This window comes from Collinsella sp. AM13-34 (assembly GCF_003473055.1).
GTDB lineage: Bacteria > Actinomycetota > Coriobacteriia > Coriobacteriales > Coriobacteriaceae > Collinsella.
In genome coordinates this window covers 1-56926 of record NZ_QRLE01000001.1, presented here as the reverse complement: position 1 = coordinate 56926, position 56926 = coordinate 1, and the positions used below count along the sequence as shown (strand labels likewise).

Genomic DNA, 56926 nt, shown 5'->3' with positions numbered 1-56926 from the left:
ATGACTTTTGTGCAAGGGTTCTACCTGCGGTTTTATGTTTCGCTATGCGGGCTGTGCCTGGCTATTGCAAAAAAGTCTACTCACTTAGGTTTGAGGGTCGTTCATCGGTGCCTATTTGTGCTTGCTCGCTGGCGTAGCGACCGCCAAAAGCCCCTATGACTCCTGCGGAAGGCGCTTTTTGCCTTTGCGGGCGCGGTTCCTAAAGTTCTCGACGGCCTCTTCCATGCCCAGAGGTACATAGGTGAGCTCATCGAGGTTATTGGGTAGGTAGCAGGCAAGACTTTGTTCCTGCACGCGGCCCGCCGCGAGCTGTTCGTCGGTTGGCAGCGCACCGGGCGTGGCGCAAATGCCATAGACGACGGCACCCATCTCGCGCGTGCGGCATTCGTATTCGGTCTCGGGGTGCTCGGGATGGTCGCGGCGGACGTCGTCACTTACCCAAAGTGTGTCGTAGCCTGCCGCGGCAAACTGCCCCAAAGCGTAGTCGCGCAATGGCTTGCTGTCAGTGCGCAGTGTGACGGCGGCGCCGGCTGAAAAGAGCGGGCGGTAGAGCATCAGATGGTCGACATGGACGAGTCGTTTTTTGGCGTACTTGGCCTTGGGCTGCGGCGTGGGAAAGTTGATGGTTATGGCGTCGAGCTCGCCTGCGGCAAACAGTTGCGGCAGCGATGCGGCGCCTCGGGGCAGGACAAGTGCGTTGGTCAGTTCCTGCTCGCATATTTTCTGCGCGGCATAGGCAATGCAGATGGGCTCCTGGTCCATGCCGATAAAGAGCGTGTTTGGCTCGTGGGCCGCGCGCTCTACAAGGTACGTTCCCTTGCCACAACCAAGATCCAGGTGAAGGTGTTCGAAAGGCTTGCTGCCTGCGGGCGCACAGGCCTTGCGCCAATCTCCGACATAGGCCTCGGGATTCGTCTCAATCGCATCGGCGTAGCGCTCCAGGCGCTCCTCGAGTACAAAGTTCTTAGGCGTGCGAACGTGGACGGCTCCCATGAGGCTCCTTGGTCATAAATGCGAAACGCATAGCTGCGCGTTTCGTCAATGGGTTGGAAAGGGGTGGGCATAGTTTGCCCGAAAGATGCGGTGCGGCCCGGCGGCGAGTCGTCGATGCCTACAGGCGCTTGAGGATTACATAGCGGTTGAGCTCGCCGCTACGGCCGTCGGCATGGAAGCGCTCAAGCTCGCGCACGGGGACCTCGCCGCTCTTGTAGAACGTACGGACGCCGCGCACCAGGTCGGTGATCTGCTGATCGTCAAAGTGATGGCAATAGCGGTAGGCGTGGCGGTCGTTTTGCCAGCCAATGAGGTGGTCGCCGGCTTCAAACTGCGCGGAATCGTAACCTTCAAACGGCGGGGTAAGCTCGGCGCGGGCTTCGGCGCGAACGGCCTTGCGCGCCATGCGCTCGTCATTCATAAACTCCCAAAAGCTGATGGCGATGATGCCGCCCGGGCGCGTCTGGCGCACCAGGGTGTCGAGCACGCGTACGCGGTACTCGCACGACGGCACGTGGTGCATAAAGCCAAAGCAGACCGAGATATCGGCGAGCGGGGCGTCGAAAAGCACGTCGGGCGTCTCGGCGGGATTGAGCTTCATGAGGGCGTCGAGCACGTCGAGTTCCTGGAAGTGCAGGTTGGGAATGCGCAGGGCGTGGCCGTGGGCGTCTATTGCCAGATCTTGGCACGAGTCGACACCATAGAACTCAAACGGGCAGCTGGCATCTGCCGAGGGGTTTGCGCCGTCGACGCCCTTGGCGGCAAGTGCCCCGCCGGCGGCAAAGTTCTCGAATCGCATATTGCCGCAGGCAAGGTCGAAGACGCGGACGGGATGCTCGATCGTGGCCACATCGAGCTGCTCAAGCGCGATGTCCATGGTGCGCACCCAGCCGGGCCACGGGGCTTGGCGCGTATCGGAAAAGGAAGCGGAGTGCTCGCGATAGAACGTATTGTTGAGCTGGATGAGCGATGATGCGAAATCGCGGTTCACGGCGCGGAACTCCCCCCGATGGCGGTGCGGAATAAACAGTACGACCATACTACCGTTAACGCCGCAACGGGGACAACCGAGCTGCGGGTCATTGCTTTGTTTGGACACATTTCCGCAGCTCATATGTGCCCGCAACCGCCGGTTGTCAAAAATCTCACTAGAATAGGTAGCATGATTTTGGCGGTGGCGGATAGATTTTTAACTGTGCAAGGCGCCTTAAGAACAAAAACGGTCCGGCGGCACGGCTGGCATCGCATAGGAGGAACCATGAATGTAGAAACTGCTCAGCGGCTCGCCGACCTTCGCCGCAGCAAGGGCTTTAGCCAAGAAGGATTGGCGCGAAAGCTGGGACTGTCACGCCAAGCGGTCAGTAAATGGGAGCGCGCGGAGAGCTCGCCCGATACCGAGAACCTGATCTCGCCCGCAAAACTCTATGGCGTGAGTTTGGACGAGCTCCTCAATCCGAGCGATGAGATCGAGGACGATATCGAGTTTGAGAACGAGGACCGCGCCCGTCAGCGCGAGGCCGAGGCAGCGGAGCGCGCCCGTACCCATGAGGCGGCGGCACGTGCTACCGAGGCGGCAACGCAGGCGAGTGATGCCGCCGCCAAGGCGGCGCAAGCGGCAAGCTGGAGCGCGCAGGCAGCTAATGCGGCGACGGCTCAGGTGACGGGTGCCGGTGCGACCAGCGTGACTCCGGTGAAGGGCCCGTTCCAGTCGTTCCCGTATTGGGCTATGTGCTGGCTGCTGTTCTTTTTGCTAATGCTCCTGTTTGGTGCCGGCCCCTTTGCCGCGCTAATCTTCTTTACGATCCCCATCTATCACTGGGTGGCGCGTGCGCTCGATGGCGATTGGGCGCGCGGGGATATTCAGGTTGGTCCGGCGCCGGAGGCGGCTAAGGCTCAGGATGTTTCCGCTGCGGTTGATACTGATGTGGCTACCGCGATCGCCGCTGAGCCGAGCGTCAAAGAGGGTGATGAATGATGAAGCTCTCGCGTGAGTCTAAGGTGCGCCTGGGCGTTGGCATCGGGGCGTTTGTGCTCATTATCGGGCTTGTCTTGGGCATTTCGCGGCTATTTGCTCATTCCGATATGGTGCGTACGACCGGTATTCTATCTGGCAATTTGTCTGATTTTGACGATATGTTTGACGACGATGATCTCTTGGATAGCGGTAACTATTCCGCTCGGCCTCAACAACTTTCGAGCGAAACGTTTGATGCCGACGCGTTCACATCGCTTGACTTGGATGTGACGTCGGGGACGGTCGAGGTTAAACGTGTCTCTGACGGACCGGTACGTGTCATCGAAAGCGGGCACGTTGCAAAGGGGGCATCTGCTTCCGATGCCGCCACTCAGAATCTAGCCAAGATCGAGGGCTCTACACTCAAGATTAGCCAGTTCGACTGCGATGACGAGCGTGCCCATGACCGTAAGGTCACCATTGAACTGCCGCGTGAGCTTGCCGATAACATGACGGGCATTACGGCAAACGTGGGGTTGGGAGACCTGACGGTCGCGGACATTGCGTGCCACGACTTTGATTTGACGTTGGACTCGGGAGACGTCGCGTTTACGGGCGCCGTGACCGACACTCTGAATGCCGAGGTCGGTTTGGGCGATGCGACGTTCGAGCTCTACCAGGCCCCCCGCGAAGTCGATGGACGTGAGCGTGGACTCGGGCGATGTGGAGATGACGGTTCCGAATTCTACGGGCTTTAAGGCGAGCCTTACCGTGGGCAGCGGCGATTTTGAGAGCGATTTCCTTCCGCTTGGCTACGATGGCGAGACCATTTTGAATCTTGAATTCGATAACGGCGATAAGTCTGCCGCGTATCGTTTTAAGGTCGGTTTGGGCGACATGTCGTTTGATCCGGAGTGACATGCGGTTTTCGGAGATCGGTACATATAGGCATACTCTTTGATGGAGGCGCCGGGGCCGTGGTCGGCTTCGGCGCCTTTGCCTTTACAATGGGGACATGGAACAGATTATCTTGAACATACTCGAGGCTCTGCGTCGCGGTGAGACCGTGGACGACAAGGCGCTCGTCAAACTGATACATGCCGAGGCGCGCCGTGAGGGTGCCGACAAACGCGATTTGGCCAAGCGCCGTCTGCTGCCGTTCTACCAGCGGGTTAAACGTGAGGAGCCGGCTCGGTGGGCTGCGTGGAATGTCGATGCCGATCTGGAACGCCAACTGCTGCAGGTGCTGCGCATGAAGCCGCGCCGCACGGCTTCGGGCGTGGCGACCATTACCGTTATCACCAAGCCCTGGCCATGCTCGGGCGATTGCCTATTTTGTCCCAACGATCTGCGCATGCCCAAGAGCTATCTGCACGCTGAGCCGGCGTGTGCCCGTGCGGAGCAAAACTGCTTCGATCCGTATCTGCAGGTGAGCGCTCGTCTGACCGCGCTTTCGCAGATGGGGCATGCGACCGACAAGATAGAGCTCATCGTGCTCGGTGGTACCTGGAGCGACTATCCGCAAGGGTATCAGGCATGGTTTATGTCGGAGCTCTTCCGTGCGCTCAATGACGATGCCGTCGCCGGCGTGGCGGCAAACCCCATGTTGGCGCGTCCGGGCATCAGCCGTGCCGAGGCAGGGCGCCTGCTCGATGATGCTCCCGCCGATGCCCTGCCGCCGGTGGTAACAGAGCGCCGCGAGCGCTATCGGGCTGCCGGCATTGCGACAGACGAGGCCAAGCTCGCTGCCGGCGTTGCCGACGAGCAGGGGCGTGTGGATGCTGCCGTGGGCGGCTATAACCGCGCGGTGCGTTGTCTGTACGGCCCCGGCACGCCGTGGGGCGAGGTCGCCGAGTGGCAGACGGCGACGATGAAAGAGCTTGAGCGGCAGCAGCGCATCAACGAGACGGCGAAGCATCGCGTGGTGGGGCTCGTTATCGAGACACGCCCCGATGCCGTAACGCCGCAGGCGCTTACGCTTATCCGCCGCCTGGGCTGCACCAAGATTCAGATGGGTATCCAGAGCCTCGACCAGCATTTGCTCGATATCAACGAACGTCGCATTTCGTTGGCGCAGATCGAGCGGGCGTTTTCGCTCGCGCGCCTGTTTGGCTTTAAAATCCACGCGCATTTTATGCTCAACTTGCTGGGCGCCACGCCCGAGGGGGACAAGCGCGACTACGAGCGCTTTATGGCCGAAGGGGCCTTTATGCCCGACGAGGTCAAGGTCTACCCGTGTGCGCTTATCGAGGGTTCGCGCCTGGTGGGTTGTTACGAGCGTGGCGAGTGGCGCCCCTATACCGAGGAAGAGCTGCTCGATGTATTGGCCGACGACATCGTGGTGACGCCGGCGTTCTGCCGCATCAGTCGCATGATCCGCGACTTTAGCTCCGACGACATCATGGTGGGCAACAAGAAGCCCAACCTGCGTCAGCTCGTTGAGAACCGCCTGGCTGCTCGGGGTGACGGTGCGACGGTGCGTGAGATTCGCTATCGCGAGATTAGCACGGCGGGCGCCGACCTGGGCGAGTTGACCCTTGACGAGGGCGTGGCGTACGAGACGCCGGTGACGCACGAGCGCTTTTTGCAGTGGGTGACGCCGCAGGGCAAAATCGCGGGTTTTTTGCGCCTGTCGCTGCCCGATCGCGCGTTTGTTGCCGCGCATGCGGACGAGTTGCCGACGACGCCGGACGAGGCGATGATTCGCGAGGTGCACGTGTACGGCATGGCGGCGCGCATGGGAGATCAAGGCCAGGCGGCTCAGCATCATGGACTGGGGCGGTCGCTGGTGGAGCGTGCGTGCCAGATGGCGCGGGACGCGGGCTATGCGCGCATCAACGTGATCAGCGCGATCGGCACGCGTGAGTACTATCGTCATTTGGATTTTTACGACCATGGACTCTATCTGCAAAAGGAGCTCTAGATGAACAAGCCGAGTGTTTCCGCTGGTGTTGTTGCCGGCGTTGCCCTGGGAGCTGCGGCGCTTGGTGCGGCCGTCGTCGCTGTTCGCGCTGCCTGTTTGCAGGTCGCACGTACTCGCAACGGGTTGGCGCGTGTGAAGCGTGTGCACGACGAGAGCGGTGACGAGGTCCGCGTGCTCGTACAGGGCGGCGTCTACCAAAGCGCGAGCTATGTTGGCGATCGTTGGGCGGAGCCGGTCTTTGCGTACTATCGTGCATTTGACGATGTGTTTGAGGCCGAGGGCGCAATGCGCGACGCGTATGGTCATGGTATCGACCGCATGCTTATGCTGGGTGGCGGCGGGTTTGCCTATCCCAAGTTCGCGCTGATGTCGCACGAGGGCTTGCGCATGGACGTCGTCGAGTATGACGGAGAGATTACGCGCCTGGCGCGCCGCTGGTTCTACCTGGACGAGTTGGAGCGCACGGTGGGCGATCGCCTGCGAGTGATTACCGCTGAGGCTCGCTCGTATCTGGGTGTGACGAGCGTGGGCCATCGTCGCTACGACGTGGTCGTGAGCGATTGCTTTGGCGGTGCCGAGCCCGTTCGCGAGCTGGCGACCGTTGAGGCGCTGCGCCTGGTGCGGGGCAGCCTGAACCCCGGGGGTATCTACGTGGCCAATATCGTGAGCGCAAACGAGGGGAGCGATGTGGCGTTCCTTCGCGACTGCGCTGCCACGGCACTCGAGGTATTCGTCCACGCCTGGGTGGTCCCATGTGGCGATGCGAAGTTCGGCGGCGAGGAAAACTACCTGCTCATCGCCAGCGACGGCGACTACGCCTTTGCCGAAGCCGTGCCCTTCGACACCGACTTCCTCGGCACTGCTCTCCTCGACTAGCCTATTGGGAATAGTCAGTCCCGTCTTATGTGTGGTCGCGCCAGCTGAGGACGCGCTGCTTCATACCATCGATGTCGAGCACGCCTTCGGCAAAGCCCTTGCGTACGAGCTCTTCGGGAACGTACTCGTCGTAGCGATCAAAATAAGGCACCTCGCCGGGATAGACGAGCTCGATGGGGTCGAAGTCCTTTTCGACCTCGGCTGCGAGCACCTCAAAGAACGTCTTCTCGTCGGCCTTCATCTTAAACTGCATAAAGTACGGTCGTGAAGGGTCGAGTCCGCGAAGGCCCAGCTCCGCGGCACATTTAATCTTGAGCATGCGCTCGAGCGCCAAAAAGGCGTAGCTTCCCAACCAGGGGAAGAGCACCCAGGTGTCGCCGCCCAGGTTAATGAGCGGTTTAGTTCCCGCCCCCGAAATCTCGGCGGTATGACGAGCCTGTGCAAGGCGTGCCCGTGCGTTGCCCATGAGGTACGGATATGCCGCGTGCTCGTTGAGCGCCTTGCGCATGCGCTCGAGTACGTGTGTATTGATGTCGCCGGGGCAGTCGCCAAAGTAGGCCGGCACACGGCCCTTGACCTGCGTGGCAAAGACGGTATGACGCTTCCAGTCCACTTCCTCGACAATCCAGCAGTGTCCGGCGATAGCGATGCGCTCACCGGGCGGTGGGGGATTGACGATCGTGCCCAGCTCGGCCGATTCGCTGCGAACGGTAAACTCTTCGTTTTCCTGGAACACAGCGTAGAACTTAAAGTTGTTGATGATGCGCTCGCCCGCGAGGCCCACGATGAGCCCACCGCCCTCGGTGACCTGGATATGGTCGATCTTAATGAGGTGACGTAGCAGCACACGGTAATCGTCTGCCGAGACGCGGTGGAAATAGCTGAGCGTGAGCACGCGCTGAGCAAGCTCGGCCGGTGTGAGCTCGCCGGTGCTGGCGAGCGTCGACATGGTCTGGTGATAGAGCAAACTGTAGGGAAGTCGATCGAGCTCGGGTGGCTCGACCCACTTTTCCTCGCGATAGAGCTGTACGAGCGCGATGCCCTGCAGGAGCTTCCAAGGAATGGTCTCGGGCATCATCGTGCGCGGCTCGGGCTCTTCCTCGCGCATGACGAACCACATCTCGGGTGGAAGATCGCGACGGCCTGTGCGCCCCATGCGCTGCAAAAAGGAGCTGACGGTAAACGGTGCATCGATCTGGAACGCGCGCTCCAGGCGACCGATATCAATACCGAGCTCCAGTGTGGAGGTGGTGACGGTTGTCTGTGCCTGCTCCTCGTCACGCATCAGCTCCTCGGCGGTCTCGCGTAGCGATGCCGAAAGATTGCCGTGGTGGATGAGAAAGCGGTCGGGCTCATGTCGGCTCTCGCAGTAGCTGCGAAGCATGGAGCATACGGCCTCTGCCTCCTCGCGCGAGTTGGCAAAGACCAGGCACTTGCGGCCGCGCGTATGTTCAAAGATGTAGCCCATGCCGGGGTCGGCGTTTTCGGGCGCGGAGTCGGTGGGGTTGAGCAGTGCCTGTTCGGTCGCCCGCGGGATATCGACTTCGCCCTCGGGGGCCGAGGAAGTGCGGCGGTGATCCCTGGAGGTAGCCTTGCCCTGTGCTTGTTCGCGACGCTGACGGTGCTCCTCCTGTGTAAGCTGTCCACTGTGGCGCACGTCTTGGGCGCCGGCCGGCAGCGCCGCGGACGTCGCCGTCTCAATGCGCTCGCATGTGAGCACCTCAGCTTCCTGCGGACCCGTGCTCGTGAATCCTCGCTGCTGCGCCTGGGGGCCCGAGTTGTAGAAGTGCTCCATGGAGATGCGCCACACGCGACGCGGCTCCTCAAAACGGGGGATAACGCAGTTGCGTCCCGTTCCCTGCGAGAGAAAGGCACCCGTGCGCTCGGGGTCGCCGATGGTAGCCGAAAGGCCAATGCGTCGGGGCTGCACGCCGGCCATGCGCGAGAGGCGCTCGATAAGGCAGAGCGTCTGCCCGCCACGGTCGCCACGCATGAGCGAGTGGACCTCGTCGATGACGACGTAGCGCAGGTCGCAAAACATGCGCGGGATCGTCATGTGCTTATGGATTAAGAGCGCCTCGAGTGACTCGGGCGTAATCTGCAAGATGCCGCTTGGTTTTTTGATGAGCTTAGCCTTGTGCGACTGCGAGACATCGCCATGCCAGTGCCAGACAGGGATATCGGCCTCTTCGCAGAGGTCGTTGAGACGGACGAACTGATCGTTGATGAGCGCTTTGAGAGGGCCGATGTAGAGGGCGCCCACGCTCGCGGGCGGGTTCTCCCAAAACTCGGTCAGGATGGGAAAGAAGGCTGCCTCGGTTTTGCCGGAAGCCGTGGATGCCGTCAGGAGCACATTGTCTTGCGTGTTAAAGATGGCGTCTGCCGCTGCAACCTGGATAGAGCGCAGACTCTCCCAATCGTGGGAGTAGATGAAGTCTTGGATAAACGGAGCATATCGGTCAAAGGCGTTCACGGGGCCTCCTCTCAAAACAGAACCTCTCAACGCGGCGGACAACGGTTTGCTGCATTGCTGCCTCAACGTTTGCCCAGATAAAACCTGCCAAAATAAACCTGTCCCTTTTTGGCAGGTTAGATGGTGAATTCGGCGAAGTTGCGGTCGCCGCCTGCGGTGCCGGTGTCGCCTGTTGCGGCTGCCGGCACCAGCGCGTCGCCGCCAACGCTTTGCAGCAACTCGGCTACGTTGGCGGCGGGGTTCTGACACAGGATGTCGAGCAACTCGATAAAGTCGCGAATGACCTCGCGCGGCGTCAGATGCGTGTCGGCCCCCACGCGGCCAAACTCAATCTTGAGGAAGTCCACCAAGTCGTTTTCGGTAAGCGTGGGCGTCCAGCCAAAGTAGCCGGCATGGATCTGCATGAGTTTTTCGATGAGCACCAGCAGCTCCTCATAGGTGAGTGGCTGCAGGCGGATGATGGGCGCGAGCATGTCCTTAAGGTCCTCGCGCGCAAAGCGGCCCTGAGCGAGTCGGCTGCGCAGGGCTTCGTAAGAGAACACGCCGCGGCGGCGGTCTTCGATGGAGGTTGGCGTGCCGCCCATGATCATGCCCAGGTACTGCGCTTTGCCCTGGAGTGTGTCGTTGTACATGGTCAGGATCTTCTCGTAGTTGTATTGGCGCGTGATCGCGTTGGGAATCTTGTACAGATTCACGAGTTCGTCGATGAGCACCAGCATGCCCTTGTAGCCGCTGCAGACCAAAAAGCGCGCGATGAGCTTAACGTAGTCGTACCAGTCGTCATCGCTGATGATGGTCGAGGAGCCCAGCTCGGCTCGTGCCTCACTCTTGGTGCGGTACTCGCCACGAATCCATTTGGTCACGCGGCTCATGGCCTCTTCGTCGCCCTCGGATGCGGCCGCGCGGTAGCGGCGTAGCATACGGGTGAAGTCGAAGCCGTGGACCATTTCCTCGAGCGGGGCCAGTTGGGCATTGACGGCAGACTCATCGCCATCGGCGCACGAGGCGACCCAGCGATCCAGGATAAGGTTGAGCGCACCGCCCTCGGGGCGCGTTTTAGTCGATATGTTGCGGACGAGCTCACGGTAGGTGGCAAGGCCCTGTCCCTGGCCGCCCTGCAGGCGGCGCTCGGGGGATAGGTCGGCATCGGCGACGACGAATCCCTCACCCATGGCGTGCGTGCGGATGGTCTGGAGCAAAAAGCTCTTGCCGGCGCCGTAACGACCGACTAAAAAGCGGAAGCTCGCGCCGCCGTCGGCGATGAGGCTCAGATCGGTGAGTAGGGCGCGGATCTCGACCTCGCGCCCTACGGTGATGTAGGGAAGGCCGATGCGCGGGACCACGCCGCCCTTGAGCGAGTTGAGAATGACGGCAGCGACGCGTTTGGGTACGCGGGGCGCTGCGGATGCGGTATCACTCATGGTCTAAGTATCCTCTCACGTCTGCTTCGTAGTCCTCGATAATGTGCGGTCCTGATGAGCCAAATTCAATAACGGTGTCGCCCACCAGGTCAAAGAGCGCTTCGTTGATGCTATCGACGAGCATGTCTTCGCTCTTGCCCGACTGTGCCACTGCCGATGCCGTCTGTGCCGTGTTCTGCTCGAGCAGCGCGCGCAGATAGGCGGCTGCGGCGGGCACGAGTTCGGTTGCGGTGCCAGCGGGTGCAGTCGATACGACCGCTGGCGTCGGCGCGAGGAGCGGTGCCACGACGCCAAACTGTTCGGTGGAAATGGTTGGCTCGTCGGCTTCGTTGCGCTCCGTGGGCGCCGCGATCGGCTCGGCCATCACGTCGGCCGCGGGCTTGGCTTCCGGTTGCTCGGATTCCGCCGTATCGACCTCTGTGGGCACATCATCCTCGCGCTCCTCATCAATCAAAAGCGCTTCACGCGTTTGCGCGGCGGCGCTCCGAATGTGCCCCAGCTGACTCAAATCGATATCGATCTTGACGGGCTGGTGCGCGGCGTCCCACGAAAGCCATGCCACGATCTCGTCATCGATAATCTTGGCCAGATATCTGGGGACCTTCTCTTCCTTAAGGGGATGGGCGGGGTCCAGGGCCAGGCGTAGGCGCTGGTCGCAGGCGCGCATCATCTCACCGAGCTTGCTACTTTTTTGTCTGCTGCCGTGAATGCGCATGCATTCCCAAAACCCGTTTTGGCACCGGTAGACGTGAATGGGGTCCAGGCGATATTCGCAGTCCTCGTGGCGCTCGGGCGCAAAGAATACGGCCGACGCAAACATGGTGTAGGGCATGGCCGTCTCCTCCCCAAATAAACTCGCCACGATGCCGGTCTTTCGGTGCGTGTCATAGTAGCGCGCCATGCGGACATACGCGGCGCACGCCACGTGGCGCAGATCGCGGTGGTGGCTGCGGTCGAGCCGCGAGTTACTTAGGTTGTACGTGGAGAGGGCATTGATGGCGGCCATGAGTCGTTCCTCGCGCGCCTCGTCGGGCGGAAGGGGGAGCGTGGGCTCGGAGGCCTTGCGACGCTTGGGCGCCTGGTCCGACGGTGCCGGTGCTGGTACAAGGTCTCGTGCCGCGCGCCGCAGCTCGATAAGGGCGTTATCGAACATGACGGTTTTAGAGTCACGAAGCAGCTTGGGGTCGAGCCCGTGGAACACGGCGTAGTCCTGCAGCCACACGCGCGCAAACCGGTCGATGCCGGGCTCGAAGGCGCGATAGACATCCCAAAAAGCCTTGATCTTGTTAAAACCATCGAGTGGGTCATCTACGCCAATGCCGCAGATCAGCTCGTAGAGATACAAGAAGGCAAACGAGGTCGATGTCTCCTCGATATTCCCGCGGCGCACTTGGGCACGCCAGGTAAAGTAGCCGCGCAACTGCCGGTCGCTCATGGCGTTGTAGGTGGGAAAGTACGACTTAAAGGTGCCGTTGTAGGGACAGTCGTCCTCAAAGTCGGACATCAGCAGGCCTTGGCGGTAGAAAAGTTCGGCTTCCGAAAGCCAACGGCCCGCGCCGCCCTTTGGGTCTTCTTGCCAACGCGATATCTCACGCATCTTGCGGTATTGGTCGGGGAGGAAGTTCTGCATCTGTCGGCCGGTCTTGAGAATCGGCTCGTCTGCGTAGATTTCGTTTGAGAAGCGGGCGGACTGATGGGTCCGAGCCTCGGCCATAATGCGCTCGATGAGCATCTTGATGTCCTGGTCGGCCACCGCTCCTCCTCTCGAACGCAGCTACGGTGACCTCATATCATAGCACAGCATCAAACAGATGTTCGAGATACCGCTACGTAGATAGATTTAGAACAGGAGGGCGTAGATGACGGCGATGATGACGGAGGGAATCATATTGGCAGTGCGGAAGGTCTGAGGACGGATAAGGTTGACGCCGACGCAGAAGATGAGCATGGAGCCTACGAGCGAAAGGCTGTCGAGGGCTACCGTGGTCATGATGGGGGAGAGTGCACCGGCAAACAGCGTGATCGTCCCCTGGAACACGGCGACGGGCAGGGCGGAAAAGATGCAGCCGCGGCCAAGTGAGGCCGTCATGGTGCAGACGATGATGCAGTCCAGTGCGCCCTTGAGGGCAAGCGTTGACCAGTCGCCGAGCAGGCCGTCCTGAATCGATCCCACAATGGCCATGGCGCCGATACACACGGTGAGTGAAGTCGAGACAAAAGCGTTGGTGAACTCGTTATCGCCCTCGCTGCCGGTTTTGCGCTTGAGCCATTCGCCAAGGTTCTCAATGGCGGCCTCCAAGTTGATGGCCTCGCCGATGAGCGAACCGAGCGCAAATGAGACGATGAGCATGGTGGTACCGGTGGTCACCAGCGCCTTTCCATCGATGATGAGCATCTTTTGCATGGTGCCGCCCAGGCCGATAAACAGGACGCACAGCCCCGACGCTTTCATGAGCGTGTCTTGGATACGCGGTGTGATAAAGCGACCGCCCGCTAATCCCAAAAGACCGCCCGCAACTAAAAGGACAACGTTGATGATTGTTCCCAAGCCCGGCATGAGCCCTCCTGTATTGATGCCAACGTGGCAATCGTAGCAGAATGGAATGCGAGACACATCGCGACTCATCTAATACGTTATATAAGTGGTATTAGCAACGACGCGCAGTATTTAAGCCTCAGGTGGTTGTCGGGACATAGGGATAGTAGTCAAAGCGCAGTGTCATAAGCCGCTGTGGGGATTCAATAGCCGCGGCGATGATATTGGCATCGCGGGTACGATCAAACCCTTCGAGTTCGATCTGATACGAGACGTCTTGCATAATGTCCAGACGTCGCCAGGCTAGGAGTGTGTCGCCATCGAATTCCAAGGTCTTGCCTCCGTCTGGGGCAACGGCGTATAGGCGCAATTTAGCGGTGGTTGCAGGGTCGACAACCGTGACCTTTTTAATTTCGTTTCGAGTATTCTTGGCGCCCAACAAGGTGAGCAGTGTTGGGGCCACGACCTCGCCCGATGGCAAAAAGACGACTTCGATGGATTTAGGAAATGCGATGATGGCCGACTTGCGGACGGGCTGATTGGCGGCGGCAACTTCGATGCTTGCAGCGTCGATGACCTCCGTGTGGTCGAGCGCGGCAAACACGCAGCAGTTACCTTCATCGATTTCTTGAGGATCAGCAAGCCCCAGACTGTCCGCGAGCTCGGGATCGTTTTGATCGGTAGCGGGCTCATTCGGTGCTTCGAAAGAAGCTGGGATGCTGTTTGTCGGCGATGACGTGTCGCCCGCACCCGCTTCCTTGTCCGCGCTCTCTTCTTGTATGGTTGCGTTGATGGGTTCGTCGTTTGAGGGGAGCGTCTTGGCGTCAAGCGCGGAGGGGAGAATTCCGATGGCTCCGGATCCGTTCCACTCCATTTCGAGAAGCGCCGGATCGGCAAGAATGCGTTGCCTGCTTTGCGCGTGGGCATCGATTTCAATAGGGCCTGCCTCTATCCCTCGTGTAAGGCTGAGTGATCCGGCTGGCTTCTCGAAATGAGCGTCTGTATCTTTGGTGCTGGCGGCGTAGAACAACAGGGACGTTTCTCCCGCCGCGATGGCATCGGTGCCGGCTTTGGCCAGCCGCAACGATGCCGTGAATGAGAGGGTGGGCTGCGTGTCGTCTGCATTCGCGGCGGCGCAGCCCAGACATATACCGCCTCCTTTCTCGAAAAACGCGCCGTCAAAGGCGACCTTCGTTCCGTTCGCCGAGTCATCGACCGAAGCGATGTCGATGCGCAGCTCTAAATTGCATGGATCGCCATCTGCATCGAGCACAACCGAGCGCCACGTGCAGACGGCGCACCCCGCCTGGGAGCCGTTTGCCTTGTTCGAACGATTGATATCCACGACTATCGAGCCGTCCGTATTACGACGAAGGCATCCCGAGGTTGAGATCGCGGCCTGTGCGATCGAAAAACGCTTGCACGCAATGGCGCTCGACGGATTTGGGGCGGAACTTAGGGCTGCTGGTAAGGAGTCTGCCATGACGGGAGTCGCCCAAGCGGCGACAGGCGTTCCGGTTGCGAGCGCGCCGCAGAGTGCGACGACGGGCAAAAGGTTCTTCGATGCCATGGGGTCTCCTTAGCTAATTTAGTGCGGCCTATCCGTGTTTTGTTTCTGGCTGTGTTTGATGTGCAGACCGAGGCCGGCGGTCCCCGCGCCTGCTGCTGTGGCACCTACTGCCAAGAGCCATCGTCTGTCGCCTGTCTGCGCCAACGGTTCCTCGCGGTCGCCGCGGTCGAGCTCCGAGAGATCGACCGTCACTTGCGTGGCGGCCTGTGCCTGTTCTTGCTGGGCAAAGGCCATGGCTGGCCCAAACGCTAGGATGCTGACGGCGGCGGCCAGGGCGACGGCCTTATGCCGTGTGCGCACCGGGCTCGACCGTCCAGGTGATCGTTGCAACCTGATCGCCTTCGCCGGTTACGCGGAAGATGTCGCGCGTGACGCGGGCGACGTTTCCGCTTGTCTTGAGCTTAATTTTGTCCGTGCCGCCGGGCATGCCCTGGTAGCCCATGTCGAAGGCTGCGTTCTTGGAAAGATCGAGGCCCGTCTCCTGCATTGCGGCGCTGGCGTTCTGGAGTGCGCCGTCGGGGCCGACCTTAAAGTCGATGGAGTTCTGTGCGGTTCCGGCCTTGGCGTCGGCAACAATGGTCCAGGTGTTCATGGCGTCGATCTTCATGTTGGTGACATGGATGCCGTAGGCCGAATGATTGTCGATGGTGGTCGCGTCTTCTGAGGGGCCCTGAAGCGTGCCGTCGGCCTTGGCGACGAAGGGAATAACCGTCGGAACTTTGAACTCAACGTTGTCGATCTCGGTCCTGACCATTACTTTCGTGGTTCCAACGCGCCCGGCTGCCAGAGCTGGCGTCGGGGCGGCGCCCATTGCGAGCGCGAGCGCGAGCCCTGCGCCCACGACGAGCGCTCTGGCTCCGCTCATGTTCCTGGTGATGTCCATGGTCGTTCCTTTCTATTCGCCGCGGGCCGTCCCCGCGATGATTGGACGAATGCTGGTGAATTGCGTGCGGTGCCGCGTCGGCCGGAAAAGCTAGTTCTCGGTTTGCTCAACCCGCACCTTGACGCGTGTCGGATTGCCGTGGCAGTCGAGGGTCTTGGCATCGAGTGCCTGGATCTCGATGTACGCCTCGCCTTCTTTGATGTCGCCGGCGGGGCACGTCTCGATTGTCTTGCCGGTCTCGACCACACCGGATTCGTACATGGTCTCGTCGTTTTGGATGACGCGGAATCGCTGGGGAAATTTATTGTCTTGGACGTTTTGCACGTTGACGCGCAGCTTGCCGTTCTCCTGCAGCTGAGCGACCGGCGCGACCGAAATCGTCATCATGTTGTCGCGGACGATGGCATCGAGCTCATCTTGGATTTCTTGGCGCGATTTACCCTCTGCCGTCGTGACTGAGGCGCCCGCTTCGGGCACGGGCTGCGACTGCCAGACGTATAGCCCTACGGCGATGAGGGCGCAGACGATAGCCAGGCAGACAACGACGAGTTTCTTGCGACGCCCCAGTCCTGCGAGGCGGGGCGGCTTCTTCGCACTCATGCGGCGTCCTTGGTGGTATAGACACGTGCGAACGTGGACGGGTCCGCTCCAAAGAGCATGTGGAGCATCAGGCGGCGCGAGTAGATGAGCTCGTCGAAGTCGCGAGGGAGCTCGATGTCGTGGATACGCGCGATGTGGTGGGCGAGCGCCGAGAACGACTCGGGGTCGCAGATAACATCGGTGGTGACGTGGTAGACCGCCGTATCGGGGAACGCCTCTTCGTCGAAAGGCAGGAGATAGGGATCGTCGTCGACCTCGATGGCGACGCCGTACTGGGGCCAGTAATATGCCATGGGAACCTCCCTGCTTCTGGGGCCAAACTTCTATCGGTTTTGGCTGTCGATGCCGACCGTATCAGCCGCTACTTGACCAATTTCTGACCAAATGCTTGACGGATTGACATCTCCGCAGGTAAAAGGTGAAAAAAATTACTTCAACTTTTTTCGAGCGACAATCGAGCGGTCGGCGACGGCGGAGCGATATGTGTCAAAAGCATCGTCTGCCGAGGAAGCCTTGCCGTTCGCCGAATTGCACAAACGTAAAAATCGCCAATTATGGAGACGGTCTCGAACACGTCGACGAAACGATGCGGTAACATCTCCCTGCAAACACTGTAGTTAGCTAAAGGGGGAGTTCGCGTGTCTGCAACCATCAAACCCTTCACCGACGAGTTCGAGGAGTATGGCCGCGATGAATCTCGCGCATCGGGCGAAGCATCGAGCATCTCGTTTCCGACAACGGAAGACGAGGTCCGTGCCATTTTGGAAACGCTCCATGCCGAGCGTGTCCCGGTAACGGTTCAGGGCGCCCGAACCGGCCTTGCCGCCGGTGCCGTGCCCCACGGTGGGCATATCCTCAATACTTCCCGTATGAATCGCTACTTGGGCCTTCGCCGCGATGAACAAGGCAAATTTCTGCTGCGCGTGGAGCCGGGCGTTGTGCTCTCGGAGCTGCGTAAGCAGCTGAGCAAGAAGGTACTGCCGACCGCTGGTTGGGACCAGGCATCGCTTGAGGCCTACGAGGAGTTCCAAGAGTCCCCCGAGCAGTTCTTTCCCACCGATCCCACCGAGGCATCTGCCTGTCTGGGCGGCATGGCGGCATGCAACGCCTCCGGCGCCCGCAGCTACGCTTACGGCCCCATGCGCCCGCATATCACGGGACTCCACGTCGCACTGGCTGATGGCGATTTGCTTGAGCTTCAGCGCGGCGAGGCTTTTGCCCAGGGCCGCCACCTGTCGCTCGTGACGGCAGCGGGCCGTACACTCGAGCTCGATCTTCCTGACTACACCATGCCCAAGACCAAAAATGCCTCGGGTTATTTTGTTGCGGACGATATGGACGCCATCGACCTCTTTATCGGCGCGTGCGGCACGCTCGGCGTTGTCACCGAGCTCGAGATCGCCCTGCAGGCGGCACCTTCGGTCGTATGGGGTGTGAGTTGCTTTTTCGATAGCGAGGACAAGGCGGTGTCCTTTACCGATTCCGTGCGCCCTGTCCTGTCCCATGCGGCTGCCATCGAGTACTTCGATGCTGGCGCCCTGGATATTCTACGTCGCCAGCGCGAGCAGTCGACGGCGTTTGCCTCGCTGCCGGCGCTCGACAAAGAGGCCAAGGTATGTGTCTACGTGGAGCTCGATTGCGATGACGAGGCGCAGGCGACCGAGGAGCTGTACCACTTGGGATGGGTGCTGGAGCTTGCGGGCGGCCGCGACGATGCGACATGGGTCGCCCGCAACGAAGTCGATCGCGAGTGCCAGCGGTTCTTCCGCCACGCGGTGCCCGAGAGCGTCAACATGCTCATTGACGAGCGTCGCCGCACCGACCCCACCATTACCAAGCTGGGGTCGGATATGTCGGTGCCCAACGCGCGCCTGGCCGATGTCATCGCCCTTTATCGCCGCACGTTGGCCGAAAGTGGGCTTGAATCTGCCGCCTGGGGGCACATCGGTAACAACCATCTGCATGTGAACATCCTGCCGCGCGATGCGCAGGATTATCGCCGCGGCGGAGAACTCTTTGCCCAGTGGGCTTCCGAGGTCACGGCCATGGGCGGCGCCGTCTCCGCAGAACACGGCGTCGGCAAGATCAAGGCGGGCTTCTTGGAGACGATGTACGGTCACGAGGCCATGGTCGAGTCGGCGCGGCTCAAGCTCCAGCTCGATCCCGACGGGCAGCTGGGTCGCGGCAACCTGTTTGCGGAGAAGCTCTTGGATGAGCTCGTCCAGAAAGGGGGCGCGTGAAGATGAGCGATTTCCATATGGTGGTGTGCGTCAAGGCCGTGCCGGGCAGCACCGAGGTCAAGATGGACTCCAAGACCAATACCATCGTGCGCGATGGCAAGCAGGCGGTCATTAATCCCTTTGATGCGAGCGCTTTGGAATGCGCGCTGGCGCTGAAAGACGACTTTATCGGCTTTGGCATGGACGTGCGCGTAACGGTGGTGTCGATGGGCATCCCCGCGACCGAGTCGCTGCTGCGCGACTGCATCGCCCGCGGTGCCGACGACGCGCTGCTGCTGACCGACCGAGCCTTTGCGGGCGCCGATACCCTAGCCACCACCTATGCCCTCAAATGCGGCATCGAGGCACTCGATGAGGACTTTGACCTGCTCATCTGCGGCAAGATGGCAGTGGACGGCGATACGGCCCAGATCGGCCCCGAGCTGGCCGGCGCCTTTGGGGTCCCCTGCGTGACCTACGTGAGCTGTGTGCAGAGCGCGGGATTTACGACGTGTGGCTCGCTGGCGCTCGTCCACGGCTGCGATGCCGGCGAGGAGACGGTGTACCTGGAGATGCCGTGTGCGATGACGACCGCCAAGGAGATTGGCCAGCTGCGCATGCCGAGTATTGCCGGTATTCGCGCGGCCGAGGATGCAGACGTGCGTGTGGCCAGCGCTGCCGACGTAAACGCCGATCCCTCGCGTTGCGGCCTTGCCGGATCACCGACGCAGGTCGTGCGCTCGTTTGTGCCCGACCGTGACCAAACGTGCGAGGCCGTTGAGGGAACGGCGTCCGAGCAGGCGGTAAAACTTGCCAAGATTATTGAGGGGATGGCATAGATGAGCGGGCTGATTATCGATAGCGAAGCCTGTATCGGCTGCGGTCGCTGCGTTCGCGCCTGCGCCTCGGGCGGCATTGTGGTGGAGGGTGAGCGCCCCAATCGCTGTGCCCGCGTAACCGACGGCTGTATCCTGTGCGGTGGGTGCGTCGACGCCTGCCCCGTCAACGCCATCTCGATTGAGCGCGACGAGGCCGCCGGCGCGGTAGACCTTGACGCATATCGAGACATTTGGGTCTTCGTGCAAACTGACAAGCACGATGCCGTGGCATCCGTGGCCTTCGAGCTCATGGGCAAGGGGCGCGAGCTTGCCGATGCACGCGGCTGTCGCCTGGTGGCGCTGATCGGCATAGGTTCCGAGGGCTCGCTCGAGGACCTCGAACACCTGGTTTGCGCGGGCGCCGACGAAGTCCTGGCCTGTCGCGACGAGCGCCTGCGTCAGAACGACGCGGAGGTCTACGCTCGCTTGATCTGCGATTTGGTAGCCGAGCGCAAGCCCGAGGCCATCCTGTACGGCGCGACCGCCTTTGGTCGCGAGCTGGCGCCCGGTGTGGCCGTGCGCTTGCAGACGGGCCTTACGGCCGATTGCACGGTGCTTTCTATGGATACGGAGACGGGTCTGCTGCAGCAGACACGCCCGGCGTTTGGCGGCAACCTGATGGCCACCATTATCTGCCCCAACCACCGTCCTCAGATGGCAACGGTGCGCCCCGGCATCTTTAAGGCGCCCGAGTTTGACTATAGCCGCTCCGGCACGATTACCCAGGTAGTGCTTGCGGATGACGTTAAGGCCCGCGTCGAGATCTCGATTCCCGCCGAGGAGTGGGGACAGCAGGCCTCAATTGCCGATGCCGAGCGTCTGGTCGTGGTGGGCCGCGGCATCGGCTCCAAGAAGAATCTGCCCCTGATGCGAAAGCTCGCCGATGCCCTGGGTGCCGAGCTTGGTTGCACGCGTCCCATTGTGGAGGCAGGCTGGTTGGAGTATCGCCACCAAATTGGCCAGACGGGTGTATCGGTCTCGCCCAAGCTCCTCGTGAGCATCGGTGTCTCGGGCGCTATCCAGCATCTCGCCGGCATCGGTGGGGCGGAGTGCATTGTCGCCATCAATGAGGACCCGGATGCCCCCATCTTCGGTGCTGCCCAGTATAAGGTCGTCGGCGATGCCGTTGAGATCGTTGAGGAGCTGCTGGCTCAGCTTGAGCGCTAAGCGCGCGTCAGCCAGTCGCGCATCTCGTCCTTTAGGCGGCTCCAGGTTGCCTGCGTGGCGGGGTTGGTAAAGGGCCGCGTAATGCCAAAGGGCGCATCGAGCAGGCGGTGGATATCGCCCTGTTCGCGCGCCAGCGCGCGGCTCGCTGGATAGACGAGCTCAAACATAAAGCAGATGAGTCCCACCAGGTAGTCTGCGGGCTCATCGCGCTCATCGCGTGCGACGCAGCGGTGCTCGTCAAAGGCGGTAAGCGCCGGTGCCGAGAAGTGGCTGGCGAGAAATGCGTCCTCATCCACCTTGAGGATGGTCTCGACGGTGCTGTCGGCGATGGTGCGCATAATGTCGATCTTGTCACCATCGCGCACGATATCGCAGAAGCTCCGCGTACGCTCGTCGAGCTGCGCGGGTAGACGAAAATCGCTGTGATAGGCAATGCTCGCTCGGATGAGCTCATCTTCTGCCGGGTCATCGATAAAGTCGCGGATGCTCGTTACGGCGGGTGCATCGGCGGGATTCTCGCCAAAGAGGACCTCGATGCCCAGCGCTGCATGGCTCATGCTCTCGGCGTCCTTAAAGGTGTCCCAGCGCCGCAACTGCTCAAAGCGGCCCATATCGTGTAGCAGGCCGCAAAGCCATGCCAGGTCAATATCTTCTGACGACCAGCCCTGCTCGCGTGCTACGGCATCGCATGCCTCGGCCACGTGGTACGTATGCTCGAATTTGAGCGCGATGCGTGGGTTAGTGGCGTCGTAGGCATCGGTGTAGCTTTTGAAGGCCGCGCGCGCCCGGTCTCGATCGATAGCTGTCATAATGACTTCCTAAAAAGTTGTGTCTTTCGATCCGGTGGCAATTGTAGGTGAACTTTATTGCCACCGGTTGATATTTCTGCTGCGTTGCAAGGCGCGCTGCAGACGACTTACCAGAATGGGAGTGGCATGGTCCTTAGGATCTTTAAAATCGTCTGGCCAGTGATGCTTACCTATATTGCAATAGGCGCGCCGTGCGGAATGATCATGGGGCAGACGGGAATGGAGCCCTGGATGGTCTTTGCTCTGAGCAGCACGTTTGTGACGGGCAGCGGCCAGTTTATGATCTGCAATCTTTGGCTGGCGGGCGTGCCTGCAGCATCGATCGTCGCGAGCGTTGCTGCCATCTCCTCGCGCTTTGCGCTTTACTCGGCATCGATCGCGCCGCATCTGACGGGTGCCTCGAAGCGTCAGACGCTGGCTGTTGCCGCGACACTTACCGAGGAGGCATATGGCATCTCGCTTGCCAAGTTGGTTGAAGGGGAGGATTGGGGCCCGCGCGAGTCCTTCGTGCTCAACGTGATTCTCATCGCAACATGGGGCGTTTCGTGTACGATGGGCGCCATCGTCGGCGCCGTTGTCGATGTTCCCACCGCCATTGCAGCCTTTGTCTGCACCTCGCTCTTTATCTGCCTGCTCTTTTCGCAGCGGCTGTCGCGCGGCAACGTTGTCGCGGCGGTTTCGGGCGCGGTGTCCGTCGCCGTATGCAAGTTCTTGGGCCTCACGAATATTGCCGTGCCGGCAAGCGTCGTGGCCGGCATTGCCATTGCGTTGGCGTGCGATGCTGTATTTGACGGAAGAGGTGCCCGCGATGCCCGTTAACGAGTTCTTGGTTCTGTGGCTGTCGTCGTGGGCTGCTATCGCGTTCTTTCGCATCGCGCCGGCGTTCGCCTTGCGCGGGCGGACCCTGTCGCCCCGCATTACCGAGGCCCTGGGCTATATCCCGCCCGCCGCCTTTGCCGCGCTGGTCGCCAACGACTTGGTGAGCCCCGGCGCGTTCGACGCGGGACTCTGGCCTGCCTTGGTTCCCTGGATTGCGGCCGCCGGCGTCGTGGTCGTGGCGGTCAAGACAAAATCGATGCTGTGGTGCTGCGTCTCGGGCATCGTACTCTATATTGTCTTGAGCCTTATATAGGGGTGGCGTCGCGGGCGCCGAATCTCGTTCCATCCCAACTCGTCGGATTTTTCACCGAGCTGGTCTATTTCTTCTGGTACCATGGTCAAACTTTACTGTAGCAAAGCGTGACGTGGGCTTTTGTATCCCGTCAGCGGAAATGGGGGTTTCATGGCACAGGAAGCGACCGCCAGCGAGCAAAAGAAATTCAAGGTCCCGCGCATCCCGGGCGACATCATGATCTATCCGATGATCGTCGGTCTTTTGCTCAACACCTTCTGCCCGCAGGTTTTTGAGATCGGCGGCTTCTTTACGGCTGCCTGCCGCGGTGGCTCCAATACCATCGTCGCCGCGATCCTGCTGTTTGTGGGCGCCGGCATCAGCTTTAAGTCCACGCCGGGTGCCATCAAGACCGGTATCGTCGTGCTGATCCCCAAGCTGGTCGTCGCAGCGGCTCTCGGCCTGGGCGTGGCATATTTCTTTAACGACAACTTCCTGGGTCTGAGCTCCGTGTCTATCATCGGCGGCATCACGTTTTGCAACATGGCGCTCTATACGGGCGTCATGGGCGAGTTCGGCGATGAGTCCGAGCAGGGCGCCGTCGGTATCCTGTTCTTTACGGCTGGCCCCGCCGTCACGATGATCATCCTCGGTGTTTCCGGCCTCGCCAACATTCCCATTGGCACCATTATCGGCTCCATCTTGCCACTCGTTATTGGCATGGTTCTGGGCAACCTGTTCCCGTTTATCAAGAACCTGCTGGTTCCCGGTGCCAATCCCGCGATTGCCGTCATCGGATTTCAGCTCGGTGCGTCCATGAGTCTTTCGAGCTTCATCACCGGCGGCATCTCGGGCATCCTTCTGGGCCTCATCACCCTCTTTATCGTTGGCCCCATCACCTTTGCCTTCGAGCGCTTGTGCGGCGGCAACGGCAAGGCCGCCGTTGCTTGCTCCACCATCGCCGGCACGGCTATGACCACGCCGGTTGCTCTTGCTGAGGTCGCGCCGCGCTATGCCGAGCTTGCGCCCACCGCGTATGCGCAGATCGCCACCGCCGTTATCATCACGGCGATCATGGCTCCGATTCTGACTGGCTGGGTCGACAAGAAGTTCTGCCAAGGCAAGGAGGATCTGTCGCCTGTCGGTGTCGAGGCCATAGAGGAGGCCGTCGCGACTGACATCGATGGCGAGTAGCAATCGATACCCATCAATGATGCCGGCGTGTGCAATTCGCGCCGTATGGGCGCCCGAACAGAAACTGTTTTGCAGTGATGTTCGGGCGCTCTGCTATTATCCCCTTTACCCCTGCGGAGTAAAGGGGTGTTTATTGCCCTGATTCGAATTGGGCGATTCTGACCACTTGGGTATTGAAGGGATGGCGCTAGTGGTTAAGGCACTCAAGATTGAGATATTCGTGCTATGCATGATTGTTCTTATCGGGCTTGCCGTGCGAAGTCGTCGCTCCTTGTTCTCGAGCACCCAGCAGCTATTGTTTAGCATGCTTGGCTACACCTCTGCCGCGTACATATTATTCGATATGATCTGGACGCTTTCGGACGGTGTGGACGGCACGTTGGGCATTGCTGCCAACTGGATTTCCAACGCGGTTTCGTTTTCGCTCTTTGCTATCGCGTGTCTCATTTGGTTTATCTATTCCGAGACGGTGCAGGGTTCTCGCCTTTTGACCTCGCGCTATAGGGTGGTGCTTGTAGCGTTGCCTACGGCTCTGGTGGTCGTGCTGGCGTTTACCAGTTACTGGACGCACGCCCTGTTCTATATCGATTCGCAGGGCGTGTATCGTCGCGGCTTTGCCTATATGATCCAGCCCATCGTCAGCTACTGTTACGTTATACATACGTCCCTGCATGCATTTGTGCAATCTCACAGGGTCGAGAGCCTGCAGACGAAGGCCATCTATCGAACCTTGGCATTTTTCGCCATTCCGGCCCTGGTGGGCGGTACCTTTCAGGTCGTATACTCGGTGCCCGGCCTTTGTGTCGGCATAATGATTAGCATGTTGCTGCTCTACATCATCTACCAGGAGCAGCTCATCTCGACCGACCCGTTGACTGGACTTAACAATCGCAACCGTTTTGAGACCTATATGCTGTCGCTCTTCTCAAATGTGGATCAGGCCGAAGATGTATATCTGCTTATGATGGACGCCGACGGCTTTAAGCAGATTAACGATCGCTATGGGCATGTGGAGGGCGACCACGCTCTTCAGGTCATATCCGCTGCGCTCAAAGAAGTCTGCTCGGCGTCTGGCGGCTTTATCGCACGTTATGGTGGCGATGAGTTCGTGGTGCTCCAAAAGGCAGTGGCGGAACAGGATATCATGCATCTGTGCGCGACAATCAACGATGAGCTCGCGCGCGCCGAGGTTTCGTATCTGTTGCGGATGTCCATCGGCTACGCACGGGTTGGTGATGGCGTCGATACCTGGCAAGACTTGCTTCGTGCTGCCGACGCGGAGCTCTACCGCGTAAAGCGCGAGAAGAAGAAAGCCGGCGTTCAGATACGCTAGGAAAAGGGGCACACGACCGTTGCGATGGTCGTGCGCCCCTTTTGCGTTTGTGGGGGCCACCGGTCATAATGCCCAGGCGCGGTGCGGCAAGACGGGCGTCTGCCGCCGCGACTCGGTGCGAAATCAACGAGAACCAGTGCATTCCATTAAGCTAAAATGTGTGAAGGCTCTCCCTAAAAAGGTGAGCTCTCTAGGCTTTTTTGGGTTTGTTGACGATGATGATGCCGCTGCAGACCAAGAGCAGGGCAACGATGACGGTAACGGGGCTCGTGCCGGCGCCCTCGCCAAGCAGCAGTGCGCTCAGCAGTACGCCAAAGACCGGGTTCATAAACCCAAAGACCGAGACGCGGCTGACGGGGTTGACAGCAAGCAGGCGCGACCACAGCGAGTAGGCGACCGCGGAGATAAGCGCCATGTAGATGATGAGCACGATGGCGGGGACAATCGCCGTGGGGGAGAGCGCGCCACCCATCAAAAAGCCGATGGCGGTGAGGACCAGGCCGCCGACCAAGAACTGCCACCCGGCAAGCAAGACGCCGTCGTGCTTGCGCGAGAAGATGCCGATCAGGCAGGTCGAAAGAGCACCCGCGACAGTGGAGGCTAGGATAAAGCCCTCGCCATCGAGCCTGAAGCCAAAGGTGCCATCTGCGCCCGAGAGGTTGACGAGCGCGACGCCGGCAAAGCCCAGCGCACAGCCAAGCACCTTGGCCGTATTGAGCTTCTCGGTGTGAAATGCCAGGGCGGCAAAGAGGATTGCGAGGAAGTTGGCGCTGGCCTCGATGATGGAGCTCGACATGGCGCTGGCGCGCGAGAGGCCCAGATAGAAAAAGAAGTACTGCCCGATAGTCTGGAAGAGCGACAAGACAAAGATGGGCTTGATGTCGCGAGCCTGCGGAATGAGGGGGCGGCGTTGGGCCGCACTCATCCCAACGATAACCAGGGCGCCGGCAAGCGTGAAGCGCAAGCCCGCAAAGAGCAGCTGCGAGGCACTATCGTGCGCCGGGATACCAAAGAGTGCGTAGCCGATCTTGATGCAGGGAAAGGCCGATCCCCAGAGTGCACAGCAAACAAGACAGCCCAGGATGAGTCCGGGCAGGGTGGCGAGATACGGCTTGCGGCTTTCCATGATGTCCTTCCTGCATGCGCGAAGCAAAAAAGAACCCGCCACCGGATGTGTCGGTGGCGGGTGTTGTTACCCGAAGGGATTGTACCCGATGGGAAAGGTTTAAGCGAAGTAGGCCACGCCGCTCTCAAAGATCGGCATGAACTTATCGCCGGGGACATGCTCGGGCACGTTGCGGTACAGGTTGTCGCCGCGACGCTCGGCATGGCCCATCTTGCCCAGGACGCGGCCGTCGGGGCTCGTGATGCCCTCGATGGCGAGTGCGGAGCCGTTGGGGTTGACGGAGAGATCCATGCTGGGCTTGCCGTTCTCGCCCACGTACTGCGTGGCGACCTGGCCGTTGGCGATCAGCTGGGCGAGCACTTCGTCATTGGCGACAAAGCGGCCCTCGCCGTGGCTGATGGCGACGGTGTAGGGGTCGTCCAGGCTGCACTGCGACAGCCACGGGGACAAGTTGGACGAGATGCGGGTGCGCACCAGACGGCTCTGGTGGCGACCGATGGTGTTGAACGTCAACGTGGGCGCATCGGGCGTGGCGTCGACGATGTCGCCGTAGGGCACCAGGCCGAGCTTGATCAGGGCCTGGAAGCCGTTGCAGATGCCCAGCATCAGGCCATCGCGGGCCTTGAGCAGGTCGCGGACTGCCTCGGTGACCTCGGGAGCGCGGAAGAACGCCGTGATGAACTTGGCAGAGCCGTCGGGCTCGTCGCCGCCCGAGAAGCCGCCGGGGATCATAACGATCTGGCTTGCACGGATGCGGCGGGCAAGCTCGTGGGTGCTCTCGGCGACGGCCTCGGGCGTGAGGTTGTTGATCACGAAGGTGTCGGCCTCGGCACCGGCGGCACGGAAGGCGCGGGCGCTGTCGTACTCGCAGTTGTTGCCGGGGAACACGGGGATGATCACGCGCGGGCGGGCGATCTTGGCGCCGCCGTACACGTGGATATCCTTGGCGCGGAAGTCGATGGTCTCGACCTCGGGGGTCTCGCCGGCGCTGCGGTAGGTGAAGACGCCCTCGATGCCGCTCTCCCAGGCCTCCTGGAGCTCGGAGAGCTCGATGACTTCGGAACCGGTGTCGATGACATAGCCCTCGACGGTGGTGCCCAGGGGCTCGACGACAACGCCGTCGGCGACCTCGGGCAGCTCGGCATCCTCGGCGAGCTCGACAATAAAGCTGCCGTAGAGCGGGGTGAAGAGGCTCTCCACGTCTACATCCTCGGCAAGCTCGATACCGATCTGGTTACCGACGCACATCTTAAAGAGGCTCTCGGCGCCGCAGCCGTAGCCGGGCGTGGAGATGGCCAGGGCGTTGCCGGTAGCAGTGAGCGCCTCGACGGCGTCAAACGCGGCGAGCAGCTGCTGAGCATCGGGGCGGTAGTCCTCGCCATAGGTGGCGGGGGCGATGCGGACGACGCGGTGCGTGAGGCCCTTGAACTCGGGCGAGACGGCGCGGGCGGCCTTGCCCACGGCGACGGCGAAGCTGATCAGGGTCGGCGGAACGTTGAGCTCGCCGGCCTCGTCCTCAAACGAACCGCTCATGGAGTCCTTGCCGCCGATGGCGCCGGCACCCAGGTCGACCTGGGCCATAAGGGCACCCAGGACGGCAGCCATGGGCTTGCCCCAGCGCTCGGCCTCGGTGCGCAGGCGCTCGAAGTACTCCTGGAAGGAGAGGTAGGTGCGCTTGTGCTCAAAGCCGGCGGCAACGAGCTTGGCGATGGACTCGACCACGGACAGGTAGGCGCCCGCAAACTGGTCGGCCTCCATCAGATAGGGGTTGAAGCCCCATGCCATGGCGCTCGCCGTGGTGGTCTCGCCGTCCACGGGGAACTTGGCGACCATGGCCGAGCTTGGGGTGAGCTGCGTCTTGCCGCCAAAGGGCATGAGCACGGTCGCGGCGCCGATGGTGGAGTCGAAGCGCTCGGAAAGGCCCTTGTTGGAAGCGACGTTGAGGTCGGTGACGAGCGAGGTCATGCGCTCGGCGAGCGTGGTACCGGCCCAGCTGGGCTGCCACACACTGCGGGCGCAGACGTGGGCGACCTGGTGCTTGGGCGCACCGTTGGAGTTGAGGAACTCGCGGGACAGATCGACGATGGCGACGCCGTTCCAGGCCATGCGCATGCGCGGCTCGGCGGTAACCTCGGCGATAACGGTCGCCTCGAGGTTCTCCTCGGCGGCGTAGCCCATGAACTCCTCGACGTCACCGTCGGCGACGGCGCAGGCCATGCGTTCCTGGGATTCAGAGATGGCGAGCTCGGTGCCGTCAAGACCGTCGTACTTCTTGGTCACGGTATCAAGGTCGACATACAGGCCGTCGGCAAGCTCGCCTACGGCGACCGAGACACCGCCGGCGCCAAAGTCGTTGCAGCGCTTGATCAGACGGCAGGCATCGCCGCGGCGGAACAGGCGCTGCAGCTTGCGCTCGACCGGGGCGTTGCCCTTCTGGACCTCGGCGCCCGATGTCTCGATGGACTCGGTGTTCTGGGTCTTGGAGGAGCCGGTGGCACCGCCGATGCCGTCACGGCCGGTGCGGCCGCCCAACAGGATGATCTTGTCGGTGGGGGCGGGGCACTCGCGACGCACGTGGTTTGCCGGGGTAGCGCCCACGACGGCGCCGACCTCCATGCGCTTGGCGACGTAGCCGGGGTGATAGAGTTCGTTGACCTGACCGGTGGCAAGGCCGATCTGGTTGCCGTAGCTGGAGTAGCCGGCGGCAGCAGTGGTCACGAGCTTACGCTGCGGCAGCTTGCCCTCGAGCGTCTCGGACACGGGGACGGTGGGGTCGCCGGCGCCGGTGACACGCATGGCCTGGTACACGTAGCTGCGGCCCGACAGCGGGTCGCGGATGGCACCGCCCACGCAGGTGGCGGCACCGCCGAAGGGCTCGATCTCGGTCGGGTGGTTGTGGGTCTCGTTCTTAAAGAGGAACAGCCAGTCCTGGTCCTCGCCGTCGACATCGACCTTCACCTTGACGGTGCAGGCGTTGATCTCCTCGGACTCGTCGACATCGGTCATGACGCCGGTCTTCTTGAGGTACTTGGCGCCGATGGTGCCCATGTCCATGAGGCAGACGGGCTTGGTGTCGCGACCGAGTTCGTGGCGCATCTCCATGTAGCGGTCGAAGGCCTGCTGCACCACGGCGTCGTCGATCGTCACGTCGTCCAGGACGGTGCCGAAGGTGGTGTGGCGGCAGTGATCGGACCAGTAGGTGTCGATCACGCGGATCTCGGTGATGGTGGGGTCGCGATCCTCATCGCGGAAGTACTGCTGGCAGAAGGCGATGTCCGCCTCGTCCATGGCAAGGCCGCGCTCGGAAATAAAGGCGGCAAGGCCGGCTTCGTCGAGCTCGCGGAAACCGTCGAGCACCTCGACGGGCTGGGGCTCGGGGGTCTCCATGTACAGCGTCTCGGGCAGGTCGAGCGAGGCGATGCGCGCCTCGACGGGGTTCACCACGTAGTGCTTGATGGCATCAATGGCGGCCTCGTCCAGAGCGCCCGAGATCATATAGACCTTGGCGGAGCGCACGGCGGGGCGCTCGCCCTGGCTGATGAGCTGCACGCACTCGCTGGCGGAGTCGGCGCGCTGGTCAAACTGGCCAGGCAGGAATTCGACGGCAAAGACGGCGCCATCGCTTGCGGGGAGCTCGTCGTAGGTCACATCGACCTGGGGCTCGCTAAAGACGGTCGGCACGCAGGACCGGAAAAGCTCCTTGTCGATGCCCTCGACGTCGTAGCGGTTGATAATCCTCAGGGCCTCGATGCCCTTGATGCCGAGAATTTCGGTCAGCTCGCCCTTGAGCTGCTGAGCCTCGACGTCGAACCCGGGTTTCTTCTCCACGTAGATACGAGAGACCATTGGTTCCTGCCTTCCTGATCGGTTGGGCGTACGGTACGGTATGCGGCAGCGGTCGGTTTGCGGGGTCTGCCCTGCGGTCGCCTTGAGCCACATGTTTGTAAACCTCACTATGATACGACAGCTCGCGGCGCGTTGAGGACGGCGAGGGTGCTACAGTGAAGCGCAAACAAGAGAAAGGCATCACATGGCATTCGTTTCGCTCGCCATCATCGCACTCGTGGCCTTTGCGAGTCCTTTTATCGCCTCGGCGATTCCCGGAAAACCCGTTCCCGAGACGGTCTTTTTGCTCGTGCTCGGCGCGGTACTGGGACCCCATATGCTCGGCGTCATCCATGTGGATGCTGAGGTCTCGCTTGTGTCCGAGCTGGGCCTGGCCTTTTTGTTCCTGCTTGCCGGCTTTGAGATCGACCCCAAGAGCATCACGGGCGTCGAGGGGCGCTACGGCTTGGCGACGTGGGTCGTCACATTTTGTATCGCCTGGCTTGCCGTGCGCTTTACCCCGTGGTTCTCAGTCAGTCATTTCGACGGTATCGCCGTGACGCTTGCCCTCACTTCGACGGCGCTCGGTACGCTTGTGCCCATCATGCGTGAGCGCTCGCTCACCGGCACGCGCGTGGGCGACTCGATTCTCGCGTATGGCACTTGGGGCGAGCTCGGTCCCGTGCTCGCCATGTCGGTGCTGTTGTCTGCCCGCACTGGCATCCAAACGCTCGTTATCCTTGGCTTGTTTGCGGTGGTTTGCGTGTTGCTGGCCGTGGTCCCGAGCCGCTCCAAGCGCGTCGGCAGCCGCTTCTTTGCATTTGTTGAGGAGCGCGCCGATACCACGTCGCAGACCTTCGTGCGCCTGACGGTGCTCATCCTGGTCACGCTCGTGGCATTCTCGGCTGTCTTTGATCTCGACATCGTGTTGGGTTCTTTTGCCGCCGGCTTTGTCCTGCGCTATATCATCCCCGAGGGCAACCATACGCTCGAGACCAAGCTCGACGGTCTGGCCTACGGTTTTTTGATTCCGGTGTTCTTTACCGTATCGGGCGCAAAGATCGATCTGACGGCCGTGGCGTCGCGCCCGGGTCTGCTCGTGGGCTTTATCGTGGCGTTGTTGATTATTCGTGCCGTGCCCATTCTTATTTCCATGAGCATTTGTCCTGCGACGCGCGATGTGTCGGCGTATGGTCGCATTACCGTGGCCCTGTACTGCACCACGGCGCTGCCGATCATCGTTGCCGTTACGAGCGTTGCCGTCAACGCGGGCGCACTGTCGCAAGATATTGCGTCGGTCATGGTTGCCGCCGGTGCCATCACGGTGTTCTTGATGCCATTGCTCGCGCAGCTCTTCTACCGCGTGGTGGATGCCGCACCGGTCGCCGCCGTGGCAGAGGTTGCCGAGCATCCATCCGATGCGCTCGACATCTTGCGCGCCCACCACGACCTAGCGAGCTTGCTCGCGCGCGAGCACGAGCTGCTGACCTCGCATGGCCATGGTCGCGTATTCGAGGGCCTGCCTACGCTCGATACGATTGCCGAGCGTCTTTCCGCCGAGGCGGCGAGCGGCCACATCGATGCCCGCATCGTGGACGCGGCACACCTGCTTGCCGATAAGACCTATGGAGACGAGGTCGACCCGTCCGAGCTGACTCCGCGTGAGCGCCGCCGCCTGGAGCGCGCCAAGCTCGCTGTGCGCGAATACCGCCGCCGCATGCTGGAGCTCTATGCGCGCGAAGAAGCCGAAGACGACGACGGTAAGTAGTCGATACTTTCTCGGGGAAGCCGCGTCCCGCTTTGAAGGCTCGGAACGGGATGTGGTTTCCGAAACGGGGGCCGTTGGGAAGCTGTGTCCCGGAATGGGCGCTCAGAGTGGGATGCAGTTTCCGCAAGGAGGTCCTGGGGGAAACCGTGCCCCGTTCTGATCCGAAATACTGGGACATAGTTTCCCTTTCATAACAGGAGAAGGCGCGCTGTCTGCAGTTGATTCAGACGGCGCGCCTTTTTGGTTGAGCTATGTTGAAGCTTGAAGCCAAAGCTTGTGGCTCCTTAGGAGCGGGCGGCTCCGTCGACGGGGAGCACGGCGCCCGTGACATAGGAGGACATGTCGCTCGCCAGGAAAACAAAGGCGTTGGCGACATCCTCGGGCTCGCCCATGCGACCCAGCGGAATGGTGGCGATGATGGGCTTGATGACCTCTTCGGGCAGGTTGGCGACCATGTCGGTCTTAGTCACGCCGGGGGCGACGGCGTTGACGCGGATGCCCATGGGAGCGAGCTCGCGCGAGAGCGACTGGACCATACCGTTGACGGCAAACTTGGACGTGGGGTAACCGACGCCGGAGGGCTGGCCGTACTTGGCGACCATCGAGCTTGTGGTAGTGATGGTGCCGCCGTGGCCGGCCTCGGTCATGATCTTGGCGGCAGCCTGGTGGCCATTAAAGACGGCGACGACGTTAAGGTCCATGACCTTTGCGAACTCCTCGGCCGTGTAGTCCAAGAGGGGTGAACGCTGGGAGATACCGGCATTGTTGACGACCGTGTCCAAGCCGCCCATGTCGGCTGCAGTCTGCGTAAAGGCCTCAGTCACGGCCTCGAGCGAGGTGAGATCGCAGGAGCGACCCCAGACCTTGGCGTCGGGATAGGCGGCTGTCAGCTTCTCAACGGCCGTGTCGGCAGTCTCTTGGCGCGAGCCAAAGACGGTGACGGCAGCGCCTTCCTCGATAAAACGGCAGGCGATGGCATAGCCGATACCGCGTGTGCCTCCGGTGATGATTGCTTTCTTGCCCTCGAGCAACATGGTGCTTCCTCTCATCGCGGGCGGACATTCGCAGCACAGCGTAGCGGTAGTCGGAATCGGCCGCGTTTGCATATCGGTGAACGGTAGCCCGCGTTACCGATGAGCGGCTCGCGCAAATATGCTCTGCCGTTATGCTTAGGGCAGGTGACAAAAGGGCTCCCGTCCCACATCGGACGGGAGCCCTCAAGGCGCGTATTGCTAGGCGAGCGTTGGGCTAGTTCGCCATAACGCCTTCGGTCCAGGCCTCGACGTCCTCGATGCGCAGGACGTTGGCGACCTCGGCCACGCAGTCGACGCCGGCAAGCTCGGCGGCGGCGGCTTGGACGTCCTTCTCGAGCGCGCGGTGCGTCAGGAAGATGACCGAGCAGGCATCACTGACGCCCGACTTGCCGTCCTCGACCTGGTTGATGAGCGAGATCGAGATGTTGTGCTTGGCAAAGATGTCGACTGTCTCGGACAGGGCGCCCACGCGGTCGGCGACCTTCAGGCGCACATAGTACTTGGTCTGGAGCTCGTCCATGGGCTTAAAGGTGAGGTTGTGGCCATAGGGCTCAATCTCGGGCAGCGGAGCCACGCCGCGGCTGATCTGCTCGGAGAGCGACAGGATATCGCCCACGACGGCGCTCGCGGTGGGGAAGGAGCCTGCGCCCGCGCCGTAGAACATGGTCTCGCCCACGGCGTCGCCTACCACGTAGACGGCGTTCATGGCGCCGTTGACCTTGGCAAGCATATGGTCTGCGGGGATCAGCGTGGGATGCACGCGAACGTCGACGCCAGCGTCGGTGTTGCGGGCGATGCCGAGCAGCTTGATGGTGTAGCCGAGCTCGCGGGCCTGGGCGATGTCCTCGGCGCCGATGGTGCGGATACCCTGCTGGTACACATCATCGGTGGTAACGCGGGTGCCAAAGCCGATGGAGGCGAGGATGGCCGTCTTGCTGGCGGCATCGAAGCCGTCGACGTCGGCGGACGGGTCGGCCTCGGCATAGCCCTTGGCCTGTGCGTCGGCAAGTACGTCGGCGTAATCGGCGCCCTCGGCGTCCATGCGCGACAGGATATAGTTGGTGGTACCGTTGAGAATGCCGGCGATGGTCAGGATCTTGTTGCCCACCAGGTCGTGCTCGAGCGTGCTCACGATGGGGATGCCGCCGCCGCAGCTGGCCTCGCACTTAATCTGCACGCCGCACGCGCGCGCCTTCTCGGCGAGCGTCTCGACATGGCGGCCCAGCAGGGCCTTGTTGGCAGAGACGACGTGCTTGCCGTGCTCAAAGGCGGTGGTGAAGATCTCGGTCGCGGGGTGCTCGCCGCCAATCAGCTCGACGACGATGTCGACGGCGGGGTCGGTGACGACGTCATGCCAGTCACTCGTAAAGGCCTCGTGCTCAATACCGGCTGCCTCGGCCTGCTCCCAGGCAAGCGCGCAGGCGCGGGTCAGCTTAAGGTCGATGCCGTAGGCTGCCAGGTACTCATCGTGGTGGCTCTTGATCAGACGGGCCACGCCGCCGCCGACGGTTCCCAGACCGATCAGACCGACGTTCACGGTGCGCAGGGATTCGCTCATAGATAGCTCCTTCGTGCATCTTATGGATGGATTAACCGCTTAAAGGTTGAGTGCATTCTAGCGTGAACCGAGGGCGCGTGCTCGCCAGGCAACAGGAGTCGCACAAAACGGCACCCCCGAAACGCTGCGGAAACATTGGAAACATGCTCGCTACAAACGGAACTCCGTAACAAACTGTCAACGTTTGCGCCATAAGGTTTGCCCCGTACCGCAAGACGACCGCACTGCGGCCAGCGAAAAAGGGGGACACCATGTTCAACATCAACAGCACGCTCAGCCGAAGGAACTTTCTCGCCGGCGCCGCGGCGCTCGGCAGCACCGCGGCACTCGCTGGTTGTTCGTCGGGTGGCTCGGACGGCGGCTCCGCCGATGACGGCAAGACCTTCAAGATCGGTGTCATCGGCCCTCTGACCGGCGCCGCGGCAACCTATGGCGTTTCGGCCGAGAAGGGTGCCAAGCTTGCCGCCAAGGATTTCTCGACCAAGGACCTCAAACTCTCGCTTAAGTCCGAGGACGATGTCGCCGACGGCGAGAAGGCCATCAACGCCTTCAATACGTTGTGCGACTGGGGCATGCAGGCGCTCGTCGGCCCCGTCACCACCGGTGCTGCCGTCGCCGTCTCGGGCGAGATTGCCGACGATATGCTCATGGTCACGCCTTCGGCCTCGTCGCTCGACGTGACCAAGGATAAGACAACGGTCTTTCAGGTTTGCTTCACCGATCCCACCATGGGTGCCAGCGCCGCGAAGTTCTTGGCCGAGAAGTATGCAGACGCCAAGATCGCCCTGTTCTACAACTCCGGCGATACGTACAGCTCGGGTGTTGCCGATGCCTTTGCCGAGCAGGCCAAGGAGTCCAAACTTGATGTCGTCGATACCGAGACCTTTAAGGACGACTCCTCCACGAGCTTTACCAACCAGCTCACCAAGGCCAAGGAGGCCGGCGCCACGCTTATCTTTGCTCCGATCTATTACACGCCGGCGTCCGTTTTGCTCAAGAACGCCAAGGACATGGGATACGACATGACGCTTATGGGCACCGACGGCATGGACGGCCTGCTCTCCGTTGAGGGCTTCGATACCTCTCTTGCCGAGGGCGTGCTGCTCATGACCCCGTTCTCTGCTGACGATGAGAAGAACGCCGACTTCGTCAAGGCCTATAAGGACGCCTACGACGAGACGCCCAATCAGTTTGCCGCCGATGCCTATGACTGCGTCCATGCGATTGCCGAGGCTATCGATAAAGCGGGCATCGACATTACGGCTGACGGTGCCGATATTGCCGACGACCTTGCCCACGCCATGCGCAAGATCAAGATCGAGGGCCTGACGGGCGAGCTGACGTGGAACGACAAGGGCCAGGTCGAAAAGCCCGCCACAGCCTATGTGATTCAGGACGGCAAGTACATCGCCGCCTAAGTGCGCATAAAGCGCGACCGGTGAGGCCGTTTTATTCAGGGCAGGGACGCCTGTAACAGAACGGAAACATTACTTTCACACAATAAAGTGGCATTACTGCATAAAGTAATAGAAATACGCAGAATTATGGATAAACGAACAAATCCAAAGAAAAGTTGAAATAATCGCCGCTTTCCTTAACTAAAGCGTCTAGTATTTTGCGAACGCCGAACACGGCGAAGGATGGCCTGTCGGGTAACCGAAACCCGACGAGATTTGAGAGGAGAGCCGCATGTCGAGCCTCACCGGTAAGTCATTGAACCCTGTTATGAATCGCAGGAGCGTTATCGCGAGCGCAGCAGGTCTGGGGGCGATGTCCATTCTAGCTGGCTGCTCCTCCAACGGCGGCGACAGCGGTTCCGCGTCGGGCGACGCTTCGTTTAAGATCGGCACCATCGGCCCGCTGACCGGCGCCAACGCGTCCTACGGCAAGTCCGTTACACAGGCTGTCGAGCTTGGCTGCAAGGATTTCTCGACTAAGGAGCTGCCGCTTGTCAGCAAGGCCGAGGACGACCAGGCGGACGGCGAGAAGGCCGTCAACGCCTTCAACACCCTGCTCGACTGGGGCATGCAGGCCCTCGTCGGTCCGACCACCACGGGTGCGTCGGTCGCCGTTGCCGCCGAGTGCGGCAACGACCCCGAGACGTTCATGATCACCCCGTCCGCGTCCTCCGAGGACGTTACCAAGGGCAAGGATTGCGTCTTCCAGGTTTGCTTTACCGACCCCAACCAAGGTGTCAACGCTGCCAAGTTCCTGGCAGAGAAGTATGCGAACGAGAAGTTCGTGCTGTTCTATAACTCCGGCGACGCCTATTCTTCGGGCATCGCAGATTCCTTTAAGGCCCAGGCCGCTAAGTCTAAGCTTGAGATTGTCGACGAGGAGACCTTTAAGGACGACTCCGCCACGAGCTTTACCAACCAGCTGACCAAGGCCAAGCAGGCAGGCGCCACCATGATCTTTGCGCCGATCTACTACACGCCGGCGTCCGTCCTGCTCAAGAACGCCAAGGACATGGGCTACGACGTCAAGATGATGGGCTGCGACGGCATGGACGGCATCCTGGGCGTTGAGGGCTTCGACACCTCTCTTGCCGAGGGTCTGCTGCTCATGACCCCGTTCTCCGCCGACGACGAGAAGAATGCCGACTTCGTCAACGCTTACAAGGATAAGTACGGCGATACCCCCGACCAGTTTGCCGCCGACGCCTACGACGGCGTGCATGCTGTGGTCGAGGCTCTTAAGGAGGCCGGCCTGGGCGTCGACGCCGACCCCACCGAGGTTGCCGAGAAGCTTCCCGAGGCTATGCTCAAGATTACTGTTGACGGCCTGACTGGCAAGCTCTCCTGGAACGACAAGGGTCAGGTCCAGAAGGACCCGACGGCGTACGTCATTACCGACGGCAAGTACGTACAGGCCTAATAGGCCGCCTTACATAGAGCGGTTTTGATCCCAAGCAGGGGAGGTTTTGGCCTTCCCTGCTTGCTTGGTATCTAGGGACGATGTAACGTCCCTGTTTCATACATCAACTGGAAACCTATTCGAAAGGGGGATGTGGAACATGACGGTCTTTATCCAATACCTGGTCAACGGCCTGTCCATGGGCAGCGTCTACGCCATCATCGCGTTGGGCTACACCATGGTCTACGGTATCGCCAAGATGCTCAACTTCGCTCACGGCGACGTCATCATGGTCGGTGCCTATGTCTCGTTCTGCGCCACGTCGTATCTCGGCCTCCCGGGCTGGGCATCTGTAATTCTCTCTTGTGTGGTCTGCACGGTTCTCGGTGTTCTCATCGAGGGTCTGGCATACAAGCCGCTGCGTCAGGCGGGCCCGCTGGCCGTTCTGATCACGGCCATCGGCGTGTCCTACTTCCTGCAGAACGCCGCGCAGCTCCTGTGGGGCGCCACGCCCAAGAACTTTACTTCGCTCGTCACCTTCCAGGTGCCGGAGTTCTTGGCCAAGTTTAACGTAAGCGCCGTCTCGCTCGTCACCATCGTCGCCTGCCTGGTTATCATGGCCGGCCTGATGTTCTTTACAGGTAAGACCAAGATGGGCAAGGCCATGCGCGCCGTGTCCGAGGACAAGGCCGCCGCTCAGCTCATGGGCATCAACGTCAACCGCACCATCTCGATGACGTTTGCCATCGGCTCTGCCCTTGCCGCCATCGCCGGCGTGCTCCTGTGCTCCTACTCGCCGGTGTTGCAGCCCACCACGGGCGCCATGCCTGGCATCAAGGCCTTCGACGCTGCCGTTTTCGGCGGCATCGGCTCCATCCCCGGTGCCTTTGTCGGCGGTATTCTCATCGGCATCATCGAGGCGATGGCTCAGGCTTACATTTCCACGAGCCTTGCCAACTCCATCGTCTTTGGTGTTTTGATTATCGTCCTGCTCGTCAAGCCTGCCGGCCTCTTGGGCAAGTACGTCCCCGAGAAGGTGTAGGTGAGCGTTATGAAGTTCCTTAAAGACAAGCAGACGCGTCACGACTTTGTCACGTACGCCATGTGCATCGTGGCATTCGCCATCGTGTTCTTTATGCAGTCCAACCATATGATCCCGCGCATGATCGCCGGTCAGCTGGTTCCCATCACGGCCTACATCGTTATGGCCATCTCGCTCAACCTCGTCGTCGGTATTGCGGGCGACTTGTCGCTGGGCCACGCGGGCTTTATGAGTGTCGGCGCCTATACGGGCATCGTTACCGCCGTCGCGCTGGAGAGCGCCGTTCCGTCCGATCCGATGCGCCTGATCATCAGCATTGTGGTCGGCGCTATCGCTGCCGCCATCCTGGGCTTCTTGATCGGCATCCCGGTCCTTCGCCTGAGCGGCGATTACCTGGCTATCGTGACGCTGGCCTTTGGCGAGATCATCAAAGAGATCGTCACCTGCCTCATTGTGGGCGTCGATTCCCGCGGTCTGCACGTGATCTTTAACATCACGGGCAACTCTACGATCGACGACCTGCACCTGCTTGAGGACGGCACCGCCATCATCAAGGGTGCCCAGGGCGCATCGGGCGTGTCGACCTATTCGACCTTCCTTGCCGGCGCCATCCTGGTTATGGTCGCGCTCGTGATTGTACTCAACCTGGTTCGCAGCCGTACCGGCCGTGCCATCATGGCCGTGCGCGATAACAAGATTGCAGCCGAGTCCGTAGGCATCTCCGTCACCGAGTACCGCATGATCGCCTTCGTGGTTTCCGCTGCCCTCGCCGGTGCTGCCGGAGCTCTCTTCGGCGGTAACTTCTCGCAGCTCTCCGCCACCAAGTTCGACTTCAACACGTCGATCCTCATTCTGGTGTTCGTGGTCCTGGGCGGCCTGGGCAACATGCGCGGTTCCGTCATCGCGGCGGCGTTGCTCACGGTGCTTCCCGAGCTGCTCCGTCAGTTCTCGGACTACCGCATGCTCATCTACGCCATCGTGTTGATCCTGGTCATGATCTTTACCAACAACCCGCAGCTCAAGGCGTTCTTCGCACGCATTAAGGACCGCTTTGCTTCCAAGAAGGAGGTGGCAGCCGATGCCCAGTAAATTTGAGTTCAACAAGGGTAAGATGGTCCCGTATCCTTCTGGCGCCATCGTTCCCGATCGCGATCTGGGCCAGCGCCCGGCACTCGAGTGCATCCACCTGGGCATTGAGTTCGGTGGCCTTAAGGCAGTCGACGACTATAGCCTGACTATCGGCAAGACCGAGATCGCCGGTCTGATCGGCCCCAACGGTGCCGGAAAGACCACGGTCTTCAACCTGCTCACCAAGGTGTATCAGCCCACGCACGGCACCATCCTGCTCGACGGTGAGGACACCTCGGGCAAGTCGGTCTACCAGGTCAACCGCATGGGCATTGCCCGTACGTTCCAGAACATCCGCCTGTTCAACACCATGACGGTGGAGGACAACGTCAAGGTCGGTCTGCACAACCAGGAGCGCTATTCCGGTTTTGAGGGCGTGCTGCGCCTGCCGACGTACTGGAAGCACGAGAAGGCCGCCCATGAGCGTGCCATGGAGCTGCTCTCCATCTTTGATATGGAGCATCTGGCAAACGAACAGGCCGGCTCGCTGCCTTACGGCGCTCAGCGCCGCCTGGAGATCGTCCGCGCGCTTGCCACCAACCCCAAGCTGCTGCTGCTCGACGAGCCTGCCGCCGGCATGAACCCGTCCGAGACCGCGGAGCTCATGGAGAACATCGTTAAGATTCGCGACACCTTTGGCATCGCCATCATGCTTATCGAGCACGACATGTCGCTCGTCATGAATATTTGCGAGGGTATCTGCGTACTCAACTTTGGTAAGGTCATCGCCAAGGGCACGGCAGAGGAAATCCAGAACAACGACGCCGTTATCGAGGCATATCTGGGCAAGCAGGATAAGGGGGAGAACTAAATGGCAGAGCCGATGCTTTCCGTCTACAACATCAACGTCTGGTACGGCGCCATCCACGCCATCAAGGACATCTCCTTTAACGTCAACGAGGGCGAGATCGTGGCTCTGATCGGTGCGAACGGTGCCGGCAAGTCCACAACGCTCAAGACCGTCTCGGGCCTGCTGCGCTCCAAGACCGGCTCCATCAAGTTTATGGGCGAGGACATTACTCATACGCCCGCCGATAAGCTGGTTGGTAAGGGCCTGGCCCAGGTGCCCGAGGGCCGTCGCGCCTTTTTGCAGATGACGGTCGAGGAGAACCTGGAGATGGGCGCCTACACGCAGCCCAAGTCCACGGTTGCTCCGGGCCTTGAGCGCGTCTACGAGCAGTTCCCGCGCCTGAAGGAGCGCCGTCGCCAAGTCGCCGGCACCCTTTCGGGCGGCGAGCAGCAGATGCTCGTTATGGGCCGCGCCCTTATGAGCAACCCCAAGCTGCTCATGCTCGACGAGCCTTCCATGGGCCTGGCGCCGATTCTGATTGAGCAGATCTTCCAGATTGTCGAGGACCTGCACAAGGCCGGCACCACGGTGCTCCTGGTCGAGCAGAACGCGCAGATGGCACTTTCCATCGCCACACGCGGTTACGTGCTCGAGACCGGCAAGATCACCATGACCGGCACCGGTCAAGAGCTCCTGCACGACGACAACGTCCGCAAGGCTTACCTGGGCGGCTAGGGACTTCCGCCGTTCTGCCGAACGGCGGACCGGCCGACGCTGCGCGGGCGCCCTGATCGACGTGCCGAAGCTCCTCACCCTTGGGGCTATGCCGCGGTACGAGGCCAGGTGGTCATGGTCCGGGAACCTCGCGATGTCGAATGACACCGCGAGGTTCGCCGCCGTCCTCGGCGGCCTCGACCCCCGAGTGGGCGATCCCCACGCGCTAACGCCTGCAAACAAGGGGATTGCCAAGACGCCGCCGGGCACCTCCGTCATAGACGTGGAAGTGCGGCCGCGCTGAAGCACTGCGCGGTGTCTGCTCGCTTATGTGCGCATCACGAAGGAAGACCAGATCGGTGAGCGGGATTGGCCCGAAGTCGAGAGATTCCCATCAGCCTCTCGTCGGTCGATGACCGGTTCACCACGCAGGAAGAGCGTGACGGAAGGTCTCGCAAAAAGGCTCCGAGCGCGGCGTGCTCATGCCCGTCGTGGTGCGCCCGAAGGGGGGGACGGCTGCTACGAGCTCGATCATTTGCGAGGAGAAGACGAACCAGTCGTTGCAGATCCAATATGGATCTCGCCGACCTCGGCAAGCTGCTCGATGAGTGGAAGCCCTGTCGGGTCGTCTATTTCAACACCACCCAGAATGATGGTGTCATCGCGCAGGTCGATCTGCGTGTTGAGCACAGCGAGGTTAAAGCCGGAGGCCACAAATCCGATAGCAGCCAGGACGAGCCCCGTGGCAACAAGCCCACCCGCTACGGCAAGGTAAATCCTTTTTACGCTGGACATGTTTGCACTCCTTCCTATGCCGTGAGCGGCGCCGCTTCGGCGCCCATGCGGCTCTTATTGCCTCGATCTTTCCAGAAGGGCGAAACGGCTTTCTTCGCCCAAAGGGCAGAGAGGCGCGCGATCTGCTTGGACGCCGTCCAGGCGCCGGCTCCCGTGAGGAGCGCCACACCGATGGAAGCGAATCCCATTCCCATCGAGGCCAAAACGTACGGAACATGCCCGATAATGATGCCGTCCACGGCGAACAGGAGCCCTACCAGGCCCGCGCCCCCGAATGCCGCGGCCACGATCCACACGCAGAGCGCAAGAACCCAAATACAGATGTAGACTGCAGCGGCAACGGCGACGAACGCGAGCAGCAGCGGAATCCATACCGGAGAGCCCACGATGGCGAGCGCCCATAGAAGTGCCGTGCTCTTGCGCTTGGTCCTCGCGATCGCGCGCGGCACGGCGGGCAGTTCGTCGAGCGTTGCCTCGGCGACCTCACCGGGCGTGCCCATGGCGGCCACAGCCTCGGCCTCCGTCATGCCGTCCTCCATACGGTCGGCGATGGCCTCCGCGTAGAACTCCTGCGTTTCCTTTACCTGATCTGCCGGCAGGCAGGCCAGAAGCTCGCCCAGCCGGTTCAAGAACTCATCGCGCGTCATGGTGCGCCCCCTCCACGTAACGGTAGATCTCCTGCACGGATGGCCATTCGGCGAGGAACTCGGCGATACGCTCGCGCCCGGCGTCCGTGATGCGGTAGTACCTCCGCAGCCGCCCGTTGTGCTCGGCGGAGCGCGCGGTGATGCAGCCCGCCTTCTCCAGGCGCTTGAGCAACGGATAGAGCGTGGATTCCGTGAGCCCCATACTCGCGGGCACGTCCTTCACGATCTGATAGCCGTAGGATTCCTCGCCCGAGACGGCCGCGAGCACGCAGGCCTCGAGGAAGCCGCGCTTCATCTGTGCCTCCATCCGCACACCTCCTTTCGTAGTATACTGTGTAACACCTACTATATGACACATAGTATATGATGTCAACAGTTGTCGTATAGGGAGTCCGGTCTGTCTGTCCCCTGCGGGTACTCATTGGGGACGTACTTAAATGAGTACCCATCGCTCAAGGTGGCACCTGGGGACGTTCCTTATGTGCCGGCACTTTGGGACACTCCTTGTCAAGGTTTTGTTCCATCGTGCGGGTTGCTATTTAACGTGCGACAATGCCGTGTGGAAATCGAAATGTCTCCTGGGGGCTATCTATGCTGTACGAGTTTTGTGCCGAGAGCTTTGAGCGTGTGCCGGCGGCTATCGATGCCGGTGCTAAGCGCATCGAGTTGTGCGACAACCTTGCCGTCGGTGGTACCACGCCCTCGGCCGGCGTTATCAGCACTACGGTCAGCTATGCTCACGAGCATGACGCGCGAGTGATGTGCATGATTCGCCCGCGTGGCGGTGACTTTCACTACAACCAGGACGAGCTGCGCATGATGGAGATGGACTTGGGTCTTGCCGTGAGCGCCGGCGTTGACGGCCTGGTCTTTGGCTGCTGCAAGCCCTGTGCCGGCGGCTGGGCGCTCGACGAGCTCACCCTCGGCGCCCTCGTGATGGCTACGGGCTGCGCGACCGAGGAGTGCAAGCGCGGGGCCATCGATATCACCTTCCACATGGCCTTTGACCAGCTCTCGCTCGAGGCTCAGCTCGATGCCATTGACACACTCGCCGACTGCGGCATCACGCGCATCCTGACGCATGGTGGTGCTGCCGGAACGCCGATCGAGGACAACCTGGAGCACCTGTCGCGTCTTGTCGAGTATGCGGGCGACCGCCTGACCATTCTTCCCGGTGGCGGCATTTCCACGGCCAATCGCGATACCGTGGCGGCGGCACTGGGCGTCTCCGAACTCCATGGCACCAAGATCGTGCCGCTGGAGGTATAACCCGTGGCGCTGGTATTTGACGTCCAGCAGGCGAGCGGTAAGCCCGACGATAATCGTCGCCCTGGCACCGCGTGCCCCTTTTGTGACACGGAGGGGCTCGCCAACATCATCCAGCGCGATGGTGACTGCATCTGGCTCGAGATATAGGTTCAAGACCTTGCGCGCCACCCGTCAAACCGTGTTGATTGAATCGGCAGATCACGATGCCGACTTGGTGACCTATGAGCCGGATGAACTCCACCATGTGATGCGGTTTGCTCTGGGCTGTTGGCAGCAGATGATCGATTCCCAGCAGTACCGCAGTGTACTCATGTATAAGAACAAAGGTCCGCTTTCGGGCGGCAGCCTCGTCCATCCACACATGCAGATTGTGGGCTTGGAACAGGAGGACGGCTATGCGGCGCTGACCTTAGCCAACTTTGAAGGCATCGCTGTCTGGCAGCAGGGGAGAATCTCGGTCAACATCTCAACCGAACCGATTATGGGATTCTTTGAGGTCAACGTCTCGGCTCCACAGGGAATCGCCGCCAGCGACGACGCCCGCGACCAAGCCGAAGCGGACCTGTTTGCCGATGCGATTCAGGTGGCCCTGCACTATATCCTGCACGAGCACCACGGCGGCCGCGCGGAGTCGTACAACTTGTTCTTCTACCACATGGACGGCCGGACCATTGCCAAGGTGTTGCCGCGTTGGGTGGTTTCGCCCTACTTTGTCGGTTATCGTTTGGCCCAGGTCAATGCCGAGACCACGCTCGATATCGATGCAGAGCGCCTGCGTGCGCATCTGGAAACGCTCGTATAGCAAGACTATCACCCGCGTAATGCGGACAGTCTAGCGTCCCATGGCGTCGCGGCCGGCCTCGACGCGCTTGCGCTGGGCGGCGCGCTCCTCGCCGGTCAGTCGCTCAAAGAGATGTCCGATAACCGAGGCGAGCACCTGCTGAAACAGCGTTCCGCACATGACGGGAAACACGACCTCGCCGGGAAAATACTGCGTGGCGATGACGGCGCCCGAAGAGATATTGCGCATGCCGCAGGTAAAGCACATGGTGGTCGTCTCGCTATACGGCAGGTGCAACGCGCGGGCGACCAGAATGCCGACGACAAAGCCGCTGATGGCGAAGGTCAAAATAAAGAGGGCGACTTCCAGGCGCACCGCATTCATGTGTAGCACGTACTCGCTCATGGCGGTGGAGTTGGAGGCGATGACACCCATCATCATAAACTTGCAGGCGGGCGAAAGCGCGGGGGAGAGTTTCTCGTGTCCCCATCCGCGCGTGAACTCGTTGATCACGATGCCGAGCACGGCGGGGATGGCGATCATAAAGGCCATGTTCTGCATCATGCCCGTAACATCGATTGCAACGGTGGCACCCAGCAGGAGCTTCAGCGTGAGCGGAATCGTGACGGGCGAGATGACCGAGGACGTCAGGATGATGGTGAGCGCGAGCGGGCCGTTGCCGCCGAACATGCTGATCCACATAAAGGCGGTGACTGCCACGGGTACGCTGTACTCGAGCACGATGCCGCAGACAAGGTTTGGGTTGGAACCAAAGAACAGTGAGCCCATGGCATACGCCGCGATGGGGATGAGCACGGCCGAGACAAATAACGCCAAAATCAAATGTAGGGGACGGCGGAACACCTCGGCCACCTGGTGAAAGGTGTTGCTGAGCGCACCCTGAAACGTCATAAAGGCAAACAAGGCGGGAACGATGGGCTTGAGCACGCCGATCTGCTGGGGAAAGAGCACGCCGAGCGTCACGCAAATCGGAACGATGACCTGCATGTGCCCCGCGAGAAACTTGCCCAGTCCAACCCATTTCTTCATATGCTCTTGTGACTCCCTTTGCTCGTGAATCCGTTTTGAATGGATATGCTAGACGCTTGCATGCGTCCGTGCGTTAGAAACGCTCGATTATTTCGAGGGTATTACCGCCCTCGTTTATCGAAACCGCGGCGTGCTGGACGTTGTGCGTCCGCGCTGCACGGTATAATAAATCCGTTCAACAGATCTGCCTGCCGAAGCGGGTATACACAGAGGACTCATCGCTATGAACCGTGAGAGGTATCGCGGCGACCTGCCCCTATCGGGGGTGGGCGCCTATGTCATCGCTTAAGACGACGCATCGCTGGGCGGTCGCTCGGCAAAACCCCGAGCTCGAAAAGGAGCTTTCGGCTGGCCTGGGCATACCCGGGCTGGTGGCGCGCATTATGGTTGCGCACGGCATTACATCCATCGAGGAAGGCCAGCTGTTTTTGACGCCTTCGCTCGATCGCGACTGGGCGAATCCGCTCGTTATTCCGGGCATGGCGGTCGTCGCTGACCGTGTTGAGCGTGCTATTCGCAGCCACGAGCGCATCGCCGTCTTTGGCGATTTTGACGTCGACGGCATTACGTCGACTTGTCTGTTGACCGAGGCGCTACGTTCGTTTGGCGCCAACGTCACGCCGTTTATCCCGCATCGCTTTGACGAGGGCTACGGTCTTTCGCGTGCAGCGCTCGACCGCGTCAACGAGCTCGCTCGCCCCCAGTTGATCGTGACCGTCGATAACGGCATTGCCGCCAAGGAAGAGGTTTCCTATCTGGAGAGCCTGGGAATCGATCTGGTGGTTACGGACCATCACGAGCCCTCCGACCAGGTGCCGCAGGGCGTGCCCCTGACCGACCCCAAGCTCGAGGATGAGGGACCCTCGCGTGAACTTGCCGGTGCTGGTGTGGCGCTCAAGCTGGTGCAAGTCCTGGGTGAGCGCTTGGGCAAGCCGTCGTATTGGCGTTCGCTAATCGAGGTCGCGGCGCTGGGCACCGTGTCCGACATGATGCCGCTCACGCCCGAGAACCGCGCGCTGGTTGCCGAGGGCATCCAGCAGATGCGCGTAACCGCTCGTCCCGGCTATATCGCGCTTGCCGCGCTCGCCAAGGCGGACCTTTCGAGCATTACGGCGGATGGCCTATCGTTCTCGCTCATTCCCCGCTTAAACGCTGCCGGTCGCATGGCCGATCCCAAGCTGGCGCTCGACCTGCTGCTTGCCCGCGATCCCATCGAAGCAAGCGCGCTGGCGGCTGAGCTCGAGGAAATCAACCGCCAGCGCCGTGAGATCGAGGCGGAGCTCACGCGCGATGCCATGGCAAAGGTCGAGAAGACCTATGACGGCGGACGCGCAATCGTCGTGGGTGGCGAGGGCTGGCACGAGGGCGTCAAGGGCATCGTGGCGAGCCGCCTGACCAATCGCTATCACGTGCCGGCGCTGCTCTTCTCGATCGAGGACGGCGTTGCACGCGGATCGGGCCGCTCGGTGGGCAAAGTTAACCTGTTTGACGCCGTCGAGCGCTGTTCCGACCTGCTGATTCGTCGCGGCGGACATGCCGGTGCGGTGGGTGTGACCATCGAGGCATCCAAGCTCGATGAGTTCCGCCGCCGCCTTTCCGCCGTGCTATCGGAGCTTCCCGCCGAGGACTTTGAAGACACCGACGAGGTCGCCGCCACCGTCGACCTTTCCGAGCTGAATATTGAGACCATCGAGCAGATCTCCCGTCTTGAGCCGTTTGGCCAGGGCAACAAGGTGCCGCTGTTGGCGGCCGAGGGCGTGACAATGTGCGATCGCGCCGTGGTGGGCAAAACCGGCGAGCACATGCGCTTCGTGGCGACCGATGGCGCCGCGAGTGTGCCGGCCATTATGTTCCGCGTGCCGCAGATCGATAAGCTCATCAATTGTGATAGCGCCGTCGACTTGGTGTTCGAGGCCGTGGCCGAGCATTGGCAAGGTCGCGTAAAGCCCAAGCTCATGATCAAGGATGTTCTGGTCCGCGATACCACGCTGCCCAGCGTCGACGATCCGGCATGCGAGCTTCGTCGTGGCGTGCAGCCGGCGGATTCCGGCCTGCGCCTGGAGTCCCGAAAGCGCCAAACGCTCGCCCAACTTTCTTATACCGAGCTCACGCGCTCGCTTATCCATAGCTTTATCGGCTCGAACCAGCCGCACCGCGCGCAGGTCGAAGCGCTCGATGCCCTGGCCGATCACCAAAGTGTTCTGGCCGTTATGGGAACGGGGCGCGGAAAGTCTCTTATCTTCCATGTGCACGCCGCGCGCGAGGCGGTCCTTCGCGGGCGTGCGAGTATCTTTGTCTATCCGCTGCGTGCGCTCGTTGCCGACCAGGCCTATCACCTCTCGTCGACGATGGCTGCGCTCGGCATTGGCGTAGGCGTGCTGACCGGCGAGACCGTGGAGGCGGCGCGCGATGACGTGTTTGCCGGCTTGGCTTCGGGCCGCACCGGCATCGTGCTCACGACGCCTGAGTTCCTGTCTATTCACCGCGACCGCTTTGCTCGCTCGGGTCGTATCGGGTTTGTCGTTATCGACGAGGCGCATCATGCCGGTCTTGCCAAGGGCGGCGACCGTAGCGCATACCTCGACATGCCCGATATCCTCAAGGCCCTGGGCGATCCGGTCGTTATGGCGGCGACGGCCACCGCGACGGCTCCGGTCGTGGCGGAGCTTGCCCGCGTGTTGCCGATTACTCGCACGGTGGTCGACGAGACGGTGCGCGAGAACCTGCAGCTCGAGGACGACCGCGACCTTGCGAGCCGCGAGAACCGTTTGGTGTCGATCGTGGCGACGGGGGAGAAGACCGTCATTTACGTCAATTCGCGCGACCAGTCCGTGGCGCTCGCCAAGACGTTGCGCAAGCGTGTGCCCGATTGCGCAACCCATATCGCGTTCTATAACGCGGGGCTTGCGCGCTCCGATCGCCGCCGCGTGGAGGAAGCATTCCGAGACGGAAGCCTCAGCTGCATCGTTTCGACCTCCGCCTTTGGCGAGGGTGTCAATCTGCCCGATATCCGCCATGTCGTGCTGTACCACATGCCGTTTGGCGCCATTGAGTTCAACCAGATGAGCGGGCGTGCCGGTCGTGACGGACAGCCCGCCGTGATCCACCTGCTCTATTCGTCGCGCGACGCCCGCATCAACGAGCGCCTGCTCGACTGCTACGCACCCGAGCGCGACGAACTCGTCACACTCTATCGTGCGCTGCAGACCATGTGGCGCTCCAACCGCGGTAAGACCGGGGATGATTCATTCTGCGCAAGCGATATCGACATCGCGCAGATGTGCCTTGCCATCGATGCTCGCACGCCGGTCGACGAGCGCTCGGTGGAAAGTGGCCTGGGAATCTTCGAAGAGCTTGGTTTCTGTCGCGTTTCGGGGTTTGACGACACCCGTCGCATCGCGATGGCCGAAAACCCCGGCCGCGTGCAATTGAGCAGGTCAATTCGCTATTTGGAGGGCTTGCGCTCGCGCATGGAGTTTTCGGCTTTCCGGAGCTGGGCGCTCGACTCGTGCGCTTCTGATATGCTAGCCAAAGTTAACCGCCCGATCGTACCGCGGGCCTAGGGGAAGGGGACCTCGATGGATGCCGCAGCCCGTACCGCCCATGATTCCACCCTCCAACCGTTCTCGGAGATGGAGCACTATAAGCATGCCGATGAGCTGCCGCCCGAGATTATGGCGGACAGCTACGACAAGTTGGAGCGCCTGTGCCTCAAATATATGAATGAGGACGACTTCTCCAAGGTGGAGCAAGCCTACTGCTTTGCCGCCGAGAAGCACTGCAACCAAAAGCGCCGCTCGGGTGAGATGTACATCAACCATCCCGTCGAGGTGGCCATCATTTTGGCCGATCTCAAGATGGACTGTGACGTGGTGTGCGCCGCGCTGCTGCACGATACCGTCGAGGATACCGAGACCTCGCTTGCCGATGTTTCCGACCTGTTTGGCGATACGGTGGCCGAGCTCGTCGATGGCGTGACCAAGCTCACCAACATCGAAGTCGACAGCATGGACGAGAAACAGGCCCTCACGCTGCGCAAGATGTTCCTCGCCATGTCCAAGGACATCCGCGTCATCATCGTTAAGCTTGCCGACCGTCTGCACAACATGCGAACGCTGGCAGCCCTGCGCGAGGATCGTCGCCTGTTTAAGGCGCGCGAGACCATGGACGTGTACGCGCCCTTGGCCGACCGCCTGGGCATGAGCTCTATTAAGTGGGAACTCGAGGACCTGTCCTTCTTCTACCTGGAGCCCGATGCCTACCAGCGCATCGCGCGCATGGTGGCTGAGTCGCGCGAGGTCCGCGAGCGCTACCTTGCCGAGACCATCAAGACGCTTACCGATGAGCTCAACCGCATTGGTCTAGAGGACTTCCAGATCAACGGCCGTTCCAAGCACTATTGGTCCATCTACCAAAAGATGAAGCGCAAGGGCAAGGAATTCTCCGAGATCTACGACCTGGTGGCACTGCGCGTCATCACGCATTCGGTGCGCGATTGCTACTCCACGCTCGGCGCGGTGCATACGCTGTGGCACCCCATGCCCGGTCGCTTTAAAGATTATATCGCCATGCCCAAGGTCAATAACTACCAGTCGCTCCATACGACGGTTATCGGCCCCACGGCCCGCCCGCTCGAGATTCAGATTCGAACCTATGAGATGCATGAGCAGGCCGAGTACGGCATTGCCGCCCACTGGCTATATAAGAAGTCGGGCGGATCGTCTGCTTCCAAGACCAACGACGCTCAACGTTTGGACGACCAGATCAACTGGCTCAAGCATTCGCTCGATTGGGCGGCTTCCGACGAGATCACCGATGCCAAGGAATACCTGCATTCGCTGAAGGTCGACCTCTTCGATCAGGAGATCTTTGTCTTTACGCCCAAGGGCGAGGTCATGGCGCTTCGTGCCGGCTCCACGCCGCTCGACTTTGCCTACGCCGTTCACACCGAGGTGGGAAACCATTGCGTCGGCGCCAAAATCAACGGTGCGGTGGCTCCGCTCACGCACGAGATTAAGACGGGTGACCGTGTCGAGATTCTGACTAACAAGAGTTCCAAGCCGTCGCGTGATTGGCTCAAGATCGTTAAGACACCTTCCGCCAAGTCAAAGATCCGCCGCTATTTTGCCGCTGCGACCAAGGACGACGACGCTGCTGCTGGTCGCGATATGCTGGCTAAGGACCTGCGTAAGCGTGGCTATGGCATTTCTACGCCGCGTTCGACGCGTGCGCTCAACGCCGTGGCGGAGCAGTTTAACTTCAAGCAGCTCGAGGACCTGTTTGCCGCCGTCGGCGCCGGCAAGGTTGCCCCGCGCGCTGTGGGCAATAAGGTCGAGCAAATCTTGGACCCCAAGCCCGAGGAACAGCTCACCAAGGCCGAGGCTATCGCCGAGGTCGTGAAGCAGCCTGCTCGCGGCTCCAACCGCAAGCCGCAAAAGCGCGGCAAGAGCGCCAGTAACGGCATTATCGTCAAGGGCGAGAGCAACAGCGGCCTACTGGTCCGTCTGGCTCATTGCTGCAACCCCGTGACGGGCGACGACATCGTCGGCTTCATCACGCGCGGTCGTGGCGTTTCGGTGCATCGCGCCAACTGTCCCAACGTCAAGGGTCTTATGGAGCATCCCGAGCGCATGATCGAAGTGGAGTGGGACGGCGCTGCCGACACCCTCTTCCAGGTCGAGATCGTGGTCGAGTGCCTGGACCGCATGGGCCTGCTCAAGGATGTCACCATTGCCATTGGCGATGCGGGCGGCAATATCCTTTCTGCCGCCACGTCGACCAACCGCGAGGGTATTGCAACCCTGCGCTTTATGGTCGAGATCTCGGACGCGAGTGGTCTGGATCCGCTGCTGGCCTCCATCAGCAGCGTTGACTCGGTCTACGACGCGCGCCGCCTGATGCCCGGTGAGGGTGGAGCCCAGCTTAAGCGCCGCGTTTAGTCGCGACGAACGTGTCGCATTATCGATATTCGCTACACTCGAGGCATCGTTTGATGCCTCGAGTTCTATAGAGAGGAGAGGGACATGAGCGCTGTGTCCTTGGATTTAACTCCCAAGGGATCGGTCGAGATCGAGACGCTCGTAAACGGTCCCATTCAGACCAATAGCTATGCTGTTATTTCGGACAATGAGTGCGTGATTATCGATCCCGCATGGGAAGGCGAACGCCTGGTGGAGCATATTCGAGCCGAGCATCCCGGCGTACGCGTGTTTGGCGCCGTATGCACTCATGGCCATGCCGATCATGTTGGTGGTGTTGCAGGCGTGCGAACCACCGTTGGCGAGGGCTGCCAGTATGAGCTGTGTGCTAAGGATGTGGCGGTGCCGCATGCGAACATCGAGGAACAGCGAGCTATGTGGGGCATTGAGACGCCTGACCCCGGGGAGCCGACGCACCTGCTCGCCGAGGGAGATGCTATCAAGGTGGGCGATATCTACCTGCAGGTGATCGAGACGCCAGGGCATACGCCGGGCGGGATCGTCTTGTTTGCCGCCACCGAGCAGGGGAACATTGCCTTTGTGGGCGACACCATGTTTCCGGGTGGGCACGGCCGCACCGATCTTTCTGGAGGAGACGAGGCGGCGATTCTGCGCTCGCTCTCCAAGCTCGCCCGGCTTCTCCCGCCCGATACCGTTTGCCTAACCGGTCATGGCGATTCGACCACCATGGCACGCGAGCTCATGCAGAACCCTTTCATGCAGATTTAGCTTACTAGTCGGCTTTTGAAGCACGAGAAGCGTCCAAACGTCAAGCTATTTTTCCCCAACGGGTCGATTTCGTAGGGCAAACGGTCAAAAAAGTCTGTTTGGACGATATTCGTGAACAAACGAACGTTTATGCTCGGGTGCGCCGTGGTAAAATCTCAGGCGTTATCGGAGCAACCTTACAGGAGGTTTCTTTTATGCTCGTCAACGCAGCAGACATGCTCAAGAAGGCCGAGGCCGGCAAGTACGGTCTTGGTGCCTTCAACACCAACAACCTCGAGTGGACCCTGGCTATTCTCCAGGCCGCCGAGGAGGCCAAGTCTCCGCTGATCCTTCAGTGCACCGCTGGTGCCGCTAAGTGGATGGGCGGTTTCAAGGTCTGCGCCGACATGGTCAAGGCTGCCGTCGAGGCCACGGGCGTTACCGTTCCCGTCGCCCTTCACCTCGATCACGGTTCTTACGAGGACTGCTTCAAGTGCATCGAGGCCGGCTTCACGTCCATCATGTATGACGGCTCTCACGAGGAGACCTTCCAGCTTAACCTCGACCGCACCAAGGAGCTCGTTGAGCTTGCCCACTCCAAGGGCATGTCCATCGAGGCCGAGGTCGGCGGCATCGGCGGCACCGAGGACGGCGTGACCTCCAGCGGCGAGCTCGCTGATCCTGCTGAGTGCAAGCAGATCGCTGACCTGGGTGTCGACTTCCTCGCCTGCGGCATCGGCAACATCCACGGCGTGTACCCCGCCGACTGGGCTGGTCTTTCCTTCGAGCGTCTGGGCGAGATTAAGGCCCAGACCGGTGACCTGCCCCTCGTTCTGCACGGTGGCACCGGCATCCCCGAGGATCAGATCAAGAAGGCCATCTCCCTGGGCATCTCCAAGATCAACGTCAACACCGACCTGCAGCTCGTCTTCGCCAAGGGCGTCCGCGAGTACATCGAGGCTGGCAAGGATCAGCAGGGCAAGGGCTTTGACCCCCGCAAGCTCCTCAAGCCTGGTCGCGACAACATCGTTGCCCGCACCAAGGAGCTCATGGAGGAGTTTGGCTCCGTCAACAAGGCGTAAGCGTCGCTAAACTTCCCGCCGGAAGCCCCGTCCCCCTACACTGTTTCCTTTGCGCTCACCTGGCTTTGCCAGAAGTCGCGCCAAGAAAACAGCTCCGGGGGACGGGGCTTCCTTCGTTTAACGCCGCAGGGTTACGAGGCTGAATTATTTATTTGACTACCGTTCAGCAGTGTTGATGGCTCCCTTGTTGGGGCTTTCTTTTTATCTCGCTACAATGTGCTTCAAGGGTTCTAATGACTTGGAGTTTGGTATGGCTGTTATTAATGTGCTGCCTTCGGATGGGAAGGTTATTGACGAGGGGCCTGTTGGTTGCTCTGTTGATGTTTGCTGTGATGACTTTCGTCATCTCGATGTTGGACTGCCGCCCGAGATTCTTCGTCTTAAGGATGCCGGGTATTTGACGCAGGCTGTTGCTGCCTGCGATCGCCTTTTGGAGCAGAACCCTGAGCCTTCGCTGGCTGCTTGTGTTCGTGCAGAGCGGTATCGCATGCTCGAGACGCCGCTTCATTTTTCGGTGTCGCGTGATCGGGCCATTGCGATGATTTGCGAGGAGTGGCCTGAGTTTACCGAGGAGCAGTTTGACGATCTGATTGACCGTAAGCGTATTGACTGGCGCTTTATCGATGGCGAGCTGTTCGTTCTCGACAACTTCCTCGATTCGCTTCGCGTATATCCCAAAGAGGTTCCCGGCATGCGGCCCGATTCTACGGACGGAGTAGCACTGCGCAACGAGATGCTCAAGGAGATGGAGTCGCAAAACGGATTGGCTCGCGTCATTACGCTTAAAGCGTCCGTGTCTGTCCCCGGCGCTCTGGAAGGGGAGACCGTTTGCGCTTGGCTTCCCGTCGCGGCTGCCTGCCGTCAGCAGTCTCGGGTCGAGATTCTCGACATGACGCCGGAGGGCGCTGTTGCTCCCGCGAATGCTTCGGCGCGTACCGCCTCGTGGTCTTCCTCGAGCGAGCACTTATTTTCGGTGACCTATCGTTATCACATCGATGCTGCTTATTGTGATGTCTACGGTGGCACACTTCCGGTTCACCCGCGTATGGACGCGCCTCTGCCCGAGGATATTTCCGAGGACCGTCCGCACATTGCATTTACGCCGTATCTGCAGCAGCTGACGGCCAGTGTTGTTGACGGACTCGAGGATCCGCTCGATCGCGCCCGTGCTATCTATGATTACCTGACGCAGCATATCGACTATCGCTATCAGCCGCCGTACTTGCTTTTGGGATCTATTGCCGATGACTGCGCGCATTCGCTCCGCGGCGATTGCGGCGTTATGGCGCTCACGTTTATCACCATGTGCCGTATCGCGGGCGTGCCTGCCCGTTGGCAGAGCGGCCTGTATGTTGCGCCCGATTCGGTGGGGTCGCACGACTGGGCAGAGTTCTATACGCCGCAGACCGGTTGGCTCAACGCCGACGTGTCATTTGGATCTTCTGCTCGCAGGATGGGGGAGGAGTGGCGCCGCCGTCACTACTTTGGCAATCTCGACCCGTGGCGTATGGTGGCCAACAATCGATTCCAGGCAGAGTTTGAGCCCTCTTTCGACGGCATGCGCGAGGACCCTTACGATAACCAGATGGGTGAGGCTTCGGTCGACGGTCGCGGATGCCGTTGGCGCGAGATGCTCCGCACGGTCGAACTCATCGAAATGCTCGAAGTTCCATTTTCGGACTAATCGGTAGAAAGCTGTGATAAACTAACTCACGCATTGCGTGCCCGAGTGGCGGAATTGGCAGACGCAGTGGACTCAAAATCCACCGTTGGCAACAACGTGCGAGTTCGAGTCTCGCCTCGGGCACCATTCATGCAAGCGAGCGTTCAAGGGGGTTGTGGCCCCCTTTTTCGTGCCGAACTCGCGTGAGCGCGCGAAGCGTTAAGCAAACAGGCCTGTGGCCTGTTTGTAGCGGAGCGTGGCGAGGGCGCCACGCGCCCGAAGCCCGGGCCTTCGCGAAGCGAAGGCCCTTCGAGTCTCGTCTCGAGCACCATACATGCAAGCGAGTGTTCAAGGGGGTCAAGGTCCCTTTTTCGTGTACGTAATGTGATAACGCGCTGTACGTGTTATTATTCGCAAGGCGTTGTTCCCGCAATGCCCTAAAGAGGAACCTGAGGGTTCCCACCTTTTGGCGCCAATGAGCAGCTGACTGGTCATACAACTTAGATTCCCTTCCTCAAATCGAGGAAGTCTATGTGTACGACCTGGTTGCTGAGAAGCGCCGGGTTATTTTTTTATGAATGGAGGTAGGGAAAATAGCTAAGTCTGATGACACCCGCATCAACGACGAGATCACTGCATCTTCGTGTCGTTTGATTGGCGTCGATGGCTCTCAGCTCGGCCTGTTCGCCATCCGCGATGCCCAGCGCGTCGCCGACGATCAGGGTCTCGACCTGGTCGAGATCGCTCCCAACGCGGAGCCGCCGGTCTGCAAGGTCATGGACTACGGTAAGTTCAAGTACCAGCAGGCCATGAAGGCCAAGGCTGCTCGTAAGAACCAGTCCAAGGTCGAGGTCAAGGAAATGAAGTTCCGACCCAAGATCGACGTTGGCGACTACGAGACCAAGAAGGGCCACGTTCTGCGTTTCCTCAAGAAGGGCGCACGCGTTAAGATCACCATCATGTTCCGCGGCCGTGAGATGGCTCACCCGGAGCAGGGCCTTAACGTTCTCGAGCGTCTCGCCGAGGATCTCAAGCCTTACGCTACGGTCGAGTCCAAGCCTAAGATGGAAGGCCGTAACATGCTTATGCTGCTCGCCCCGATTAAGGGCGCCTTCGATGAGGATAAAGCGGCAAGCGATAGCAAGTAACTAGTGTTCTGTAACCGATTAAGGAGTATTTCATGCCTAAGATGAAGTCCCACAGCGGCACCAAGAAGCGTTTCCGCAAGACTGGTACCGGCAAGCTTATGCGCGCCAAGGCTTTCAAGAGCCACATCCTGAGCAAGAAGTCCACCAAGCGTAAGCGTGGCTTCCGTCAGGAGACCGAGATCGCCGCTGCCGACCGCAAGGTCATCAAGTCGCGTCTCGCCTAAGTTCGCGTTCCCGTTTTTCGTTTTACCGTCTAGGAGTTGATAGAACATGGCACGTATTAAGCGCGCTGTTGCCGCCAAGAAGAAGCGCCGTACCGTTATGCACCGTGCGAAGGGTTACTACGGTGCCGCTTCGCGTACTTACAAGCATGCTAAAGAGCAGGTCCAGCACTCCCTGCAGTATCAGTATCGTGATCGCCGCAACAAGAAGCGCGAGATCCGTTCTCTCTGGATCACCCGTATCAACGCTGCTGCTCGCCTGAACGACATCTCTTACTCTCAGTTCATGCACGGCCTGAAGGTTGCCGGCATCGAGCTCGACCGCAAGGTCCTGGCTCAGATGGCTTACGAGGACATCGAGTCCTTCAACGAGCTGGCTGCCATTGCCAAGAAGGCTCTCGAGGCCTAATAGATTCTGTTGAATCGCTAGGGGAGTGTCGCGTTGTGCGCGGCGCTCCCTCTTTTTATCTGAAGTGCGGTTTACATTGCTAAAAGCGCGGGTAGATAAACACTTACAGGTGACCGATCTCTATATATTCCTGAACCAAAGGGTCATCATCTGATATGTGCGGAAGATCCGCGCCAGTCTTTCTATTACCTATAGAAAGCGATATGTTGTGTAGGACTTGTGAAGAGCGGAATTGACGTCCCACAAGGCTTCGCGGTCTGGCAATATATCTCCTTGCCGCGCGGCCCGGTCGGACCGGATCAGCCGCTAGGCGTGCACCTTGAGAACCGGATACTGCGAGGATGGACACTTACTTCAGTGTCGCATCCGGGCAGACATCGAACCATTTGAAATG

Annotated in this window: 50 protein-coding genes and 1 tRNA gene; 32 read left to right on the top strand and 19 right to left on the bottom strand. The window is 60.7% G+C overall.

Going from position 1 to position 56926, the window contains the following annotated elements; all coding sequences use genetic code 11:
* Positions 1–153: 153 nt before the first annotated feature.
* Together DW151_RS00255 and DW151_RS00250 are read right to left on the bottom strand one after the other, a co-directional pair.
* On the bottom strand, positions 154–993 hold the full coding sequence (locus DW151_RS00255; RefSeq protein WP_118333916.1) for a tRNA (guanosine(46)-N(7))-methyltransferase TrmB: 840 nt from the start codon (positions 991–993) through the stop codon (positions 154–156).
* A gap of 118 nt (positions 994–1111) precedes the next feature.
* Positions 1112–1984, bottom strand: coding sequence for a hypothetical protein (locus DW151_RS00250; RefSeq protein WP_117778893.1), 873 nt, complete (start codon positions 1982–1984; stop codon positions 1112–1114).
* Between the two features lie 267 nt (positions 1985–2251).
* Between DW151_RS00250 and DW151_RS00245 the strand changes: the two genes are divergently transcribed.
* From DW151_RS00245 to DW151_RS00230, 5 genes are all read left to right on the top strand, one after another.
* Positions 2252–2968, top strand: coding sequence for a helix-turn-helix domain-containing protein (locus DW151_RS00245; RefSeq protein ID WP_118333915.1), 717 nt, complete (start codon positions 2252–2254; stop codon positions 2966–2968).
* The gene (locus tag DW151_RS00240; RefSeq protein WP_118333913.1) at positions 2965–3705 is read left to right on the top strand and encodes a DUF4097 family beta strand repeat-containing protein; all 741 of its coding nucleotides are present in this window, start codon (positions 2965–2967) and stop codon (positions 3703–3705) included. The genes DW151_RS00245 and DW151_RS00240 overlap by 4 nt, the downstream gene beginning before the upstream one ends.
* Complete coding sequence (locus DW151_RS10465) at positions 3677–3865, top strand: hypothetical protein (protein ID WP_147351739.1); 189 nt, start codon at positions 3677–3679, stop codon at positions 3863–3865. The genes DW151_RS00240 and DW151_RS10465 overlap by 29 nt, the downstream gene beginning before the upstream one ends.
* Before the next feature lie 97 nt (positions 3866–3962).
* Entirely contained in the window at positions 3963–5870 is a 1908-nt protein-coding gene (locus DW151_RS00235; RefSeq protein WP_118333911.1) for an elongator complex protein 3, read from the top strand.
* Complete coding sequence (locus tag DW151_RS00230) at positions 5871–6746, top strand: spermidine synthase (protein WP_118333910.1); 876 nt, start codon at positions 5871–5873, stop codon at positions 6744–6746.
* Between the two features lie 25 nt (positions 6747–6771).
* On the opposite strand, the gene DW151_RS00225 is transcribed toward DW151_RS00230, so the two are convergent.
* From DW151_RS00225 to DW151_RS00205, 5 genes are all read right to left on the bottom strand, one after another.
* Entirely contained in the window at positions 6772–9219 is a 2448-nt protein-coding gene (locus DW151_RS00225; RefSeq protein WP_118333908.1) for a DEAD/DEAH box helicase, read from the bottom strand.
* Positions 9220–9335: 116 nt separating this feature from the next.
* Complete coding sequence (locus tag DW151_RS00220; protein WP_118333907.1) at positions 9336–10640, bottom strand: ATP-binding protein; 1305 nt, start codon at positions 10638–10640, stop codon at positions 9336–9338.
* A complete protein-coding gene (locus DW151_RS00215) occupies positions 10633–12393 on the bottom strand; it encodes a TerB N-terminal domain-containing protein (RefSeq protein WP_233543260.1) in 1761 nt (586 codons plus the stop codon). Before DW151_RS00215 ends, DW151_RS00220 begins: the two co-directional genes overlap by 8 nt.
* Before the next feature lie 87 nt (positions 12394–12480).
* A complete protein-coding gene (locus DW151_RS00210; RefSeq protein WP_199579861.1) occupies positions 12481–13197 on the bottom strand; it encodes a DUF554 domain-containing protein in 717 nt (238 codons plus the stop codon).
* Between the two features lie 118 nt (positions 13198–13315).
* On the bottom strand, positions 13316–14746 hold the full coding sequence (locus DW151_RS00205) for a hypothetical protein (protein ID WP_118333905.1): 1431 nt from the start codon (positions 14744–14746) through the stop codon (positions 13316–13318).
* A 60-nt stretch (positions 14747–14806) separates the two neighbouring features.
* Here DW151_RS00205 and DW151_RS10460 point away from each other — a divergent pair, with 60 nt between their 5' ends.
* Entirely contained in the window at positions 14807–14998 is a 192-nt protein-coding gene (locus DW151_RS10460; protein WP_147351738.1) for a hypothetical protein, read from the top strand.
* A gap of 31 nt (positions 14999–15029) precedes the next feature.
* Here the strand turns inward: DW151_RS10460 and DW151_RS00195 are convergent, their stop codons facing one another.
* The 3 genes from DW151_RS00195 to DW151_RS00185 all read right to left on the bottom strand — a co-directional run bounded on the left by DW151_RS00195 (position 15030) and on the right by DW151_RS00185 (position 16522).
* Positions 15030–15629, bottom strand: coding sequence for a hypothetical protein (locus DW151_RS00195; RefSeq protein ID WP_118333902.1), 600 nt, complete (start codon positions 15627–15629; stop codon positions 15030–15032).
* Positions 15630–15719: 90 nt separating this feature from the next.
* A complete protein-coding gene (locus DW151_RS00190; protein ID WP_118333901.1) occupies positions 15720–16229 on the bottom strand; it encodes a hypothetical protein in 510 nt (169 codons plus the stop codon).
* On the bottom strand, positions 16226–16522 hold the full coding sequence (locus DW151_RS00185) for a hypothetical protein (RefSeq protein WP_117786356.1): 297 nt from the start codon (positions 16520–16522) through the stop codon (positions 16226–16228). Before DW151_RS00185 ends, DW151_RS00190 begins: the two co-directional genes overlap by 4 nt.
* Positions 16523–16867: 345 nt before the next feature.
* Here DW151_RS00185 and DW151_RS00175 point away from each other — a divergent pair, with 345 nt between their 5' ends.
* Genes DW151_RS00175 through DW151_RS00165 form a run of 3 tightly spaced genes read left to right on the top strand, consistent with a single transcriptional unit; the run spans position 16868 to position 20493 of the window.
* A complete protein-coding gene (locus tag DW151_RS00175; protein WP_233543259.1) occupies positions 16868–18469 on the top strand; it encodes an FAD-binding oxidoreductase in 1602 nt (533 codons plus the stop codon).
* Between the two features lie 2 nt (positions 18470–18471).
* Entirely contained in the window at positions 18472–19287 is an 816-nt protein-coding gene (locus tag DW151_RS00170) for an electron transfer flavoprotein subunit beta/FixA family protein (protein ID WP_118333899.1), read from the top strand.
* Positions 19288–20493, top strand: coding sequence for an electron transfer flavoprotein subunit alpha (locus DW151_RS00165; RefSeq protein WP_118333898.1), 1206 nt, complete (start codon positions 19288–19290; stop codon positions 20491–20493). It abuts the gene before it with no gap.
* Here the strand turns inward: DW151_RS00165 and DW151_RS00160 are convergent.
* Complete coding sequence (locus DW151_RS00160) at positions 20490–21302, bottom strand: HD domain-containing protein (RefSeq protein WP_117842910.1); 813 nt, start codon at positions 21300–21302, stop codon at positions 20490–20492. The genes DW151_RS00165 and DW151_RS00160 overlap by 4 nt on opposite strands.
* A gap of 126 nt (positions 21303–21428) precedes the next feature.
* Between DW151_RS00160 and DW151_RS00155 the strand changes: the two genes are divergently transcribed.
* The 4 genes from DW151_RS00155 to DW151_RS00140 all read left to right on the top strand — a co-directional run bounded on the left by DW151_RS00155 (position 21429) and on the right by DW151_RS00140 (position 24940).
* Entirely contained in the window at positions 21429–22121 is a 693-nt protein-coding gene (locus DW151_RS00155) for an AzlC family ABC transporter permease (protein WP_117776078.1), read from the top strand.
* Positions 22111–22434 (top strand): AzlD domain-containing protein, encoded by a 324-nt coding sequence (locus tag DW151_RS00150; protein ID WP_035137063.1) that lies wholly within the window; start codon positions 22111–22113, stop codon positions 22432–22434. Before DW151_RS00155 ends, DW151_RS00150 begins: the two co-directional genes overlap by 11 nt.
* A gap of 150 nt (positions 22435–22584) precedes the next feature.
* Entirely contained in the window at positions 22585–23607 is a 1023-nt protein-coding gene (locus tag DW151_RS00145) for a 2-keto-3-deoxygluconate permease (RefSeq protein WP_118333896.1), read from the top strand.
* A gap of 190 nt (positions 23608–23797) precedes the next feature.
* Positions 23798–24940: a diguanylate cyclase gene (locus tag DW151_RS00140; RefSeq protein ID WP_158571628.1), complete on the top strand. Its 1143-nt coding sequence runs from the start codon at positions 23798–23800 to the stop codon at positions 24938–24940.
* 190 nt (positions 24941–25130) lie between these two features.
* On the opposite strand, the gene DW151_RS00135 is transcribed toward DW151_RS00140, so the two are convergent.
* Complete coding sequence (locus tag DW151_RS00135; RefSeq protein WP_117582905.1) at positions 25131–26066, bottom strand: DMT family transporter; 936 nt, start codon at positions 26064–26066, stop codon at positions 25131–25133.
* 99 nt (positions 26067–26165) lie between these two features.
* Positions 26166–29912: a phosphoribosylformylglycinamidine synthase gene (locus DW151_RS00130; RefSeq protein WP_117790665.1), complete on the bottom strand. Its 3747-nt coding sequence runs from the start codon at positions 29910–29912 to the stop codon at positions 26166–26168.
* A gap of 184 nt (positions 29913–30096) precedes the next feature.
* On the opposite strand from DW151_RS00130, the gene DW151_RS00125 reads away from it, so the two are divergent.
* A complete protein-coding gene (locus DW151_RS00125) occupies positions 30097–31659 on the top strand; it encodes a cation:proton antiporter (RefSeq protein ID WP_118333893.1) in 1563 nt (520 codons plus the stop codon).
* 284 nt (positions 31660–31943) lie between these two features.
* Here the strand turns inward: DW151_RS00125 and DW151_RS00120 are convergent, their stop codons facing one another.
* Complete coding sequence (locus DW151_RS00120) at positions 31944–32693, bottom strand: SDR family NAD(P)-dependent oxidoreductase (RefSeq protein WP_117645711.1); 750 nt, start codon at positions 32691–32693, stop codon at positions 31944–31946.
* A gap of 214 nt (positions 32694–32907) precedes the next feature.
* Complete coding sequence (locus DW151_RS00115; protein WP_118333891.1) at positions 32908–34251, bottom strand: homoserine dehydrogenase; 1344 nt, start codon at positions 34249–34251, stop codon at positions 32908–32910.
* A 251-nt stretch (positions 34252–34502) separates the two neighbouring features.
* On the opposite strand from DW151_RS00115, the gene DW151_RS00110 reads away from it, so the two are divergent.
* The 6 genes from DW151_RS00110 (at position 34503) to DW151_RS00085 (ending at position 40802) form a co-directional block, all read left to right on the top strand.
* Positions 34503–35669 carry an ABC transporter substrate-binding protein gene (locus DW151_RS00110; RefSeq protein ID WP_118333890.1) on the top strand — a complete coding sequence of 389 codons (1167 nt, stop codon included), beginning with the start codon at positions 34503–34505 and terminating at the stop codon, positions 35667–35669.
* 271 nt (positions 35670–35940) lie between these two features.
* Entirely contained in the window at positions 35941–37128 is a 1188-nt protein-coding gene (locus DW151_RS00105) for an ABC transporter substrate-binding protein (RefSeq protein WP_117637819.1), read from the top strand.
* A gap of 139 nt (positions 37129–37267) precedes the next feature.
* A complete protein-coding gene (locus DW151_RS00100) occupies positions 37268–38149 on the top strand; it encodes a branched-chain amino acid ABC transporter permease (protein ID WP_117582912.1) in 882 nt (293 codons plus the stop codon).
* Between the two features lie 9 nt (positions 38150–38158).
* Entirely contained in the window at positions 38159–39238 is a 1080-nt protein-coding gene (locus DW151_RS00095; RefSeq protein WP_117640571.1) for a branched-chain amino acid ABC transporter permease, read from the top strand.
* Positions 39228–40088: an ABC transporter ATP-binding protein gene (locus DW151_RS00090; RefSeq protein ID WP_118333888.1), complete on the top strand. Its 861-nt coding sequence runs from the start codon at positions 39228–39230 to the stop codon at positions 40086–40088. Before DW151_RS00095 ends, DW151_RS00090 begins: the two co-directional genes overlap by 11 nt.
* Before the next feature lie 12 nt (positions 40089–40100).
* Complete coding sequence (locus tag DW151_RS00085; RefSeq protein ID WP_035137222.1) at positions 40101–40802, top strand: ABC transporter ATP-binding protein; 702 nt, start codon at positions 40101–40103, stop codon at positions 40800–40802.
* Positions 40803–41312: 510 nt separating this feature from the next.
* Here the strand turns inward: DW151_RS00085 and DW151_RS00075 are convergent.
* Genes DW151_RS00075 through DW151_RS00065 form a run of 3 tightly spaced genes read right to left on the bottom strand, consistent with a single transcriptional unit; the run spans position 41313 to position 42530 of the window.
* Positions 41313–41576 carry a hypothetical protein gene (locus tag DW151_RS00075; protein WP_089573305.1) on the bottom strand — a complete coding sequence of 88 codons (264 nt, stop codon included), beginning with the start codon at positions 41574–41576 and terminating at the stop codon, positions 41313–41315.
* Between the two features lie 14 nt (positions 41577–41590).
* Positions 41591–42223 (bottom strand): DUF1700 domain-containing protein, encoded by a 633-nt coding sequence (locus tag DW151_RS00070; protein ID WP_117655177.1) that lies wholly within the window; start codon positions 42221–42223, stop codon positions 41591–41593.
* Positions 42210–42530, bottom strand: coding sequence for a PadR family transcriptional regulator (locus tag DW151_RS00065; RefSeq protein ID WP_187362357.1), 321 nt, complete (start codon positions 42528–42530; stop codon positions 42210–42212). Before DW151_RS00065 ends, DW151_RS00070 begins: the two co-directional genes overlap by 14 nt.
* Before the next feature lie 284 nt (positions 42531–42814).
* Here DW151_RS00065 and DW151_RS00060 point away from each other — a divergent pair, with 284 nt between their 5' ends.
* The 3 genes from DW151_RS00060 to DW151_RS00055 are packed head-to-tail and all read left to right on the top strand — an operon-like array spanning position 42815 to position 44294.
* On the top strand, positions 42815–43492 hold the full coding sequence (locus tag DW151_RS00060; RefSeq protein ID WP_117799939.1) for a copper homeostasis protein CutC: 678 nt from the start codon (positions 42815–42817) through the stop codon (positions 43490–43492).
* Positions 43493–43495: 3 nt separating this feature from the next.
* A complete protein-coding gene (locus DW151_RS10615; protein WP_199579860.1) occupies positions 43496–43639 on the top strand; it encodes a DUF4931 domain-containing protein in 144 nt (47 codons plus the stop codon).
* 10 nt (positions 43640–43649) lie between these two features.
* Positions 43650–44294 (top strand): DUF4931 domain-containing protein, encoded by a 645-nt coding sequence (locus DW151_RS00055; RefSeq protein WP_199579859.1) that lies wholly within the window; start codon positions 43650–43652, stop codon positions 44292–44294.
* Positions 44295–44324: 30 nt separating this feature from the next.
* Here DW151_RS00055 and DW151_RS00050 read toward each other — a convergent pair whose 3' ends face one another.
* The gene (locus DW151_RS00050; RefSeq protein ID WP_117635465.1) at positions 44325–45323 is read right to left on the bottom strand and encodes a bile acid:sodium symporter family protein; all 999 of its coding nucleotides are present in this window, start codon (positions 45321–45323) and stop codon (positions 44325–44327) included.
* A gap of 275 nt (positions 45324–45598) precedes the next feature.
* Here DW151_RS00050 and recJ point away from each other — a divergent pair, with 275 nt between their 5' ends.
* The 9 genes from recJ to rplT all read left to right on the top strand — a co-directional run bounded on the left by recJ (position 45599) and on the right by rplT (position 56532).
* A complete protein-coding gene (recJ, locus tag DW151_RS00045; protein WP_118333887.1) occupies positions 45599–48886 on the top strand; it encodes a single-stranded-DNA-specific exonuclease RecJ in 3288 nt (1095 codons plus the stop codon).
* 15 nt (positions 48887–48901) lie between these two features.
* A complete protein-coding gene (locus DW151_RS00040) occupies positions 48902–51262 on the top strand; it encodes a bifunctional (p)ppGpp synthetase/guanosine-3',5'-bis(diphosphate) 3'-pyrophosphohydrolase (protein ID WP_118333885.1) in 2361 nt (786 codons plus the stop codon).
* Positions 51263–51346: 84 nt separating this feature from the next.
* Positions 51347–52030: an MBL fold metallo-hydrolase gene (locus DW151_RS00035; protein ID WP_117776097.1), complete on the top strand. Its 684-nt coding sequence runs from the start codon at positions 51347–51349 to the stop codon at positions 52028–52030.
* 194 nt (positions 52031–52224) lie between these two features.
* Entirely contained in the window at positions 52225–53091 is an 867-nt protein-coding gene (gene fba, locus DW151_RS00030; RefSeq protein ID WP_035137086.1) for a class II fructose-1,6-bisphosphate aldolase, read from the top strand.
* 250 nt (positions 53092–53341) lie between these two features.
* On the top strand, positions 53342–54775 hold the full coding sequence (locus DW151_RS00025; protein ID WP_118333884.1) for a transglutaminase-like domain-containing protein: 1434 nt from the start codon (positions 53342–53344) through the stop codon (positions 54773–54775).
* A gap of 39 nt (positions 54776–54814) precedes the next feature.
* A tRNA-Leu gene (locus tag DW151_RS00020) sits at positions 54815–54901 on the top strand.
* Between the two features lie 431 nt (positions 54902–55332).
* Entirely contained in the window at positions 55333–55902 is a 570-nt protein-coding gene (gene infC, locus DW151_RS00015; protein WP_089573296.1) for a translation initiation factor IF-3, read from the top strand.
* A 32-nt stretch (positions 55903–55934) separates the two neighbouring features.
* Complete coding sequence (gene rpmI, locus DW151_RS00010) at positions 55935–56126, top strand: 50S ribosomal protein L35 (RefSeq protein ID WP_006234422.1); 192 nt, start codon at positions 55935–55937, stop codon at positions 56124–56126.
* A 46-nt stretch (positions 56127–56172) separates the two neighbouring features.
* Positions 56173–56532, top strand: a complete 360-nt coding sequence (gene rplT, locus DW151_RS00005) for a 50S ribosomal protein L20 (RefSeq protein WP_022094123.1) — start codon at positions 56173–56175, stop codon at positions 56530–56532.
* Positions 56533–56926 lie beyond the last annotated feature (394 nt).

What these genes read in the sequence shown, in the direction of transcription:
- DW151_RS00230 (WP_118333910.1), top strand. Translation starts at nt 5,871, where the DNA reads ATGAACAAGCCGAGTGTTTCCGCTGGTGTTGTTGCCGGCGTTGCCCTG.
- DW151_RS00035 (WP_117776097.1), top strand. Translation starts at nt 51,347, where the DNA reads ATGAGCGCTGTGTCCTTGGATTTAACTCCCAAGGGATCGGTCGAGATC.
- DW151_RS00210 (WP_199579861.1), bottom strand. Translation starts at nt 13,197, where the DNA reads ATGCCGGGCTTGGGAACAATCATCAACGTTGTCCTTTTAGTTGCGGGC.
- DW151_RS00220 (WP_118333907.1), bottom strand. Translation starts at nt 10,640, where the DNA reads ATGAGTGATACCGCATCCGCAGCGCCCCGCGTACCCAAACGCGTCGCT.
- DW151_RS00190 (WP_118333901.1), bottom strand. Translation starts at nt 16,229, where the DNA reads ATGAGTGCGAAGAAGCCGCCCCGCCTCGCAGGACTGGGGCGTCGCAAG.
- DW151_RS00135 (WP_117582905.1), bottom strand. Translation starts at nt 26,066, where the DNA reads ATGGAAAGCCGCAAGCCGTATCTCGCCACCCTGCCCGGACTCATCCTG.
- DW151_RS00060 (WP_117799939.1), top strand. Translation starts at nt 42,815, where the DNA reads ATGCTGTACGAGTTTTGTGCCGAGAGCTTTGAGCGTGTGCCGGCGGCT.
- DW151_RS00160 (WP_117842910.1), bottom strand. Translation starts at nt 21,302, where the DNA reads ATGACAGCTATCGATCGAGACCGGGCGCGCGCGGCCTTCAAAAGCTAC.
- DW151_RS00070 (WP_117655177.1), bottom strand. Translation starts at nt 42,223, where the DNA reads ATGACGCGCGATGAGTTCTTGAACCGGCTGGGCGAGCTTCTGGCCTGC.
- DW151_RS00235 (WP_118333911.1), top strand. Translation starts at nt 3,963, where the DNA reads ATGGAACAGATTATCTTGAACATACTCGAGGCTCTGCGTCGCGGTGAG.
- DW151_RS00255 (WP_118333916.1), bottom strand. Translation starts at nt 993, where the DNA reads ATGGGAGCCGTCCACGTTCGCACGCCTAAGAACTTTGTACTCGAGGAG.
- DW151_RS10465 (WP_147351739.1), top strand. Translation starts at nt 3,677, where the DNA reads ATGACGGTTCCGAATTCTACGGGCTTTAAGGCGAGCCTTACCGTGGGC.
- DW151_RS00205 (WP_118333905.1), bottom strand. Translation starts at nt 14,746, where the DNA reads ATGGCATCGAAGAACCTTTTGCCCGTCGTCGCACTCTGCGGCGCGCTC.
- DW151_RS00145 (WP_118333896.1), top strand. Translation starts at nt 22,585, where the DNA reads ATGGCACAGGAAGCGACCGCCAGCGAGCAAAAGAAATTCAAGGTCCCG.
- DW151_RS00170 (WP_118333899.1), top strand. Translation starts at nt 18,472, where the DNA reads ATGAGCGATTTCCATATGGTGGTGTGCGTCAAGGCCGTGCCGGGCAGC.
- recJ (WP_118333887.1), top strand. Translation starts at nt 45,599, where the DNA reads ATGTCATCGCTTAAGACGACGCATCGCTGGGCGGTCGCTCGGCAAAAC.
- rplT (WP_022094123.1), top strand. Translation starts at nt 56,173, where the DNA reads ATGGCACGTATTAAGCGCGCTGTTGCCGCCAAGAAGAAGCGCCGTACC.
- DW151_RS00245 (WP_118333915.1), top strand. Translation starts at nt 2,252, where the DNA reads ATGAATGTAGAAACTGCTCAGCGGCTCGCCGACCTTCGCCGCAGCAAG.
- DW151_RS00120 (WP_117645711.1), bottom strand. Translation starts at nt 32,693, where the DNA reads ATGTTGCTCGAGGGCAAGAAAGCAATCATCACCGGAGGCACACGCGGT.
- rpmI (WP_006234422.1), top strand. Translation starts at nt 55,935, where the DNA reads ATGCCTAAGATGAAGTCCCACAGCGGCACCAAGAAGCGTTTCCGCAAG.
- DW151_RS00040 (WP_118333885.1), top strand. Translation starts at nt 48,902, where the DNA reads ATGGATGCCGCAGCCCGTACCGCCCATGATTCCACCCTCCAACCGTTC.
- DW151_RS00195 (WP_118333902.1), bottom strand. Translation starts at nt 15,629, where the DNA reads ATGGACATCACCAGGAACATGAGCGGAGCCAGAGCGCTCGTCGTGGGC.
- infC (WP_089573296.1), top strand. Translation starts at nt 55,333, where the DNA reads ATGGAGGTAGGGAAAATAGCTAAGTCTGATGACACCCGCATCAACGAC.
- DW151_RS00110 (WP_118333890.1), top strand. Translation starts at nt 34,503, where the DNA reads ATGTTCAACATCAACAGCACGCTCAGCCGAAGGAACTTTCTCGCCGGC.
- DW151_RS00130 (WP_117790665.1), bottom strand. Translation starts at nt 29,912, where the DNA reads ATGGTCTCTCGTATCTACGTGGAGAAGAAACCCGGGTTCGACGTCGAG.
- DW151_RS00105 (WP_117637819.1), top strand. Translation starts at nt 35,941, where the DNA reads ATGTCGAGCCTCACCGGTAAGTCATTGAACCCTGTTATGAATCGCAGG.
- DW151_RS00165 (WP_118333898.1), top strand. Translation starts at nt 19,288, where the DNA reads ATGAGCGGGCTGATTATCGATAGCGAAGCCTGTATCGGCTGCGGTCGC.
- DW151_RS00085 (WP_035137222.1), top strand. Translation starts at nt 40,101, where the DNA reads ATGCTTTCCGTCTACAACATCAACGTCTGGTACGGCGCCATCCACGCC.
- DW151_RS00090 (WP_118333888.1), top strand. Translation starts at nt 39,228, where the DNA reads ATGCCCAGTAAATTTGAGTTCAACAAGGGTAAGATGGTCCCGTATCCT.
- DW151_RS00100 (WP_117582912.1), top strand. Translation starts at nt 37,268, where the DNA reads ATGACGGTCTTTATCCAATACCTGGTCAACGGCCTGTCCATGGGCAGC.
- DW151_RS00025 (WP_118333884.1), top strand. Translation starts at nt 53,342, where the DNA reads ATGGCTGTTATTAATGTGCTGCCTTCGGATGGGAAGGTTATTGACGAG.
- DW151_RS00065 (WP_187362357.1), bottom strand. Translation starts at nt 42,530, where the DNA reads ATGGAGGCACAGATGAAGCGCGGCTTCCTCGAGGCCTGCGTGCTCGCG.
- DW151_RS00185 (WP_117786356.1), bottom strand. Translation starts at nt 16,522, where the DNA reads ATGGCATATTACTGGCCCCAGTACGGCGTCGCCATCGAGGTCGACGAC.
- DW151_RS00150 (WP_035137063.1), top strand. Translation starts at nt 22,111, where the DNA reads ATGCCCGTTAACGAGTTCTTGGTTCTGTGGCTGTCGTCGTGGGCTGCT.
- DW151_RS00050 (WP_117635465.1), bottom strand. Translation starts at nt 45,323, where the DNA reads ATGAAGAAATGGGTTGGACTGGGCAAGTTTCTCGCGGGGCACATGCAG.
- DW151_RS00155 (WP_117776078.1), top strand. Translation starts at nt 21,429, where the DNA reads ATGGTCCTTAGGATCTTTAAAATCGTCTGGCCAGTGATGCTTACCTAT.
- DW151_RS00095 (WP_117640571.1), top strand. Translation starts at nt 38,159, where the DNA reads ATGAAGTTCCTTAAAGACAAGCAGACGCGTCACGACTTTGTCACGTAC.
- fba (WP_035137086.1), top strand. Translation starts at nt 52,225, where the DNA reads ATGCTCGTCAACGCAGCAGACATGCTCAAGAAGGCCGAGGCCGGCAAG.
- DW151_RS00240 (WP_118333913.1), top strand. Translation starts at nt 2,965, where the DNA reads ATGATGAAGCTCTCGCGTGAGTCTAAGGTGCGCCTGGGCGTTGGCATC.
- DW151_RS00115 (WP_118333891.1), bottom strand. Translation starts at nt 34,251, where the DNA reads ATGAGCGAATCCCTGCGCACCGTGAACGTCGGTCTGATCGGTCTGGGA.
- DW151_RS00125 (WP_118333893.1), top strand. Translation starts at nt 30,097, where the DNA reads ATGGCATTCGTTTCGCTCGCCATCATCGCACTCGTGGCCTTTGCGAGT.
- DW151_RS00075 (WP_089573305.1), bottom strand. Translation starts at nt 41,576, where the DNA reads ATGTCCAGCGTAAAAAGGATTTACCTTGCCGTAGCGGGTGGGCTTGTT.